At 64.4% G+C, this 57448-nt stretch carries 46 protein-coding genes and 1 pseudogene; 24 read left to right on the forward strand and 23 right to left on the reverse strand.

Features of this window, described 5'->3' with window-relative positions:
- A pseudogene (locus AB1A62_RS17790) lies at positions 1–650 on the forward strand (Na/Pi cotransporter family protein); the annotation flags it as partial.
- A 95-nt stretch (positions 651–745) separates the two neighbouring features.
- Here the strand turns inward: AB1A62_RS17790 and AB1A62_RS17795 are convergent.
- On the reverse strand, positions 746–1549 hold the full coding sequence (locus tag AB1A62_RS17795) for a helix-turn-helix transcriptional regulator (RefSeq protein WP_366662815.1): 804 nt from the start codon (positions 1547–1549) through the stop codon (positions 746–748).
- Positions 1550–1772: 223 nt separating this feature from the next.
- Here AB1A62_RS17795 and AB1A62_RS17800 point away from each other — a divergent pair, with 223 nt between their 5' ends.
- From AB1A62_RS17800 to AB1A62_RS17830, 7 genes are all read left to right on the forward strand, one after another.
- A complete protein-coding gene (locus AB1A62_RS17800) occupies positions 1773–3335 on the forward strand; it encodes an ABC transporter substrate-binding protein (protein WP_366662816.1) in 1563 nt (520 codons plus the stop codon).
- Between the two features lie 111 nt (positions 3336–3446).
- Entirely contained in the window at positions 3447–4385 is a 939-nt protein-coding gene (locus AB1A62_RS17805; RefSeq protein ID WP_366662817.1) for an ABC transporter permease, read from the forward strand.
- Between the two features lie 14 nt (positions 4386–4399).
- Positions 4400–5257 carry an ABC transporter permease gene (locus tag AB1A62_RS17810; RefSeq protein WP_039180407.1) on the forward strand — a complete coding sequence of 286 codons (858 nt, stop codon included), beginning with the start codon at positions 4400–4402 and terminating at the stop codon, positions 5255–5257.
- Positions 5254–6234, forward strand: a complete 981-nt coding sequence (locus tag AB1A62_RS17815) for an ABC transporter ATP-binding protein (protein WP_366662818.1) — start codon at positions 5254–5256, stop codon at positions 6232–6234. The genes AB1A62_RS17810 and AB1A62_RS17815 overlap by 4 nt, the downstream gene beginning before the upstream one ends.
- On the forward strand, positions 6231–7154 hold the full coding sequence (locus AB1A62_RS17820; protein WP_366662819.1) for an ABC transporter ATP-binding protein: 924 nt from the start codon (positions 6231–6233) through the stop codon (positions 7152–7154). Before AB1A62_RS17815 ends, AB1A62_RS17820 begins: the two co-directional genes overlap by 4 nt.
- Positions 7155–7192: 38 nt before the next feature.
- Positions 7193–8818: an amidohydrolase gene (locus tag AB1A62_RS17825; protein ID WP_366662820.1), complete on the forward strand. Its 1626-nt coding sequence runs from the start codon at positions 7193–7195 to the stop codon at positions 8816–8818.
- The gene (locus AB1A62_RS17830) at positions 8815–10314 is read left to right on the forward strand and encodes a M81 family metallopeptidase (protein ID WP_366662821.1); all 1500 of its coding nucleotides are present in this window, start codon (positions 8815–8817) and stop codon (positions 10312–10314) included. Before AB1A62_RS17825 ends, AB1A62_RS17830 begins: the two co-directional genes overlap by 4 nt.
- A 57-nt stretch (positions 10315–10371) precedes the next feature.
- Here AB1A62_RS17830 and AB1A62_RS17835 read toward each other — a convergent pair whose 3' ends face one another.
- The 4 genes from AB1A62_RS17835 to AB1A62_RS17850 form a co-directional block, all read right to left on the reverse strand.
- A complete protein-coding gene (locus AB1A62_RS17835) occupies positions 10372–10875 on the reverse strand; it encodes a universal stress protein (RefSeq protein ID WP_366662823.1) in 504 nt (167 codons plus the stop codon).
- 19 nt (positions 10876–10894) lie between these two features.
- Positions 10895–12235 (reverse strand): TRAP transporter large permease, encoded by a 1341-nt coding sequence (locus AB1A62_RS17840; RefSeq protein ID WP_366662824.1) that lies wholly within the window; start codon positions 12233–12235, stop codon positions 10895–10897.
- A 17-nt stretch (positions 12236–12252) separates the two neighbouring features.
- Positions 12253–12789 carry a TRAP transporter small permease gene (locus AB1A62_RS17845; protein WP_366662825.1) on the reverse strand — a complete coding sequence of 179 codons (537 nt, stop codon included), beginning with the start codon at positions 12787–12789 and terminating at the stop codon, positions 12253–12255.
- Positions 12790–12861: 72 nt separating this feature from the next.
- A complete protein-coding gene (locus AB1A62_RS17850) occupies positions 12862–13875 on the reverse strand; it encodes a TRAP transporter substrate-binding protein (RefSeq protein WP_366662826.1) in 1014 nt (337 codons plus the stop codon).
- Between the two features lie 168 nt (positions 13876–14043).
- Here AB1A62_RS17850 and AB1A62_RS17855 point away from each other — a divergent pair, with 168 nt between their 5' ends.
- Positions 14044–14979, forward strand: a complete 936-nt coding sequence (locus tag AB1A62_RS17855; protein ID WP_366662827.1) for a LysR family transcriptional regulator — start codon at positions 14044–14046, stop codon at positions 14977–14979.
- 21 nt (positions 14980–15000) lie between these two features.
- On the opposite strand, the gene AB1A62_RS17860 is transcribed toward AB1A62_RS17855, so the two are convergent.
- The gene (locus AB1A62_RS17860) at positions 15001–15450 is read right to left on the reverse strand and encodes an Lrp/AsnC family transcriptional regulator (RefSeq protein ID WP_366662828.1); all 450 of its coding nucleotides are present in this window, start codon (positions 15448–15450) and stop codon (positions 15001–15003) included.
- Positions 15451–15825: 375 nt separating this feature from the next.
- Here AB1A62_RS17860 and AB1A62_RS17865 point away from each other — a divergent pair, with 375 nt between their 5' ends.
- The gene (locus tag AB1A62_RS17865; RefSeq protein WP_366662829.1) at positions 15826–18075 is read left to right on the forward strand and encodes a methyl-accepting chemotaxis protein; all 2250 of its coding nucleotides are present in this window, start codon (positions 15826–15828) and stop codon (positions 18073–18075) included.
- 95 nt (positions 18076–18170) lie between these two features.
- Here the strand turns inward: AB1A62_RS17865 and AB1A62_RS17870 are convergent, their stop codons facing one another.
- The 6 genes from AB1A62_RS17870 to AB1A62_RS17895 form a co-directional block, all read right to left on the reverse strand.
- Positions 18171–18860: an ABC transporter ATP-binding protein gene (locus tag AB1A62_RS17870; protein ID WP_366662830.1), complete on the reverse strand. Its 690-nt coding sequence runs from the start codon at positions 18858–18860 to the stop codon at positions 18171–18173.
- Entirely contained in the window at positions 18857–19612 is a 756-nt protein-coding gene (locus AB1A62_RS17875; RefSeq protein ID WP_366662831.1) for an ABC transporter ATP-binding protein, read from the reverse strand. The genes AB1A62_RS17870 and AB1A62_RS17875 overlap by 4 nt, the downstream gene beginning before the upstream one ends.
- The gene (locus AB1A62_RS17880; RefSeq protein WP_366662875.1) at positions 19605–20588 is read right to left on the reverse strand and encodes a branched-chain amino acid ABC transporter permease; all 984 of its coding nucleotides are present in this window, start codon (positions 20586–20588) and stop codon (positions 19605–19607) included. Before AB1A62_RS17880 ends, AB1A62_RS17875 begins: the two co-directional genes overlap by 8 nt.
- Before the next feature lie 2 nt (positions 20589–20590).
- Complete coding sequence (locus AB1A62_RS17885; RefSeq protein ID WP_366662832.1) at positions 20591–21511, reverse strand: branched-chain amino acid ABC transporter permease; 921 nt, start codon at positions 21509–21511, stop codon at positions 20591–20593.
- 69 nt (positions 21512–21580) lie between these two features.
- Positions 21581–22717, reverse strand: a complete 1137-nt coding sequence (locus tag AB1A62_RS17890) for an ABC transporter substrate-binding protein (RefSeq protein ID WP_366662833.1) — start codon at positions 22715–22717, stop codon at positions 21581–21583.
- Between the two features lie 325 nt (positions 22718–23042).
- A complete protein-coding gene (locus tag AB1A62_RS17895) occupies positions 23043–23930 on the reverse strand; it encodes a LysR family transcriptional regulator (protein WP_366662834.1) in 888 nt (295 codons plus the stop codon).
- A gap of 144 nt (positions 23931–24074) precedes the next feature.
- Between AB1A62_RS17895 and AB1A62_RS17900 the strand changes: the two genes are divergently transcribed.
- The 8 genes from AB1A62_RS17900 (at position 24075) to AB1A62_RS17935 (ending at position 35622) form a co-directional block, all read left to right on the forward strand.
- The gene (locus AB1A62_RS17900) at positions 24075–24695 is read left to right on the forward strand and encodes a glutathione S-transferase (RefSeq protein WP_366662835.1); all 621 of its coding nucleotides are present in this window, start codon (positions 24075–24077) and stop codon (positions 24693–24695) included.
- Between the two features lie 73 nt (positions 24696–24768).
- Positions 24769–26820, forward strand: coding sequence for a pyridoxamine 5'-phosphate oxidase family protein (locus AB1A62_RS17905; protein ID WP_366662836.1), 2052 nt, complete (start codon positions 24769–24771; stop codon positions 26818–26820).
- 145 nt (positions 26821–26965) lie between these two features.
- Complete coding sequence (locus AB1A62_RS17910; protein WP_366662837.1) at positions 26966–29371, forward strand: FAD-dependent oxidoreductase; 2406 nt, start codon at positions 26966–26968, stop codon at positions 29369–29371.
- Positions 29372–29375: 4 nt separating this feature from the next.
- The gene (locus tag AB1A62_RS17915; RefSeq protein WP_366662839.1) at positions 29376–30932 is read left to right on the forward strand and encodes a trimethylamine methyltransferase family protein; all 1557 of its coding nucleotides are present in this window, start codon (positions 29376–29378) and stop codon (positions 30930–30932) included.
- A 1-nt stretch (position 30933) separates the two neighbouring features.
- On the forward strand, positions 30934–31605 hold the full coding sequence (locus tag AB1A62_RS17920; RefSeq protein WP_366662840.1) for a TetR/AcrR family transcriptional regulator: 672 nt from the start codon (positions 30934–30936) through the stop codon (positions 31603–31605).
- A 249-nt stretch (positions 31606–31854) separates the two neighbouring features.
- Positions 31855–33381, forward strand: a complete 1527-nt coding sequence (locus AB1A62_RS17925) for a DUF4173 domain-containing protein (RefSeq protein WP_366662841.1) — start codon at positions 31855–31857, stop codon at positions 33379–33381.
- Positions 33382–33394: 13 nt separating this feature from the next.
- The gene (locus tag AB1A62_RS17930) at positions 33395–34090 is read left to right on the forward strand and encodes a response regulator transcription factor (protein ID WP_366662842.1); all 696 of its coding nucleotides are present in this window, start codon (positions 33395–33397) and stop codon (positions 34088–34090) included.
- Positions 34075–35622 (forward strand): HAMP domain-containing sensor histidine kinase, encoded by a 1548-nt coding sequence (locus AB1A62_RS17935; protein ID WP_366662844.1) that lies wholly within the window; start codon positions 34075–34077, stop codon positions 35620–35622. Before AB1A62_RS17930 ends, AB1A62_RS17935 begins: the two co-directional genes overlap by 16 nt.
- Positions 35623–35676: 54 nt before the next feature.
- Here the strand turns inward: AB1A62_RS17935 and AB1A62_RS17940 are convergent, their stop codons facing one another.
- The 6 genes from AB1A62_RS17940 to AB1A62_RS17965 form a co-directional block, all read right to left on the reverse strand.
- Positions 35677–37077, reverse strand: a complete 1401-nt coding sequence (locus tag AB1A62_RS17940; protein WP_366662845.1) for a TRAP transporter large permease — start codon at positions 37075–37077, stop codon at positions 35677–35679.
- A gap of 12 nt (positions 37078–37089) precedes the next feature.
- Positions 37090–37722, reverse strand: a complete 633-nt coding sequence (locus tag AB1A62_RS17945) for a TRAP transporter small permease (protein ID WP_366662846.1) — start codon at positions 37720–37722, stop codon at positions 37090–37092.
- A 68-nt stretch (positions 37723–37790) separates the two neighbouring features.
- The gene (locus AB1A62_RS17950) at positions 37791–38801 is read right to left on the reverse strand and encodes a C4-dicarboxylate TRAP transporter substrate-binding protein (protein WP_366662847.1); all 1011 of its coding nucleotides are present in this window, start codon (positions 38799–38801) and stop codon (positions 37791–37793) included.
- Positions 38802–38940: 139 nt separating this feature from the next.
- Positions 38941–40278 carry a sigma-54 dependent transcriptional regulator gene (locus AB1A62_RS17955; RefSeq protein WP_366662848.1) on the reverse strand — a complete coding sequence of 446 codons (1338 nt, stop codon included), beginning with the start codon at positions 40276–40278 and terminating at the stop codon, positions 38941–38943.
- Positions 40275–42002, reverse strand: coding sequence for an ATP-binding protein (locus tag AB1A62_RS17960; protein WP_366662849.1), 1728 nt, complete (start codon positions 42000–42002; stop codon positions 40275–40277). Before AB1A62_RS17960 ends, AB1A62_RS17955 begins: the two co-directional genes overlap by 4 nt.
- A 99-nt stretch (positions 42003–42101) precedes the next feature.
- The gene (locus AB1A62_RS17965; RefSeq protein WP_366662850.1) at positions 42102–42998 is read right to left on the reverse strand and encodes a LysR family transcriptional regulator; all 897 of its coding nucleotides are present in this window, start codon (positions 42996–42998) and stop codon (positions 42102–42104) included.
- 111 nt (positions 42999–43109) lie between these two features.
- Here AB1A62_RS17965 and AB1A62_RS17970 point away from each other — a divergent pair, with 111 nt between their 5' ends.
- From AB1A62_RS17970 to AB1A62_RS17990, 5 genes are all read left to right on the forward strand, one after another.
- Positions 43110–44120 carry a zinc-binding alcohol dehydrogenase family protein gene (locus tag AB1A62_RS17970; protein WP_366662851.1) on the forward strand — a complete coding sequence of 337 codons (1011 nt, stop codon included), beginning with the start codon at positions 43110–43112 and terminating at the stop codon, positions 44118–44120.
- A gap of 66 nt (positions 44121–44186) precedes the next feature.
- Complete coding sequence (locus AB1A62_RS17975) at positions 44187–44978, forward strand: SDR family NAD(P)-dependent oxidoreductase (RefSeq protein WP_366662852.1); 792 nt, start codon at positions 44187–44189, stop codon at positions 44976–44978.
- Positions 44979–45325: 347 nt separating this feature from the next.
- Positions 45326–46834: an FMN-binding glutamate synthase family protein gene (locus AB1A62_RS17980; RefSeq protein WP_366662853.1), complete on the forward strand. Its 1509-nt coding sequence runs from the start codon at positions 45326–45328 to the stop codon at positions 46832–46834.
- Between the two features lie 32 nt (positions 46835–46866).
- Positions 46867–48528 carry an acetolactate synthase large subunit gene (locus tag AB1A62_RS17985; RefSeq protein ID WP_366662854.1) on the forward strand — a complete coding sequence of 554 codons (1662 nt, stop codon included), beginning with the start codon at positions 46867–46869 and terminating at the stop codon, positions 48526–48528.
- Between the two features lie 86 nt (positions 48529–48614).
- Positions 48615–48959: a RidA family protein gene (locus AB1A62_RS17990; RefSeq protein WP_366662855.1), complete on the forward strand. Its 345-nt coding sequence runs from the start codon at positions 48615–48617 to the stop codon at positions 48957–48959.
- A 73-nt stretch (positions 48960–49032) separates the two neighbouring features.
- Here AB1A62_RS17990 and AB1A62_RS17995 read toward each other — a convergent pair whose 3' ends face one another.
- The 4 genes from AB1A62_RS17995 to AB1A62_RS18010 form a co-directional block, all read right to left on the reverse strand.
- Positions 49033–50724 (reverse strand): BCCT family transporter, encoded by a 1692-nt coding sequence (locus tag AB1A62_RS17995; RefSeq protein WP_366662856.1) that lies wholly within the window; start codon positions 50722–50724, stop codon positions 49033–49035.
- A gap of 232 nt (positions 50725–50956) precedes the next feature.
- The gene (locus tag AB1A62_RS18000; protein ID WP_366662857.1) at positions 50957–52378 is read right to left on the reverse strand and encodes a carnitine 3-dehydrogenase; all 1422 of its coding nucleotides are present in this window, start codon (positions 52376–52378) and stop codon (positions 50957–50959) included.
- 88 nt (positions 52379–52466) lie between these two features.
- A complete protein-coding gene (locus tag AB1A62_RS18005) occupies positions 52467–53384 on the reverse strand; it encodes a 3-keto-5-aminohexanoate cleavage protein (RefSeq protein ID WP_366662858.1) in 918 nt (305 codons plus the stop codon).
- A gap of 18 nt (positions 53385–53402) precedes the next feature.
- Positions 53403–55349: an acetoacetate--CoA ligase gene (locus AB1A62_RS18010; RefSeq protein ID WP_366662859.1), complete on the reverse strand. Its 1947-nt coding sequence runs from the start codon at positions 55347–55349 to the stop codon at positions 53403–53405.
- A gap of 138 nt (positions 55350–55487) precedes the next feature.
- Between AB1A62_RS18010 and AB1A62_RS18015 the strand changes: the two genes are divergently transcribed.
- Positions 55488–56462 (forward strand): GlxA family transcriptional regulator, encoded by a 975-nt coding sequence (locus AB1A62_RS18015; protein WP_366662860.1) that lies wholly within the window; start codon positions 55488–55490, stop codon positions 56460–56462.
- 30 nt (positions 56463–56492) lie between these two features.
- Here the strand turns inward: AB1A62_RS18015 and AB1A62_RS18020 are convergent, their stop codons facing one another.
- Positions 56493–57389, reverse strand: a complete 897-nt coding sequence (locus AB1A62_RS18020; RefSeq protein WP_366662861.1) for a complex I NDUFA9 subunit family protein — start codon at positions 57387–57389, stop codon at positions 56493–56495.
- Positions 57390–57448: the final 59 nt, after the last annotated feature.

Genomic DNA, 57448 nt, shown 5'->3' on the forward strand with positions numbered 1-57448 from the left:
AGGTCGGCGCCATGTTCCGGCCGGTGCTGGAGCTGTACCGGGGCGGCAGCAAGGAGCAGATCAAGGCGGTGCAGATGATGGACGGGGAGGTCAACGCCTGCCTCTCCGGCATCCGCCGCTATGTGGCCGCGATCCCAGAAGAGGCGTTCAGCAAGGATGAGCTGAAGACCGCCCGCAGCCTGATGGAATACGCCATCCGGCTGGAAACCGCAGGCGACGTGGTCGCCCGCCGCCTGACGGTGCTGGCGGGGGAGATGACCAAGAAAGGCCTCAGCTTTTCAAAGGACGGCTGGCTGGAAATCACCCGCATGCATGAGGCGATCCAGGCCAATCTGCAGCTGGCCTCCAACGTGCTGATCTCCGACGATCTGGAGAGCGCCCGGCTCTTGAGCCTCGAAAAAACCGAGCTGAAACGGATGGAGCATGACAGCCGCAAGCGCCACCTGAGCCGGCTGCAAAACGGCGGGCGGGAGAGTTTCGAGACGTCCGACATCCACCTGGAGACGCTGCGGGCCCTGCGCGAGTTCAACAGCCACATCGCAGCCGTCGCCACCCCCGTGCTCTACCGCAACGGACAGCTGCTGGAGACACGCCTGATCGAGGAAATGCCTGAGCAGGATGAGGACGCCCTGGAAGAGACAAACCGCTGAAATGACCCGGGCCAAATTCCTTGGCCAAGGAATTTGCCAAAACTTTTGCGGAAAAGTTTTGCCCGGCCGCAGGGGCGTTTGCGGGGCGGAACTGTTCAGAGCAGCACGCTGCCGGACATCTCCGGGTAATCCTCCTTGTCCGGTGTCGCCAGATAGTTCCGCACTGTCGGGTCTATCCGGGTGCTCCGCACCGGATAGACCCCGCAGGCGGCAATCGCCTCGCGTGCCGAGACCCGTTCATCCAGCCGTTTCCAGATTGCCTTGGCCGCATAGGGCCGCGGGAAGGGGCGCCAGGCCAAACCCATTGTCATGCCGCGCAGGTACTTCAGTTGCTGCCGGTGGGCGGAAAAAAGGATGGTCTGTGCCACGCTGCCTTCATGGGCGCGCTCATGCTCGGTGATGAACAGCCGGTTTCCACGCTGGGTCACCATGCCTTCGTAGCGCGAGATTTGCCGGATGCTTTGCTCCGGATCATGAGCGATTTCCAGGTTGCGCGACAGGATAAACCCATCCTTTTCGTAGAAACGGGTCAGGGAGCAGAAGATCCCCTCACCCCAGGAGGGCGTCCGGAAATAGGCATGATAAAAGCCCAGATAGCGCTTCAGATTGCGCTGCTGGCCGCGGAACGGCTCCAGGAAACTGTCGCTTGGACCCGGCGGTGACGAGCGCGCTGCATCGCTGAGCTGTGCCTCGAACTCGGCTTGCGGAGCAAACAGCCGCGCCTCCGGGATCTCGAAATACCGGGCAATCCGGCGCAGGTTGTGGGCTGCGGGCAGGCTGGAGCCGTTGAGGTAGCGGTTGAACTGCTGCCGGTTGATTCCGACCTCGCGGCAGATTTGCGCAATGCTGCCATGTTCGGCGCAGAGCGAACGCAGGTTTTCAGAAAAATTTTCCGGCATGGCCGATTTCCTTTCGCGAACTGACGCGATGATGATGCATGCCGCGCCGGTTCGCGCATGTTTGCACAGTTCCTCAATCCGCGAAACAGGCGTTTTCTGTAACCAAGCCGTCTGGACTTGGGGAAACCGAAACCTGCTGAAAGACCCACCAAGGGCTGCGCCGCGAGGCGCAAGCAGACCGGAGGAGCACGGGCGGAGCTGATCTGATCCAAGGGAGGACACCATGAAGATCGAATGGACCAAGACGGCGCTGGGACGCCGCGGATTTCTGAAGGGCGCCACGGCGCTGGGGGCGGCGGCGGCGCTGCCCATGGGCCTGGGCAGCCGCGCCATGGCGGCAGAGGGCGGCACCCTGCGGGTGCGCTCTTACGGCGACATGCAAAGCATCGACCCGGCCTTTTCCAAGGGCGTGATCGACGAGGAAATCCACGCCTCTATCTACAACAAGCTGATCCAGTACAAGCCCGGCCGCGAATGGGACTGGCAGATGGACGCCGCTGCGATGATCGAGCAGGGTGACGACACCCACATCAAGTTCGCGCTGCGCGACGACATCGGGTTCACCAATGGCTTTGGGGCAATGACTGCCGAAGACGTGAAATTCAGCTTTGAACGGATCGTGGACGAGGCCACCGACAGCCCCAACAAGCCCGACATGGGGCCGCTGAGCCATGTGGAAGTGACCGGCGAACGGGAAGGCACCATCGTGCTGAAAGAGCCCTTTGCGCCGCTGTGGTCCATTGCGCTGCCCTATATCACCGGCAACATCGTGTCGAAAAAGGCCTGGGAGGCCGCAGGCGGCAAGGCAACCACCGATCCGCTGGCGGAATCCGGCCCCTACCTGCGCGACAGCTGGTCGCCGAAGGAAAAGACCGTGCTCAAGCGCAACCCGGACTGGAAGGGCGAAGCGCCGGCATGGGACACCATTGAGATCCTGCCGATCGACGATGAAAACACCGCTGAAATCGCCTTTGAAGCCGGGGAACTGGATTTCACCCGCGTCTCGCTCGGCTCTGTCGAGCGTTACCGCACCGGTGTGCCCAATGGCGGCACGCTGCTGGAGTACCCGTCGCTGTATTATGCATGGCTCGGCATGAACCTGGACCACCCCAAGCTGCAGAACAAGAAACTACGCCAGGCGATCCAGCACGCGATTGACGTGCCTTCGGTCCTGGAAGCTGCCTATTTCGGTGCCGTCGAGCCCTCGACCGGCATCATCGCGCCGGGCCTGGCGGGCCACCGCCCGCAATCGCTGGTTCCACCGCAGGCCGATTTTGCCAAGGCAGCGGAACTGCTGGCCGAATCCGGTGAGACCAACGTCACGCTGAAGCTCGACACGCTGAACAAGACCACCTTCACCACCGCGGCGCAGGTGATCCAGGCGACGCTGGCGCAGATCGGCATCACGGTTGAGGTCAACGTGCTGGAATCCGGTGCCTTTTGGGCCAGCGCCGACAACGAGGACTTGCAGCTGGTGCTGAACCGCTACTCGATGACGCCTGATCCCTACTACGCAACCTCCTGGTTCACCACCGAACAGGTCGGCCACTGGAACTGGGAGCAATTCAGCAACGACGAGTTCGACAAGATCCACGCCGAGGCCTCGCAGCTGACCGACCTGGCCAAACGGGACGAAATGTACCGGCGGGCGCAAGATCTGATGGAGGAAAGCGGCGCCTACCGGTTCCTGACCCATGAGGCGACGCCAGTGATCCACTCGGCGGGTGTTGTGCCGGCGCTGCGGCCCGACGGGCTGGCGCTGTTGCGCTACTTCGGCAAGGCCTGATCCTCCCCTCAGGCCCGGTCCTCCCCCCGGGCCTGACCTGGCACGGCTGCTAAATGCGGCGCAGCCGTGCCGTTTTTATCCGCACAGCGAAGACAAGGGAGCCATGCGGCCATGTTACTATATGCAACCCGGCGGTTCGGGCTGGCACTGCTGATCCTGATCGTGGCGGTCACCGTCATGTTCCTGATGATCCGCGCCGTGCCCGGCGATCCGGTCCAGATCATGCTGGGCCCGCGCGCCACGCCAGAGCTGCAGGCGCGGCTGACGGCGGAACTGGCGCTGGATCAGCCCATCTGGAAACAGCTGCTGATCTTCTATGGCAACCTGATGCAGGGCGACCTGGGGATCGACGTGTTCTCGGGCCGCTCGGTGACGGCAATTGTCTTTGAACAGCTACCGCACACTCTGTGGCTGATCCTGGGTTCAATCGCCTGGTCCGCCACCCTGGGCATCGCTCTTGGCGCCTATGCTGCCGCGCACCCCAATACGCTGATCGACAGGATTACCGCCGCCGTTTCCGTCAGCTTCGTTGCCGCGCCCGCCTTTGTGGTCGCGCTGCTGTCGCTGCTGATCTTTGCGGTGAACCTGCAATGGTTCCCGGCCATCGGCGCAGGCGAGGGTTTCTGGGGCCGTCTTGACCACCTGGTGCTGCCCGCCTTTGCCATCGGCCTCAGCTGGGTCGGCTATATCGCCCGGCTGGTGCGCGCCTCGATGCTGGAGGTGATGGGCGAGAGCCACATCCGCACCGCCCGCGCCTTTGGCATCCATGAGCGCCGGGTGGTGATGGTCTATGCGCTGCGCATCGCCATCCTGCCGGTGGTCACGGTGATCGGCGTCGGCATGGGTTTCCTTTTGTCCTCTGCCGTCTTTGCCGAAATCGTCTTTGCCCGCCCCGGCCTTGGCAAGCTGGTGATCGACAGCATCACCACCCGCAACTACCCGATCGTGATGGGATCGGTGCTGATCTCGACCGGCCTATTTGTGGTCTCCACCGCGCTGGCCGACCTGATTAACGCCTGGCTCGATCCCCGCGCCCGCACGGCAGCATAAGGAGGGCGTAAGATATGGCAAAATCCCGTTCCGAACTGGGCCAGATCATCCACGGCGTCGCCCGCGACCCGCTGGGGCTGATGGGGCTGATCATTGTCGGCACCATCGTGTTCTGCGCCATCTTCGCCTATTGGATCGTGCCCTTCGATCCGGTTGGCATGAACATCAAGTCACGCCTGCAGGGACCTTCATGGACCCATCTTCTGGGCACCGACCAGCTGGGCCGCGATACCTTTTCCCGCGTTATTGCGGGCGGCCAGGTGGCGCTGCAGGTTGCCCTGCCCGCGGTGTTCGGTGCCATGGCCATTGGCCTGACCCTGGGCATGATCGCTGGCTACGGGCCGAAATGGCTCGACAACCTGCTGATGCTCTTCTTCGACACCATCCGCTCTTTCCCGACCGTGATGTTTGCCCTGGCCGTAGTGGCACTGGTGGGGCCAAGCCTGCAGACCGTGGTGTTTGTGGTCATGGCGACCTCCATCCCGACTTATGGCCGGGTAGCACGCACCCAGACACTGACCTTGCGCAATTCCGAGTTCATCCTGGCCGAACGCTCCATGGGCGCCAGCATGAAGCGCATTCTGGGCGTGCACATGCTACCCAATATCGTCGGCGTGCTGGCGGTGCTGGCGGCGATGGACATCCCTACCGTGATCGCGCTGGAGGCCGGGCTGTCCTTCCTCGGCCTCGGGGTGAAACCGCCGACACCCAGCTGGGGCGCACTGCTGAAAGACGGCTACTCGCTGATCCGCCAAACCCCCTGGCTGGTGGTGGGCGGCGGGCTGCCAATCATCCTGGCAACGCTTGGCTTCACCTTCCTGGGCGAGTCCCTGCGCGACGTGGTTGACCCGAAACTGAGGAAACAGCGATGACTGATACGCTTCTGGAAATCGACCGCCTCAGCGTCGACTATGAGACCGCCCGCGGCGACCTGAAGGCCCTGCGCGATATCTCCTTTGACGTCCGCAAGGGCGAGATTGTCGGCATCGTCGGCGAAAGCGGCTGCGGCAAGTCCACCCTGATCTCCTCGATCCTGCGGCTGACAGCCCCGAACACCCGTTTCCGCCAGGGCGAAGTGCGGTTCAAGGGCCAGGATCTGCTGCAGCTGCCCGAACGCAAGATGCGCGATCTGCGCGGTGCAGACATCTCCATCGTGTTTCAGGACCCGATGCAGACCCACAACCCGGTGCTGTCGATCGGCCAGCAGATGTTGGATATCCAGCACCGCTCCAAGGCGTCCAAGGCCGAAAAACGCGCCCGCGCAGCGCAGATGCTCGGCGCGGTGGGCATCCCTGACCCGGAGGCACGGCTGAACCAGTTTCCGCATGAGTTTTCGGGCGGTATGCGCCAGCGCATCGCCATCGCCATGGCGCTGATGTCGGAACCGGACCTGCTGATCGCGGATGAACCGACCACGGCGCTGGATGCCACGCTGGAGGTGCAGATCATCGAGCGCCTGCAGGAGCTGCAGCAGGAATTCAACTGCGCCATCCTGTTCATTTCGCACCATCTGGGAGTGATTGCCGAGCTCTGCGACCGGGTGGTGGTGATGTATGCGGGCGCCGTGGTCGAAAGCGGCGAGGTGCGCGAGATCTTCCACGATCCCAAGCACCCCTACACCCGCCGCCTGATCGACTGCGACCCGGGCCACATCAAGGAGCGCGCCCGCGTGCTGCCAACGATCCCCGGCGAGGTGCCGGATCTGGCCAACCTGCCCGGCGGCTGTATCTTCCGCGACCGCTGCGACCAGGCGATGCCGCGCTGTGCGTCGCAAGTGCCGCCGCTGGAGCAGCTGAAACTGGGCCACCACGCTGCCTGCTGGCTGAACCACAAGGAGGCCGCAGAATGAGCCTGCTGGATGTAAAAGACCTCAAGACCAGCTATGGCCCGGTCAATGTGCTCGCCGGTGTCAGCTTCACCGTGGAGCAGGGCGAGACCTATGCGCTGGTGGGTGAGAGCGGCTCTGGCAAGACCACGGTGATCCGCGCACTTGCCGGTCTGGCGCCGGCGCAGGAGGGTTCCGTCACCTTCGAGGGCCGGGAAATCCGCGGCGCCTCGGAGCGGGAACTGCGCCCCCTGCGCAAGGACATCGCGATGATGTTCCAGGACCCGGTCGGCAGCCTGTCGCCGCGCCTGCCGATCCGCAGCCTGATCACCGAACCCTACCGCATCCAGGGCATGAAGGACCGCGATCTGGACGCTGAGGCCAAACGCCTTCTGGAAATGGTGAACCTGCCTGCGCATTTCGCCGACCGCTATCCCTATCAGCTGTCCGGCGGGCAGGCACGGCGGGTGGGCGTGGCCCGGGCACTGGCGCTGGAGCCCAAGCTGATCCTGGCAGACGAACCCACCGCGGGGCTGGACGTCTCGGTGCAGGGGGAGCTTCTGAACCTGATGAACGACCTGCGCGAACGGCTGGGGCTGGCGATGGTGATCATCACCCACAACCTCAATGTCGTGCGCCACGTGGCCGACCGGATGGGCATCATGTACCTGGGCCGCCTGGTCGAGGAAGGCACCACCGAGGCCATCTTCAAGGAACCGCTCCATCCCTATACCCGGTGCCTGTTGTCCGCGAACCCGGAGCCCGACCCCGATGCCCGGCTGGAGCGCATCGCCCTGAAAGGCGAGCCGCCCAGCCTGCTGCGCCGCCCCAAGGGCTGCGAGTTCCGCGAACGCTGCCCCTTCGCGCAGGAGGTCTGCAGTCAAACCCCGCAATGGGAGGTCGAAAACGGCCACGGGTTGCGCTGCCTTGCGCCCTTGAGCTGACGGCTCTCCGCCCGAAACCCCTCAACACCTGAAAGACCATGACCAGCACATTGTATTTCAACGGCGCTGTCCTGACGATGGACACGGCCAATTCCTGCGCCCAAGCGGTGCTGACCGAAGGCGAGATCATCCGCGCTGTTGGCCCTGAGGAGGACCTGCGCGTGCAGATGCCTGCGGGCACTGTTGAAGTGGATTTGCAGGGCCAGACCCTGATCCCCGCCTTCATCGACCCGCACGGGCATTTCCCCGATCCGGGCTTCATCCGCCTGTTCCGGGTGAACCTCGCCTCTGCCCCCAGCGGCGACTGTCCGGACATCCCCACCGTGCTGGCCCGGTTGCGGGCCAAGGCGGCGGAAACGCCCGTCGGCGAATGGGTGATGGGGGTGCTGTTCGACAACACCGCCATTGCCGAGGGCAGGATGCCGACACGCACTGAGCTGGACAGCGTCTCAACCGAACATCCGGTCTGGGTGATCCATGCCTCCGGCCACAACGGGTCTGCAAACTCACTGGCGCTGGCGCGTCACGGCGTGAATCGGGACACGCCCGATCCATTGGGCGGACGGTTCGGGCGCAACCCGGAGACCGGCGCGCTGACCGGGCTGATTGAGGGCCTCTCAGCGATGGGGGAAATGGGCGATACCGATTTCCTGATCGACCGCGAACGGTTTTGGGCCGGGTTCAACAGCTGCCGCGACGAGTACCTTGCGCATGGCGTCACCTACGCCCAGAACGCCTGGGCCACGCGGGAGATGCTTGGGCATTTCGCCTCGCTGCCCGCTGATCAGGACCCCGGCTACGACCTGATGCTGCTGCCGATCGGGGAACTGGAACCGGAGTTGAGCAGCGGCCCCGAGGCGCTCGACTGGCCCGGCAACCCGCATTTCACCCTTGGGCCGCGCAAGCTTTTCACCGACGGGGCGTTCCAATTGCAGACCGCCTTGCTCAGCGCGCCGTACCACAAGCCGGTGGATCCGGCGCATCCCTGCGGAATGTCTTATGCGGATGCCGCCGAACACCGCCGCGAAGTGAAGAAGCTGCATGATCTGGGCTTCCAGATCCACTGCCATTGCAACGGCGATGCCGGAGCTCAGATGTTCATCGACGCGGTGGCCGCGGCGCTGGAGGCCAACCCGCGTGCCGATCACCGCCACACCATCATCCACGGCCAAGCCCTGCGCGACGACCAATTGCAGCAGATGGCTGAACTGGGGATGACCGTCAGCTTCTTTCCGGCGCATGTGCATTTCTGGGGCGACCGCCATTACGACACTTTCCTGGGGCCGGAGCGGGCGGAGCGGATTTCCCCCTGTGCCTCGGCCGAACGCTATGGCGTACGCTACACCATCCACAACGATGCCTCCGTCACGCCGACCCGGCCCATCCACCTGGCCCATTGCGCGGTGAACCGGCTTACGGCCAGCGGCCGGCGGCTGGGCGAGGCGCAGCGGATCAGTGCCCTGTCGGCCTTGCGCGCCCAGACCATCGACGCTGCCTGGCAGGTGTTTCAGGAGGACTCCCGCGGCTCCATCGAGCCGGGCAAGCTTGCGGATTTCGCGGTGCTGAACCGCAACCCGCTGGACGACCCGGATGCCATCGAAACCACCAAAGTCACCCGCACAATCCGCCGCGGGCAAACCGTCTGGGCGCAGGAGCACACATGATGCAGGCCAAACCGCGGATCGCCATCGCAGGCTTTCAGCATGAGACCAACTGCTTCGGCACCACCAAGGCCGGGCTGGCAGAGTTTGAGATGGCGGATTCCTGGCCCGCCATGCTGCACGGGGCCGCGGTGATCGAGGAGACCCGCGGCATGAACCTGCCAATCGCTGGCTTTGCCAAAGCGGCGGAGGCAGCCGGAATGGAGCTAGCCCCCATCCTGTGGAGTGCGGCTGAACCTTCGGCGCATGTCACCGATGAAGCTTTTGAAACCGTCTGTGCCAAAATTCTGGACGGCCTTCGCGCCGCGGGCCCGCTGGACGGGATATTCCTGGAACTGCACGGCGCGATGGTGACCGACAGCCACCCCGACGGCGAAGGGGAGCTCCTGCGGCGGCTGCGCGCCTGGGCCGGGCCGGAGCTGCCCATCGTGGTCAGCCTTGACCTGCACGCCAATATCTCTGCGGCGTCGGTGGAACTTGCGGATTTCATCGCGATTTACCGCACCTATCCGCATCTTGACATGGCTGAAACCGGCGGGCGCTGCGTGCCGGTTTTGCAGCATCTGCTCACTGGCGACAGGCTGCACAAGGCATTCCGGCAGATGGATTACCTGATCCCTCTGCACGCGCAATACACCGGTGCCGCACCGGGGCGGGAGCTTTATGCCGCGCTGCCGCCGCTGGAGCAGGCGGGCGTGCTGGCAGACATCGCGCTGGGGTTCACTGCGGCGGATTTTCCGGACACCCGGCCCTCCTGCGTGGCCTATGCCCGGACCGCCGCGGCCGCAGCGCAGGCGGCAGACCATATCGCTGGAGTGTTCGCTGAACTGGAAGCGCGGTCGGCACACCCGATGCTGTCACCGGAACAGGCGGCAGAGATCGCCTGCCAGCCGCGCGCAGGCAGGCCCGTGGTGCTGGCCGATGTCCAGGACAACCCCGGTGCCGGCGGCACCTCAGACACAACAGGACTCTTGGCCGCATTGGCTGAAGCAGGGGCGCAGGGTGTGCTGATGGGGCTGTTTCATGCCCCGGAAGCAGCCGTGGCGGCGCACGAGGCAGGGCAGGGCGGTATGTTCCGTACAGCTCTCGGCGGGCGCTCCGGTGTTGCGGGAGACAAACCGTTTGAGGCAACGTTCAAGGTACTGGCGCTTGGCGATGGCACTTGCCGCTACACTGGAAAGATGTACGGCGGCGGGGTGGCGGCGCTTGGACCGTCAGCCGCGCTGCAGCTGGCGGAAACCCAGGCAGATATTACCCTGGTCGTCACCAGCATCCGCAACCAATGCCTCGATCTGGGGCATTTCACCCATATCGGGCTGGACCCCGCGGCCTTCAAAACAATCTGCGTGAAAAGCACCGCCCATTTCCGCGCCGACTTCGAGCCGATTGCCAGCGCGGTCTATCCGGTAGCTGCCCCGGGTGTGTTTCCCTGCGATCTGGGAACAACTCCCTACATAAACTTGCATCCGGAGGTCAGGACCATCCCTGCAAAAGGCTGACACCTGTTTCAGGGATGGTCCTTGCAGGCGGTCATGCGGAGCCGCCCGCGGGGAGGATCAGTCCTCGTCATCGCTGTTCTGAAAAGGCACCACCAGCGTTGGGATCTGCGACCGGCGCAGAACGCGTTTGGCCACCGTGCCCAGGAAGGTGTGTGAAAACCCGTGGTCATGGGCGCCCAGCACGATCAGGTCGCAGCCGAGTTCCACCGAGCGGCGCAGGATCACCTCTGCCGGGTGGCCGTCGGTCACCTCAACCGAGGTGACCTGATCGCGTATTTTCGCGTCATCGCCCTCAAACGCCGCCCAGAACCGCGCCTGCCGCTCGGCCAGCACCTGCTTGACCATCTCATGCCGCCGCTTGGCCGCCGTCTTGCGGGTCTCGTCGTTCAGCACGAACATCTCAAACGTGATGCGCGCATCCTCGGAAATCGGCTGGTTCACATGCAGTACATGTATTTCCGCCCCGGTCGCCTGTGCCAGGCTGGCCGCATGGCGCAGCGCATATGAGTTGTTCTGCGACAGATCAGTGGCAAACAGGATGTTTGTGATCATCGGTTTCATGTCTCAGCCTCCCTTCGAGTCAATAGCCGAACAGCCGCGGCAGCCACAGCGACAGCTCCGGGAAGAAGGCGATGATGAAGATCGCAATCGTGTTCACGGCCGCAAAGGGCAGCGCACGCAGCGAGATCTGCTCAATCGAGATGTTCGAGATGCCAGAAGCGATGAACAGGTTCTCACCCAAGGGCGGCGTCTGGAAACCGATGCCCAGCGTGCAGACCATCACCACCCCGAAATGGATCGGGTCGATGCCCACCGAATAGGCCACCGGCAGCATCACCGGCACCAGGATCAGGATGGTGGCCAGGGTCTCCATGAACATGCCGACAAACAGCAGGAAGAAGATGATCAGCGCCCAGATCACGTAAAGGTTCTGGGTGAAGCTCAGCATGCTATCCGCGATGATCGCCGGGATCTGGTTTTCTACCAGCAGACGGCCGAACACGGTGGCGGTGAACAGGATCAGCAGCACCCGGCCGGTCAGCCATGTGGTGGCCTCCAGCGACTGGAACAGCGACGACCAGGTCAGTTCGCGGTAGATGAAGACACCCACCACAAGGGTATAGAAGATCGCCACGATGGCGGCCTCGGTCGGGGTGAAGAAGCCAGTGTAGATACCGCCCAGGATCACCAAGGGCGCCATCAGCGACCAGAAGCCGCGGTACATCTCACAGCCGACATTACGGATCGACCAGCCATCGGCAGAGCCCTTGTAGCCGCGTTTTTTCGACATGAAGAAATTCAGGATCAGCAGGCTGGTGGCAATTAGAAAGGCGGGCACAAAGCCGGCGATGAACAGTTTCGAAATCGACACCGACTGGAAGGTGCCGAATTTCTCGACCGCTTCCGGCGGTGCGGTAAAGCCCAGGGCGGCGATGCCGAAGATCACCATCGGGATGGACGGCGGGATGATGATCCCCAGGCCGCCTGATGAAGCCGTGACAGCAGAGGCATAACCGCGCTCATAGCCGCGGTCGATCATCGCAGGGATCATCAGCATGCCGACGGCCGCCGTGGTGGCCGGGCCGGATCCTGAGATCGCGCCAAAGAACAGGCAGGCCATCACAGTGGCGGCGGAAATCCCGCCGGTGAACGGCCCGGCCAGGCTTTCGGCCACGTTGATCAGGCGTTTCGATATCCCCGCAGCCTCCATCAGCGCACCGGCCAGGATAAAGGCAGGCAGCGCCATCAGCGGGAAGGAGCCAACCGAAGTAAAGGCGATCTGCACGAATTTTATCGGGTTTTCGTCCAGATAGAGGAATGACAAGAGCGACGACACCCCCAGCGCAACGGTGATTGGCGCCCCCAGGAGCAGCAGCAGCAGAAAGGATCCGAACAGGATCGTGACGATTTCGGTTTCCATGGGTCTGTCCCTCGCGGTTACGTGCGGTTGTCCGCGACAGCGGCGCCCTTGATCTCATCAAGGTCGATCTGGTCGGGGTCGTGGATGTCTTCACCCAGGATCAGCTTGCGGTAATTCACCTGCAGGATGCGGATCGTCATCAAAGCAAAAGCGATGGGGAGCACCATGTAGATGTATTTCATCTCGATGCCCAAGGTCTGCGACTTCCAGAACTTGTTCATCTTGTTGAAGACGAAATCGGTGGCCAGCCACAGGAAATAGCAGTTGAAGAACAGCCAGAAGAGGTCAGCGAAGGCCTCGATATACTTGATCCAGCCCGCAGGCAGGAACTTGAACTGGAAGGTGACCCGGTTATGCGCGCCTTTCAGCGCAGCATAAGAGGCGCCGAAGTAAACGAACCAGACGAACATGTAGACCGACAGTTCCTCGATCCAGGAAAACGAATGGCCGAACATCTCGCGCGAGACGATCTGCACAAACAGCAGAATGACAAAGCCGGACAGCAATAGGCGGCAGATATAACTTTCTATATTGTCCAGGAATTTCCAGAACATGATGCACTCCTCCCCTGAGCGAAGCAGCGCCGCAGCGCTGCTCCGTTATGTCTTGATTGTCAGGCCAGAGGCTTACTGGACCGGGTCGCGGCCGATGGCGGTCAGCACTGCGTTCAGCTTCTCGACACCGCCGATGGAGTCGTAGAACTGCGGCCAGACGGCACCGGTGGCCAGCTCGATGAACTCGGCTTCATCGTTTTCGGGGTCGACGATCTCCATACCCTTGGTAACCAGCTCTTCCTTGATCGCGGCTTCAGAGTCGCGCAGGAACTGGGCCGACTTCAGGGTCGCTTCCTTGCCCGCCTCCAGGATGATCTGCTGATCTTCCTCGGTCAGCCCTTGGAACACGGCCTCGGACACGATCAGCGGCTCGATCGAGAAGATGTAGCGAAGGTTCGTGACGTGGTCCTGCACCTCGTAGAACTTCATCGCGTTGATGGTCATGTAAGGGTTGTCCTGACCGTCAACCACCTTGGTCTGCAGGCCGGTGAAGGTCTCGGACCAAGCCATCGGGGTCGGGTTGATGCCCCAGGACTTGTAGGTCTCGATCATGATCTCGTTCTTGGGAACGCGGATGACCAGATCCTGCAGATCAGCAACCGAGGTGACCGGTTTCTTGGAGTTGGTCAGGCGGCGGAAGCCGGTGTAGGTCCAGGCAATGATGCGGACGCCAGCATCGCGCAGGGTGTTTTCGGTCAGTTCCTGGCCGATGGGGCCTTGTGTCAGGGTTTCCGCGTCTTCCAGCGACAGGATCACGTAAGGCAGGGTGAACACGCCCACAGTCGGGGAGAACGGGGTTACGTTGTTGATCGCCAGCAGCGACATGTCCAGGGTGCCGATGGCAGCTTCGTTGACGGTGTCCTGCTCGGAGCCCAGCTGGCCGTTCAAAAACAGGGTTGCGGTGTGCTTGCCGCCGGATTTTTCCTCCAGTGCCTCAATGAAGAACTTGCCGGTGGCTTCCTGGGGGCTGCCCGCGCTGTCGCCCACGGCGATCTTGAAGTTCTTGGCGGACACCGCACCGGCGGTCAGCATCGCGGCGGCAGAAACGGCTGCGGTCAGCGTGCAGACCTTCTTGAGAAATGACATAACTTCCTCCCGTATTGTCATCTTGGGTCCCAAGGCGCGCGCTGGCCCGCCCTCCACAGCGTCACTGCCAGTCCGATCCGTCCTTGGTCTGCGGGAAGCTACATTGCGTTTTATGTTTCTAGAATGTAAACTTTTGAAATCAAAGTTTCACAATCATCGAACCTAAGAATGAACCGGAAATCGCAGGTCAAACATATTGCCGATGCCGACCTGAAACTGTTGCGAGTGTTCAAGTCAGTGGCCGAAAGCGGTGGGCTGGCGGCAGCCGAAACCGAGTTAAATATCGGTAAATCGACGATTTCCAAATACATCGCCGACCTGGAGCTGCGGCTGGACCTGAAACTGTGCAACCGCGGACCAGCTGGGTTTTCGCTGACAGATGACGGCATCAAGGTGCTGAAATCGGCAGAAGGCCTGCTGGTGTCCGTTGCAGACTTCAGGGCCGAAGTGAACGAGATAAAGCAGCAGCTGGCCGGCACCCTGCGCATTGCCCTGTTCGATCAATGCGCCTCAAACCCCGAGGCCTATGTCGCCGGCGCTATCCGCACCTTCAACAAGGCTGCGCCCGCGGTTGAGATCGACCTGTCGCTGGAGCCGCCCAACGTGATTGAAACCAATGTGATCGGCGGCAAGATCGACGTTGGGATCCTGGCACTGCACCGGCCTTCCCCCAGCCTGGATTACGCGCCGCTTTATGGCGAGGACATGTTCCTGTACTGCGGCAAAGGGCACCCCTTCATGGACTGCGGCCAATCCGGTCTCAGCTTGGCGGATGTGCGGGCGGCCAATTATGCGGGCATCCGGGTGAACTCCCCCAACCTGCATGTCGGCCAGACCTTGGGCTTCCGTCGCGCGGCCAAGGTGCAGAACGAACAGGCTCTTGCAATCCTCATCATGTCAGGCAGCTACCTGGGCTTCCTGCCCGACCATATGGCAGAGAAATTTGTCCGCGACGGCATGATGAAGAAAGTGCTGCCGGAAAAAATCTCCTACCGGACCCAATTCGCCGCCGTTACCCGCAAGCGCCCAGCGATGAACCGCATCACCAGACTGTTTCTCGACCAATTGACCACGGCGCATGCCGCTCGGAAGCCGGATGTGTGACGGGTATTGCCGCTGCGCGGCTCAGATGATGTCCAGCGAAACCTTGACCCTGTCCATCACCACCGACGAGGTGAAGCGGCTGACATTGGATTCATCAAAGAAGTACTCCTGAGTGAAGGCCTCGTATTCCTTAATGTCCTTGACGATGACCATCAGAATGAAGTCCGCCTCGCCGGTCGTGTAATAGCATTGCTGCACCTGCGGCGCCTTGCGCATCTTGCGTTTGAAGGCATCCAGATGCATCCGGCTTTCGCGCTCCAGAACCACCTGCACGATGACGGTCATTTCCCGGCCCATCTTGGCCGGCGAGAGGATCGCAATCTCCCTTTCGATCACGCCCGTGTCGCGCAGCTTCTTCAGCCGCTTCTGCACCGCGGGTGCGGACAGGCCGACTTCCTGGCTGATCGCCTCGGCGGTGAGCTGGGCATTTGCCTGTATCAGCCGAAGGATTTCATGATCTTTTTTGTCCATGACTGATTTTTGGTCCGGTTTGGCTGGAATGACAACTTGAAAACCTGCCGCCGGCACCGTCTGAAGCCTGCCCTGGAATGCGTCCCGCTGATGCAAGATCATCGAATGTGAATACGTCAAGGCCTGACGGTTTGCGTCACGCAGGAAGCCGCCTGCGGGCTGATGGGAACAAGATGAACAATAATAAAAAGGCAAATCTGCAAGTTTCGCACCCGCCCCGCACACATTTCAAATTTGCGGCATCATTTCTCAGGAATTCAGGAAAACTTCATTTGCGATCCGCTTGCGGTACACACTTTTTCAGGACTTTCCGGATTATGACTGCTCAAGGCCCCGGTCTGCCCGGGCGCCGCAGACCGCAGGAGACCCTGGCCAATGCCCCGACTAACGAAACTGCCGCTGAAACTGAAACTGCCGCTGATCATGGTGGTGCTGACTGGTGTCTTCCTGGTCACCGTGTCGCTTCTGGTCTACTCCATGGCAGAGCGCAGCATCCGCGAAAACGCCTTTGCCGCCCAGAAAATCGAGGCCAAATCCGGCGCCCAGGCGCTGGGGTTCCTGATCAAGGCGGCGCGCTCCGATGTCTCGAGCCTGGCAGGCCAGCCCGCAGTGTTCAGGGCGATCAGCAACTTCGAGCGGGTAATCGGCATGGTCGAGGAAGACGACCCCATTGCCTATCTGAAACAGACATATGCCGCCGGAAACCCCAACGCCGCAGACCAGCGGGAGGAGCTGACGGACGCGGGTGACGGCTCCTATTACAATCAGTCGCATGTCACCTATCACCCCACTTTCCTGCAAAGCCTGCGCCTCAACGGCTATCAGGACCTCTATCTGATCACTCCCGCCGGGCAGGTGGTCTATTCGGTGAAGAAGCGGGGCGATTTCATGACCGGTGTCCAGGAGTCGCCGGACAGCGGCCTGTCGCAAGTGTTCCGTGCGGCGCTGGAAGCAGAGGCAGGGACGGTCGCTGTCGCGGATTTCGCCGCCTACGGCCACAGCCCGGATGCCGCGGCCTTCATGGCCGCGCCTGTGTTCGCCAAGAACGGTAAAATTGCTGGGGTGATTGCCATCCAGCTGGGCACTGCCGGCGTCGTCAAAGCTCTGACCAGCAACCTGTCCGGCGGCACCCATCAGAATATTTACGTGGTCAGCAGCGACGGCGTGGCCCGCAGCCCGTCCTCGGTCGAGGGCCTGTTCCCGGTGCTGCAGCAAATGCCGGACACGCCGCAGACCCAGGCTGCGGCATCGCGGGAAGCGGCCCAGTTCGAGGGTGTGCCCTCCTCGCTGGGGGAACGCGCCATTGCCCAAGTGATGCCTCTGAACCTGCCCGGCTTTGACTGGTCGCTGGTGTTGGAAACCGATGAACACGCCGCCTTTGCCGTGGTCGAGCGCATCCGCCTGATTGCCGCCGGCATGATCGGCGCTGCGCTCCTGGCGGCGATCGGGGTCTCCTGGCTGGCCGCGCGCAGCGTCACCCGCCCGATCCACGCCCTGCGCGAGGCCACCAATGCGCTGGCCGATGCCGACTACTCTTCGGAAATTGAGGGCCTCGCACGCGGTGACGAGCTGGGCGACCTGGCCCGCAGCCTGGACACCTTCCGCGGCAAGCTGAAAGAAGCGGATGAGGCCGCCGCCCGCGAGGTGGAGGCCGCCCGCCACACGGCAGCTGTGGTCGAAAGCATGAGCGCGGCCTTGTCAGAATTGCAGCGCGGCAACCTGGCCTGCGACATCCAGGCGCCATTCGACGGGCATTACGAAACCCTGCGGGAGAACTTCAACCGCAGCCTGGAGCGGCTGCGCGGCTCCATGGCAGAGGTCGTCGGCGCGGCGGAAAACGTCGGCCGCTTCTCAGAAGAGCAGCGCGGCGCAGCCACCGAAATGGCGCACCGCACCGAAAGCCAGGCGGCAACGTTGGAGGAAACCGCAGGCGCGATCCGCGAACTGACCGGCGGCATCCGCGACACCGCTGACCGGGCGGGCCGGATGGACGAAACCATGCGCGGCGCCCGCAGCGAGGCAGAGCAAAGCACCGATGTGGTAACCTCCGCCGTGGCGGCAATGGATCAGATCCAGGAAGCCTCGGCGGAGATTTCCAAGATCATCAACATGATCGACGACATTGCGTTCCAGACCAATCTCCTGGCGCTGAACGCCGGCGTCGAGGCGGCGCGCGCCGGCCCCGCGGGCGCTGGCTTTGCGGTGGTCGCCTCAGAGGTGCGGGCGCTGGCGCAGCGCGCCTCTAACGCCGCCGGACAGATCAAGGGGCTGACCTCCGCCAGCGAGGAGCACGTGGCCAACGGCGTTGCCATGGTCGGCCGCGCGGGCGACGCGCTGACCAGCATCATCGAGCAGGTCTCGGCGGTGTCGGGGCTGGTGACGGAGATCGCAGACGGCGTGCGCGCCCAGTCGGAAGGCTTGGAGAAGATCGACGGCGCCATGCATCAGCTGGACAGCATGACCCAGCAGAACGCCGCCATGTCCGAGGAAGCCGCCGCCGCCAGCCAGCTGCTGCAGAATGAGTCGCACAGCCTGACGGACATCGTTGGCCGCTTCGACCTGGGCGGCGGAAACGCAGCCGCGGGCTATGACTTCGTTTCAGAACCGCAACGCCTGAGTGCATAAGCCAGAAGCGGCAGGCTGGAGTAGAGCTTCAGCCTGCCTGCGATCTACTTTCTCAGCGGCCTCAAATTTAACATAATCCTCATTACGTGCAGCTATTACACACCCAAGAACCGGTCCGCGACTTCTGCCGGCAGTTCGGCGATCCGCCCCTCCCAGGCGTTGCTGCCCTTGTTCAGGATCACCGTGCGGTCGGCGATGGCTGACAGCTCCTTCAGCGACTTGTCCACCACCAGAATGGCCAGCCCCGCCTCCCGTTTGAGACGGCCGATTGCGGCCCAGATCTCCTGCCGCACCACCGGCGCCAGGCCTTCGGTCGCCTCATCCAGGATCAGCAGCCGCGGATTGGTCATCAGCGCGCGGCCGATGGTCAGCATCTGCTGCTCGCCGCCCGACAGCGACCCGGCAGTCTGGCTGCGCCGCTCCTCCAGCCGTGGGAACAGCTCAGCCACTTTTTTCATGTCCCAGGGCCCGGAACGGGCGGCGGCAATCAGGTTTTCCTCCACTGTTAGAGGTGCAAAGCAGCGGCGTCCCTCGGGCACCAACCCGACACCCAGCCGCGCGATCTTGTAGGACGGCAGCTGGCGCAGGTCATGGCCGTCAAATTGCAGCTCGCCCTTGGAAGTTCCCAGCATGCCGCAGATGGTCTTGATGGTGGTGGATTTGCCCATGCCATTGCGGCCCATCAGCGCCACCACCTCGCCCTCGCCGATCTCCAGATCGACACCGAACAAGGCCTGCGCCGGGCCGTATGAGGCTTCGACGCCGTGTAAGGTCAGCAGGCTCATGCGGCGTCCTCCTCTCCCAGATAGGCGCGGCGCACCTCGGCATTGGCGCGGATGTCGTCCGCAGTGCCGGTGGCGATGATCTGGCCGTAGACCAGCACGCTGATCCGGTCGGCCAGGGCAAAAACCGCGTCCATGTCATGCTCCACCAGCAGGATCGGCGCCTCTTGCCGCAACCCGTCGAGAAAGCCGGTCAGCGCCTTGGACCCGGCAGCACCCAGGCCGGCCATAGGCTCATCCATCAGGAACAGCTTGGGCTTCAGCGTCAGCGCCACCGCCACCTCCAACTGGCGGCGCTGGCCGTGCGACAGGTCGGCGGTGCGGCGGTTTGCATCGTCAGTCAGCCCCACCCGCTCCAGCGCGTCGCGCGCCTGCTCCAGCAGTTCCGGATCCTTCATCACGTTGCGGAAGAAGTGGAACGGCCGGCCCCGGGCCCCCAGCGCGCCGAGCACCGCGTTCTGCAGCACCGTGTATTCCATCGCCAGCGCCGAGATCTGGAACGTCCGCCCCAGTCCCATCCGCGCCCGCGCCACGGTGTCCAGCACAGTGACGTCCCGGCCCAGCAGCTCCACCGCGCCGCTGTCCGGCGCGATATTGCCCGCGATCTGCTTGATCAGGGTGGATTTGCCCGCCCCGTTCGGCCCGATCAGCGCGTGGATTTCCCCGGGCCGCAGGTCCAGCGAGACATCTTTGCTCGCCTGCAGCGCGCCAAAGCTCTTGTTGAGGCCCTTGGTTTTCAGAACCGCATCAGCCATGCGCCTTCTCCCGTCCTGCAATGGCCCCGATCAGCCCGCCGCGGGCAAACAGCACGATGAGCAGCAGCAGCACGCCCAGGAAGATCTGCCAGTAGTCGCTGATCCCGCCCAGAAGATGCTCCAGCATGATGTAAAGCGCAGCACCCGCAACCGGCCCGTAGAGCCGCCCGACTCCGCCGAGGATCACAAAAATCATGATCTCGCCGCTGGTGTGCCAGCTGAGCATGGTGGGGCTGACAAACCGGTTCAGATCGGCAAACAGCGCGCCCGCCAGCCCGGTGATGGCGCCGGAGATCACAAAGGCCGTCAGCCGCAAGGTGAACGGTGTCAGGCCAACCGCCTGCACCCGGTCCTCATTCTGCCGCGCTGCTGCCAGCGCCAGCCCGAAGGGTGAGCGCGCCAGCCGCGCAGCAAACACCAGCGCCAGGCAGAGGATCACGTAGGCAATGGCAAAGAACTGGATCGGATCCAGCGTGTTGAGGCCGGGGAAATCATTGCGCACCCAGATCGACAGCCCGTCCTCGCCGCCGTAGGCGCTCCAGCTGATCGCGAAATAGTAAAGCATCTGCCCGAAGGCGAGGGTGATCATGATGAAATAGACACCCGAGGTGCGTAAGGAAAGCGCCCCAATCACCAGCGCGGCCAGCGCGCTGAAGACCACCGCCACCAGCCAGATCAGCGGCATCTGGTTGCTGCCCTCGAACAGGATCGGCCATTCAAACAGCGGCTCATAATTCTGGGCATGGGCGGCGAGGATGCCCATAGCATAGCCGCCGATCCCGAAAAACGCCGCATGGCCCAGGCTGATCAGCCCGCCAAGGCCAAGGGCGATGTTCAGTCCCACGCCCGCCAGCGCCAGGATCGCAGCCTTGGTCGCCAGTGTGATGATGAACGGCTCATCCAGGCTCCAGGCCGCCAGCGGCACGATCAGCAGCGCTGCAATCATGGCCCAGTTGAGCAGGCTTTCACGGGTCAGCATCATGCGCTCCCTCCATATAGGCCAGAGGGGCGCACCAAGAGGATTGCCGCCATCAGAATGTAGATCAGCATCGAGGCTAGCGACGCCCCTGCAGAGGCCGCACTGGCCGGGTCCATGAACAGGGTAAACAGCTGCGGCAGGAACACGCCGCCCAGTGTATCAGTCATCCCCACCAGCAGCGCCCCGGCCAGGGCGCCCTTGATGGAGCCGATGCCGCCGATCACGATCACCACAAAGGCCAGAATCAGCACCGGCTCGCCCATGCCGACCTGCACCGACTGGATCGCGCCCACCAGCGCGCCTGCCAGCCCGGCCAGCGCCGCGCCCAAAGCAAACACGAGTGTATAGAGCTTGGAAATATCGACGCCAAGTGCGGCAATCATCTCCCGGTCCGCCTCGCCCGCGCGGATCTGGATGCCGATGCGGGTGCGGGCGATCAGCAGGAACAGCCCGGCGGCGATTGCCAAGCCAATCAGGATGATCGTCAGCCGGTAAAGCGGATACTCAATCCCGCCCGGCAGGCTGACGGGCCCCGACAGGTAGGCCGGCACATCCAGAAACAGCGGGAAGGAGCCGAACAGCCAGCGGGTGCCCTCAGAGAAAATCAGGATCAGCGCAAAGGTCGCCAGCACCTGGTCCAGATGGTCGCGCCGGTAAAGGCGCCGGATCACCACCAGCTCCATCAGCGCGCCCGCAGCGGCAGCGGCCGCCAGGCTCGCCGCCAGCGCCAGCAGGAAGGATCCGGTCCAGCCCGCCACCGCTGCGGCGGCAAAGGCGCCCACCATATAGAGCGAGCCATGGGCCAGGTTGATCAGCCCCATCACCCCGAACACCAGCGTCAGCCCGGCAGCCATCAGGAACAGCATCACCCCGAGCTGGAGCCCATTCAGGATCTGCTCCAGAACTAGAATATAGGTCATTTGATTTTCCGAAGGGGAAGCTTTTGCCGCTCACGGAGGCGCCTTGGCGCCTCCGCCTGGGGTCAAGTCTTACATCTTGCACTCGCCGCCATAGGCGTCGGCGTGATCGCTCAGGCCGGTGGCGATGATCTTGTTGGTGAAGACGTCACCCTCCTTGATCACTTCGCGGACATAAATGTCCTGGATCGGGTGATGGTTGTCACCAAACTTGAAATCACCGCGGACAGATGAGAACTCTGCCGCCTTCAGCGCCGTGCGGAAGGCGTCCGCGTCAGAGGCCTCCGCCTTGTCCAGCGCACTCAGGATCAGGTTGGCGGTGTCAAAGCCCTGGCTCGCATACAACGACGGCAGGCGGCCGTATTTCTCCTGGAAGGAGGCAACAAAAGCAGCGTTGGCCTCGTTGTCGATGTCCTTGTTCCACTGCGAGGTGTTTTTCACCCCCAGCGCGGCGTCACCCACTGCTTGCAGAATGCCCTGATCGAATGAGAACGCAGGGCCAACCACCGGCAGGTCCACACCGCTCCCTGCATATTGCTTGAGGAAGGAAATCCCCATGCCGCCCGGCAGGAAGAAATAGACGGAATCCGCGCCGGACGCCCGGATCTGCGCGATTTCAGCCGCATAATCGGTCTGGCCAAGCTTGGTGTAGATCTCACCGGCCAGTTCGCCCTCGTACATGCGTTTATAGCCGGTCAGCGCGTCCTTGCCCGCCGGGTAGTTCGGCGCGAGGATAAAGCTGTTCTTCAGACCGGCATCATTCGCGTAGGCACCCGCAGCCTCGTGCAGGTTGTCGTTCTGCCAGGCGACGTTGAAGTAATTCTCGTGGCAGCGCTTGCCGGCCAGCGCCGAGGGGCCGGCATTGGGCGACAGGTAGAACACGCCTTGCGCGGTGGCGGCCGGGATCACGGCCATCGCTAGGTTGGACCAGATGATGCCGGTCATGATGTCGACCTTCTCGGACTGGATCATCCGGTCGGCGATCTGCACCGCAACGTCGGGCTTGCGCTGATCGTCCTCGATCACCACCTCGACACCGTCGCGCCCGTCTTGTTCGATCGCCAGCATGAAGCCGTCGCGCACATCCACGCCCAGCCCCGCGCCGCCGCCGGACAGGGTGGTGATCATGCCGATCTTGGTGTCGGCCTGGGCCGCAGCCGCCAGCGCCGGGACCGCCGCTGCCATCGCGAGCATCCGAATGGTCTTCATAACGTTCTTTCCTCCCAGAATGTGCCCCGGCCTAAGGACCGGGTTCTTGTTCAAATGCTTGCGACTTTAACGCCGCCCCGGCAGAAGCCAAGACCCGCTGCAGCCCGCATCTCCCCGGCTGATCTTGCGCCAGCCCTCAGGACAAGCCTACGCAGGCTTGGATTATTATTTCAAGCATAAAATATATATGGCAATATTGTTGCCCTAACTGCGCCTGCACCTTTCCGCCAACCGCTTTTTCGGTTGCGAGGCGCCAGCCCCTCGCGCTCTCCGTAGTATTTTGGGAAAGATGAAGCAGCGCTGCGAAACCTGAGCCAAGACGTCTTCAGCCCTGCCTGAAACAGGCGGCCAGATGGTCTATCAAAGCCCGGATCCGCGCCGTCAGATGGCGGCTGGACGGATAGACCGCATAAAGCGTTGTTGGGTCAGTTTCCTGTTGTTCGAAAAGCACTTGCAGCCTGCCATCCCGCAGAAACGGAAGCACGGTGTAATGCGGGCAGCGGGCAATGCCGAGACCACTGGCAGCCATATGCGCGACCGCCCTCGGCGAGTTGGCGCGGAAGCTGCCGCCGACGATCACCGTCCTTTGACCACCCCCCTTGCCAAAGGCCCAGGCGTCCGGCTGGGGCGAGGTCATCTGCAACAGGCAGTTGTGGGTTGCCAGCGCCTCCGGCTCTGCCGGTTCGCCCTGTGCCGCCAGATATTCCGGCGACGCCACCACCACCAACCGCATATTGCACAGCTTGCGCGCCACCAGCGCCGAATCCTTCAAGGCGCCGAAACGCACCGCCAGGTCCACGCCCTCCTCCAGCATCGGCAGGTGGCGGTCGGACAGCACCAGCTCCACCGACACCTTGGGGTGCGCCTGCTGGAACGGCTGCAGCGCCTCCACCAGTTCGCGGCTGCCAAACCCGGTAGGTGCGGTAATGCGGATAGGGCCGGCGAGCTCCTGCTGACGCAGCTGCACCACGTCCTCCAGTTCGTCGAATTGATCCAGAAGCGGCAGGCAGCGCTCCAGATAGGCGCGGCCGGTATCGGTCAGGGTCACTTTGCGGGTGGTGCGGTTCAGCAGCTGCGCACCCAGCTGCTCCTCCAGCCGGGCAACGTATTTGCTGGCCAGCTTGGTGCTGATCCCCATTTGCCGGGCACCGCCGGTAAAGGAACTCTGCGCCGCCACCGCAGCAAAGGTCCGCATGCAGTCCAGTTTGTCCATCGCGGTGCTCCCGGCCTCACCCTTTATGAATGCAGTGTACATAATCATTCCACAAATAGGAATATTATCGCCGGAAGCCGGGCGGGGTACTTTCCGGGTGTCTTCAAAAACCCACGGCACATGCCAAGCAAAAGGACCCCAGACATGCCTCATTCCATCCGCATCCACGGCTTCCCCCTCTCCGGCCACTCCCACCGGGTGGAGCTGTTCGCCAGCCTCACCGGCATTGCCCATGAGGTGATGACCGTCGACCTCGCCGCGGGCGAGCACAAGCAGCCGCCGTTCCTGGCACTGAATCCCGCTGGTCAGGTGCCGGTGATCGAAGACGGCGAAACCGTCATCAGCGATTCCAATGCCATCCTTGTCTACCTCGCCCGCAAATATGCCCCGGCCTGGCTGCCAACCGATCCGGTGCAGGAGGCAGAAGTGCAGAAGTTTCTGACCCTGGCCGCGGGCGAGATCGCCTTTGGCCCGGCAGCCGCGCGGCTGATCACCGTCTTCAACGCACCGCTGAATGCAGAGTTCTGCGCCACCGTTGCCGCCCGCGTGCTTAGTAAAATCGAAGCGCATATGGCGGACCGCAGCTTCCTGGTCGGCGACACCCCCACCATTGCTGACGTTGCGGTCTATTCCTACCTCGCCCACGCGCCGGAAGGCGGCATCTCGCTGGAGCCCTACCCCAACGTGCGCTCCCTGCTGGCCAATATCGAAGGGCTGAAAGGCTTCAAGCCGATGCCCGCCACCAAGGTCGGGCTGGCGGCCTGATCCGCCCCGCCCAAGAGCGCGGCGGCCTGATCCCGGGGCGCCGCGCAACCCTCTCGGGAAACAGGAGGTTTCCATGACTCCCCTCGATGCAAACAGCCCCTCCCCCTTCCATGAAGGCGAACAGGAAATGCAGCGCCGCACCGGCAAGCGCGAGATGATGGAGGCCTTCGGTCGCAGGGTGATCCGCTCATTCATGCCGGACCAGCACCGGCTGTTCTATGCCCAGCTGCCTTTCCTGGCAGTTGGCGCCGTGGACAGCGAAGGCTGGCCCTGGGCAAGCCTGCTGAGCGGCCCGCCCGGTTTTGCCGCCTCACCGGACTCGCAGCACCTGGATATCGCGCTGCAGCCGGACACCCGCGATCCGGTGCAGGCCGCGATCCGCGAGGGCGCCGCGCTTGGCATGCTTGGAATCGAGCTGCACAGCCGCCGCCGCAACCGGGTCAACGGGCGGGTGTCTGCGGCCGGCCCCAATGGCTTTACCCTGCGCGTCGACCAGTCCTTCGGCAATTGCCCGCAGTATATCCAGCTGCGCGGCCTGGAACCGGCTGAACAGCACGCCCCCGCGCAGCCTCAGCACTTCACCGGCTTCGACAGCAGCCATACCGCGCTGATCGCCGGGACCGACATGTTCTTTGTCGCCAGCCACATCCCCGCCGCCAGCCGCCCGGAACGCGAAGGCGTCGATGTCTCGCACCGCGGCGGGCGGCCCGGCTTTGTCCGCATCGACGGCAACAGCCTGACGATCCCAGACTTCCCGGGCAACAACCACTTCAACACGCTGGGAAACTTCCTTCTGAACCCGCGCGCGGGCCTGGTGTTCCCGGACTTCACCACCGGCAGCCTGCTGCTGCTGACCGGCACCGTCGAACTGCTGGACCAGACGCACCCGGAGGTCACTGCCTTCCACGGTGCTGAGCGCGGCTGGCGGTTCACCCTGCACAAGGGCACCTGGCTGGAAGGCATCCTGCCCCTGCGCGCCGAACGCGGTGCCTTTTCGCCCAATACGCTGATGACGGACACCTGGGCAGAGGCCGAGGCCCGCGCCAAGCTGGAGGAACAGCGCAACGCCTGGCGCCGCTATCGGCTTGCACGGACGGACATGGAAAGCACCGTGATCCGCTCCTTCTACCTGGAGCCGGAGGACGGCGGCCCGCTGCTGCCCTCCGAGGCCGGCCAGTTCCTGACCATCCGCATCACGCCGCCGGGCGCACAAAAGCCACTGGTGCGGACCTACACCGTGTCCTCCGCCCCCGGCGAGGGCCATTACCGCATCTCGGTCAAGCGCGAGGAGGCCGGCACCGTATCCCGCCACTTGCACGCCCACCTGCAAACCGGCGCGGTAATCGAGGCCAAGGCGCCGCGCGGCGGGTTCTTCCTGGACACCACAGCGGACCGCCCGGCGGTTCTGATCGCCGGCGGCGTCGGCATCACCCCGATGATCGCCATGGCGCGCCACGCGCTACGCGAGGGGGTCCGCACCCGGCATCTGCGCCCGCTGACCATCCTGCACGCGACCCGCACCACTCAGGAACGCGCCTTTGCCCGCGAATTCCGCAATCTGGAGCGAGCCTCCGGCGGGCGGATCCGCTATGTCTCGCTGATCAGCACCCCTGCCGCTGCAGAAACTACAGGCCGGGACTTCGATCATGCCGGCCGCCTCAGCGCCGGCGTCCTGCAGCAGGTGCTGCCGCAGGAGGACGCCGATATCTACCTCTGCGGCCCGGGCGGTTTCATGCAGGCGGCCTATGACGGCTTGCTGGGCCTTGGGGTCCAGGATGCAGACATCCACGCCGAGGCTTTCGGGCCTTCCGCGCTGCAACGCGCCACAGACGCCCCGAACCTCCGGGACGCGGTACCCCAAGCAGACTCCGCCATCGTCCGGTTCAGGAAATCTGGCTTTGAACAGCCCTGGACCCCGGCGGACGGCACCCTGCTGGAGCTGGCCGAAAGCCACGGGCTGACGCCGGAGTTCAGCTGCCGCAGTGGCAATTGCGGCAGCTGCGCCACCCGGCTTCTTGCAGGCAAACTCGCCTATCGCACCCCGCCCTCCGCCGCGCCCGAGGACGGTGACGCGCTCATATGCTGCGCCGTCCCGGCAACGGACACGATCGAGCTGGATCTCTGACCCTGCCCTGCTCCTGATACCACCGCGCAAGATTTCTCTGGACAAGAGTGTCCAGGATCGCCGATGAATTGGACAGCAATGTCCAAAGGGCGGATTCGGGGGCCTCTCCCCGCTGGCCCGGCGGTGTCAGACAGGGAGCAAAGCCATGAAGTCGCACTATCGTGCAGTTGTCATCGGGGGCGGCGTTGTCGGCGCCTCCGTCCTCTATCACCTGGCGAAATTCGGCTGGACCGATGTCTGCCTGATCGAGCGCTCGGTTCTGACGGCAGGGTCCAGCTGGCACGCCGCCGGCGGCTTTCACGCGCTGAATGCGGATCCCAACATCGCCAGCTTGCAGGCCTATACCATCGACCTCCTGTCCGAGATCGAACAGGAATCCGGCCAATCCGTCGGCATGCACATGACCGGCGGCATGACGCTGGCAGGCACCCCGGACCGCTGGGAGTGGCTGCAGTCGGCCTACCGCACCTTCCAGTCGATCGGCATCGACGATTGCCGCCTGATCACCCCGCAAGAGGCAGGCGAGCTCTGTCCGATCATGTCCACCGAGGGCATCATCGGCGGCATGTGGGCCGACCGCGAGGGCTATGTCGACACCACCGGCACCGTCCACGCCTATGCCGGCGCCGCCAAGAAGCGCGGCGCGGAAGTCATTGAGCACAACCGCGTGCTGGAGCTGCACCAGGTGGAGGGCGGCTGGCAGGTCGTCACTGAGAAGGGCACCATCCACGCCGAACATGTGGTCAACGCCGCAGGCCTCTGGGCCAAGCAGGTGGGCCGCATGGCGGGCATCGAACTGCCGGTCTCGCCGCTCAACCACCACTACCTGATCTCCGACACCATCCCCGAACTGGAACAGCTCGACTTCGAGGTGCCGATGACCGTGGACCTGGAAGGCTTCACTTATATGCGCCAGGATCAGAAGGGCATCCTCTTGGGCATCTACGAGATCGACCACGAGCACTGGATGATGGACGGCGCGCCCTGGGAATACGGGTTCGAACTGCAACAGGAAGACCCCGACCGGATCGAGCGCGAACTGACCCTGGGGTTTGAGCGCTACCCGGCACTGCAAACCACCGGTGTGAAAACCTGGGTCAACGGGGCCTTCACCTTTGCCCCCGATGGCAACCCGCTGGTCGGCCCGGTGCGCGGCAAGCCCGGCTACTGGTGCGCCTGCGGCGTGATGGCGGGCTTCCTGCAGGGCGGCGGCGTCGGCAAATCTCTGGCCGAATGGATGATCCACGGCGAGCCGGAGGCGGATGTGTTCGGCATGGATGTGGCCCGTTTCGGCGACTACGCCCAGAACAAGCGCTTCATCAAGGAGACCACCGGCCAGTTCTACACCCGCCGCTTCGTGATGACCTACCCGAACGAGCAGCTGCCCGCGGGCCGCCCGCTGAAGAAGGCCCCCGCCTACTCGGACATGACCCGCGCAGGCTGCCGCTGGGGCGCCACCTACGGGCTGGAAATCCCGCTCTACTTCGCCCCGTCGGAAGACTTCACCGAAACCCCGACCCTTAAACGCTCCAACGCGTTTGAGATCGTCGCAGATGAATGCAAGGCAGTGCGCGAGGCCGTGGGGCTACTGGACATCTCCGCCTTCTCCCGATTCGAAGTCTCAGGCGACGGAGCAGAGGCCTGGCTCAACCGCCTCATGGCCTCGAAACTGCCCAAACCCGGCCGCGCCAAACTCGCGCCGATGCTGTCGCCAGAGGGCCGCCTCAAGGGCGATCTCACCGTGTTCAACTGGGGCGACGGAACCTGGTGGATCATGGGCAGCTATTACCTGCGCGAATGGCACATGCGCTGGTTCCAGGACCACATGGGCGACGGCGTCGAGGTGCGCGACGAGACCGACGCCATCACCGGCTTCAGCCTCTCCGGCCCGAACAGCCGCAAGGTGCTGGAAAAGCTGACAGACGGCCCCATCGCGGACCTCCCCTTCATGGGCTGCGGCACCTTCGACATCGGCATGCTGCGCCTCAAGGTCGGCCGCCTCTCGGTCGCCGGTGAACTGGGCTATGAGCTCCACTGCTCCGCCGCCGAGCACATCACCCTGCGCGAAACCCTGCTGGAGGCTGGCGCCGACCTCGGCATCCGCGAATACGGTTTCAACGCGCTGCTATCGCTGCGGCTGGAGAAAAGCTTCGGCATCTGGAGCGCCGAATTCACCCAAGGCTACACCGCAGCACAAACCGGCATGGACCGCTGGATCGACTGGGACAAGGATTTCATTGGCCGCGGCGCCGCGCTGAAGGAACGTGACGCAGGCGGCCCGGAACAGGTTGTGGTGACATTAGAGGTGGACGCAACCGACGCTGACGCCAGCGGCTACGAACCGGTCTGGCTGGGCGAAACCCGCGTCGGCTTTGTCACCTCCGGCGGCTATGGCCATACCGTGGGAAAATCGCTCGCCATGGCAATGGTGGACCGCGACGCGGCCGCAGAGGGTACCGGACTGACCGTCCACATCGTGGGCCAGGAACGCGCCGCCCGCGTGATTGCCCCCTCCCCCTACGACCCCTCCGGCAAAGCGATGAGAGGCTGACACGATGACCATCGAAAACGAAGGCAATGCCCGCGGACGCCGGCGGCGGGGACGCGGGGCCGAGGCCGCCCCGGCCCCGCAGCGCAAGGTAAACTACCGCCAGCTCAAGAACCCCTTCCCGCTGATGGAGGTCTTCCCGGCGCATCAGATCGCGGACATGCATGAAACCGCGCTGAAAATGCTGGAAGAACTGGGCATGAAGGTGCTGCTGCCCGAGGCGCGCAAGATCTACGCCAAGGGTGGCGCCCGCGTCGATGAAGACAGCGAAATGGTCTATATCGGCCGCGACGTGGTGGAGGCGGCGCTGGCCTCTGCCCCCCGCTCGATCACTTGCCGCGCCGGGGCACGGGACCGCGATATCACGCTGGAGCTGGGCAGCCTGGTGTTCCAGGCCGGCGCTGGCGCCCCCAATGCCACCGATCTGGAACGCGGCCGCCGCCCCGGCTCAGCCCGGGATTATTTGGAATATCTGCAGCTCACCCACCATTTTGACGTCTTCCACATGATCTCCCCCCAGGTGGAGCCGCAGGACGTTCCCATCCATCTGCGCCACTACTTCACCACCGAGGCGCAGATGACCCGGACCGACAAGTTCCCCTTCATCTTTTCGCGCGGCACGCCGCAGGTGATGGACTGCTTCGAGATGATCCGCGATTTTCGCGGGTTGTCGGACGCTGATTTCCGGTCTGAGCCGCGCTGCTACACCATCATCAACACCAACAGCCCCCGCACGCTGGACATTCCGATGGCGCAGGGTCTGATCGACTTTGCACGGCACGGCCAGGTCTCGATCATCACGCCGTTCACCCTGATGGGGGCGATGGCGCCAATCACCGTGGCGGGCGCCATCACCCTCAGCCATGCTGAGGTGCTGGCGGCGCTGACCCTGACTCAGCTGACAAACCCCGGCGCGCCGGTGTGTTATGGAACTTTCACCTCCAACGTCGACATGAAGTCCGGCGCACCGGCCTTTGGCACGCCCGCGCATTTCCAGGCCTCGCTGGCCGCAGGCCAGCTGGCGCGGCACCTCGGCCTGCCTTGGAGGTCCGCTGCCGGATCGGCCTCAAACATCAACGACGTGCAGGCGGCCAATGAAAACCAGATGGGCCTCTGGGGCTGCCTGATGGCCGGTGCAACCGTGATCATCCACTCGGCCGGATGGCTCGAAGGCGGGCTTTCGGTTTCATACGAGAAACTGGTCACCGACGCCGAAGTCCTGAATATGATTGCCGAACTTTGCGCAGGCGCCCAAGCCGGGACAGACGAAATCGGCTACGACAGCGCGCTGACACAGGTAGAGCCGCAGGGGCATTTCTTTGCCGCGCCCCAGACCATGGACCGCTACAGCACGGAATTCTATGAGCCTGTGGTGCATGACTATGCCAATTTCGGCACTTGGACAGAACGAGGTGCCCTGGACGCCAGCCAGCGCGCCACCCGGGTCTGGAAGGAGATCCTCGCCCATGATACCCGGCCTGTGACGGACGAAACCCGCGCTGAAGCGCTGCGAAGCTTCATCGCCAAGCGCACCGCAGAAGGCGGCGCCCCGCCGGAGAGCTGATATGACCAGACGCGCGGCTCCTGTGCTGCACCGGGACAACCCGGACAAGGAGCCGCTCAGCGGCCATGTGAAGGTGACGCCGGAAGACTGGCTGAACGTGGCCCGCGACCTGCTGGTCAGCGAAGGCGTGGCCGGGGTCAAGGTGCTGGCCATCGGTGAGCGTCTGGGGGTCTCACGCTCCAGCTTCTACTGGTACTTCAAAAGCCGCAAACACTTGCTGGAGGCGCTGCTGGACGACTGGGAATCGCGCAACACCGCGCCCATCCTCGACCACTGCGAACTGCCCGCCGCCAATATCTCCTGGGCGGTCTGCAATTTCTTCCGCTGTTTTGTCGACCCGGACCTGTTCGATGCCAGCCTGGACTTCGCGGTCCGCGAATGGTCGCGCCGCGACGGCAAGGTGCGCAACCGGATCGACGCGGCGGATGCGCAGCGGCTGGCTGCGGTGACGGCGATGTTCGAACGCCACGGCTACTCCGCCTATGAGGCAGAGGCCCGCGCCCGGATCCTCTACTTCATGCAGTGCGGTTACCACGCACTGGAGGTACGCGAACCGATGCAGGCCCGCACCGCCCGGCTGGAAGGATACCTACTGGGCTTCACCGGGGTTGAGCCGGACCCGGAGGCGGTGGCCGCTGCCCGTGCCTTTGCGGAACAAAAGATGGACCGCTGACCGCAACCAGCCTCAACCTGCCGTAACGAATAATAGAAGGCGGCCCGCCGCACCCGCGGCCGAAAACTGCAGAAGCATGCCCAGGGGGAAGTCCGCGGAATCTCTCCCTTCAAAGGCAAGCAGCGGACGCTTCATCCTTGCACGAAATCTGCACAAAAGCCCCCTGAAACCTGCGGAAACAGCACGCCAAAGCTGCAACCGCGGGCCTCATCCTGCCTGGCAAAGAGATTTGAGAGCAGGAGACAGGACATGAGGCAGGAACTGGTTATTCACGGGGTGCCCGACAGCGTCAGGCTGGATGGGTGGTGGCTGGAAACGGCGGACGGGCCGCCGCAGGCTCAGCCCCGCCGCCCGCAGGACGGCGGGCCGCTCATCGCCGCTTTGCGGATCCGCCATGCGATACCGCTTCTGGCGGCCCTGATTGCGGTTGCGGACTGGCTGTTCTGGGAACAGCCTGCAGGCATCTCGGTTGCTGTTTTTACGCTGGTCCTTTCTGCCGCCGTCATGGCGATGAAACCGCGGCGGCCAACGGCCCGGGAATGGGCCGGCGCGGCAGGTTTTGCTGTGCTCAGCAACCTGCCCGCCGCCATTGAGCTGCAGTTCCTGTCGGTTCTGTTCAGCCTCGGCGGTCTGGTCTGCCTTGTGGTCTGGGCGGTCTACGGCCAGGCGGCCAGCGAACGGCTGGCGCTGCGCACCGCCCTGCGCCTGCCCACCATCGGCGCCACGCTGCTGCTGCGCGATGCATTCCGCGCCATGCCCGCCACGGACCTCACCTCAGGCGCCCGCCGCCAGGCGGCAGCGATGGCGCTGCCGCTGCTCATGGGGGCGGTCTTCCTGATGCTTCTGGCTGCCGCCAACCCGGTGCTGGAGGAGGTTCTGGCAGAGCTGGACCCAGGCCGCCTGTTCGAGCTGGAATTCTGGCTGCGGCTCCTGTTCTGGACCGTGACGGCAGCCCTGCTGTGGCCCTGCCTCAACCTCAGCGGGACATGGCTGGGCAGTGCAGCACCGCCCGTTTCCGTGCAAAAGGCAGGCCCCAGCCGGGCCGCCTTTCTCATCAACCCGGTTTCGGTGCGCAATTCGCTGGTGCTGTTCAACCTGCTGTTTCTGGTCCAAACGGTGATGGATCTTGGCATCCTGACTGGCGGCGTGTCCCTGCCAGACGGGATGAGCTATGCTTCTTACGCCCACCGTGGATCCTATCCGCTGGTGGTGACGGCGCTGCTGGCCGGTGTGTTCACACTGGTGACGCGCAGCATGACCGGCACCGACAGAACCCTGCGCACCCTGGTCTACCTGTGGCTGGCGCAGAACATTTTCCTGGTGCTGACCGCCGCCATCCGGCTGCACCATTATGTCGAGGCCTATGCGCTGACCTACCTGCGGATTGCTGCCTTCATCTGGATGGCGCTGGTGCTGGCGGGGCTGGTGCTGACCGTGGTGCAGATCCATCGCGGCCACGGAAATGCCTGGCTGCTGCGCCGGTGCTTTGCCGCCCTTGCAGGAACCCTCTACATCTGCGGCTTCGTGAACTTCGCCGAGGTCATCGCCCGCTACAACCTGACCCACGGCAGCACGCTGGTGAAACAGGACACATATTACATCTGCACCCTCGGCGCCGGGGCCTACCCCGCTGTCCATGCCTTTGAAACCGAAACCGGACAGCAGGTCTGCGGCAGCGCAATGCACTATGACCTCTACAAGACCGCCATCACCAACTGGCGCGAATGGGGCTTTCGGAGGTGGCAGATCCAAGCCTATTATCAGCAGCAGAATTGAAGGACCCCATTTGATGCCAGCCCGCATTCTCGTTGTCGATGACGATCCCGATATCCTTGAGGTGACCGGCTTCGCGGTGGAAAAGGCTGGGTATGAGACCGTCTTTGCCAGCGACGGCCTCGCCGCGCTGAACGCAAGCCGGGAGAATACCCCCGACCTGATCGTGCTGGACATCGGCCTGCCGGAAAAAGACGGGCTGGAGGTCTGCCGCGAGATCCGCAAATCCTCCGACGTGCCGATCCTGTTCCTCACCGCCCGCGATGACGAGATCGACCGCATCGTCGGGCTTGAGCTGGGCGCCGACGACTACCTGACCAAACCCTTCTCCCCGCGCGAACTGGTGGCCCGGATCAAGGCGATCCTGAAACGCAGCGCCCCCGCCGCCCCGGCACAGCCCGAAGCGGTGCTGGCGCAGGGCAGCCTGGTGTTGAATGCGGAGCGCCACCTCTGCCGCTTTGGCGCAGTGCCAGTGGCCCTGACCGGGTCGGAGTTCCGGCTGCTGGCAACCCTGATGGCCCGCCCGGACCGGGTGCTGTCGCGGGCACAGCTGGTGGATGCGCTTTATGGCTACAACATCCATGTCTCCGACCGCACCATCGACAGCCACATCCGCAACATCCGCGCCAAGCTGGCGCAGGCGGGCTGTGCCGAGGGGATCGTAACCGTGCACGGCGTTGGCCTCAGGATGGGCGCATGCACCCCAGCCTGAATCGCATCGGGCTGACCCGCAAATGGCGGCCGCGGCTCTGGGCGGTGGTGCTCTTGGTGCTGGCGCTGGTCATGTGCCTGCCCTTTGCCGGGCTGATACTGTTCCGCTTCTACGACAGCCAGCTGGTGCAGCAGACCGAGGAAAGCCTGCTGACCCAGGCCGCGGTGATGTCGGCGGCCTATGCTGAGCTTTATGCAGGCGCGGCGGGCACCAAACCGCCCCGCGGGCGCGCCGTCTCCGGCGAGCACGCGGTGTTTCCCTCGCTGTCCGTCAACAGCGAAACCGTGCTGCCGCCGCGGCCAGACGCAAAACCGCTCTCCGGTCCTGCGGGCGCCCCTTACCGGAAGATTGCAACCCCGCTGACCCGCATCGCCAATGCCGCGCAGGCGCAAACGCTGGCCGGCTACCGGTTTCTCGACACCCGCGGCAACGTCTTTGCGGGCACCGCCGAAACCGGCACCTTTCTGGGCCATGTAGAGGAGGTGCAGGGCGCACTGGCCGGCCGGACCGTGTCTGTTGCGCGCACCCGCCTGCGCGCGGATGCGCCGCCCGCGCTTTATACTCTCAGCCGCGGCGCTCGCGTGCGCGTGTTCGTGGCGATGCCGGTGTTTGCGGACCAAACCCTGATCGGGGCGGTCTACCTCAGCCGCACCCCGAACCACATCTTCCGTTTCCTCTATGGCGAGCGCTTCAACCTCGCCAAGGCCGCGGGTTTTGTTGCCCTCTCCACCATGCTCATCGGCTACGTGTTCTGGCGTTTCATCACCCGCCCGATCCAACTGCTGATCCAGCGCAGCCAACTGGCAGGCCACGGCAACCAGACGTGGGAGCCGCCGGACCAGCTTGGCACCCGCGAGATCGAGGAGCTGAGCCGCAGCTTCCAGTCGCTGACCGGCCGCCTGCAAAACAAGCAGGACGCGCTGAAGACCTACACCGCCCATGTCACGCATGAGCTTAAGTCCCCCCTCACCGCTCTGAAAGGCGCGGCAGAGCTGCTGCGCGACGACGATCTGCCCCCGGCCCAGAAACACCGGCTGCTGGATACCGTGGACAAGGGCGGCAAGCGGATGGAGGACCTGCTGGCCAACATGCGCGCCTTCAGCCTGGCCGATCAAAGCGCGATGGCAGGAAGCTGCTGCCTGAACGAAATCCATCCGCAGATGTCACAGGCCTTCCCGGCCCTTGCCGTCAAAGTAGAGAACGGCACCCTGCCGCTGCCGCTGGAAGCGCGCACCCTACAGATTATCCTGACCCACCTGCTGGAAAACGCGCAGCAGCATGGCGCAACCGGGGTCGTGCTGACCGCCTGTCAGAACGGCACCGCCACCTGTCTTCAGATCGCAGACGACGGCCCCGGCATCAGCGCAGGCAACGCGGACAAGATCCTGCAGCCCTTCTTCACCACCCGGCGGGACAGCGGCGGCACCGGCATGGGCCTCAACATCGTCAAGGCAACGGCAGAGGCCCTCGGCGGCACCCTGAGTGTCGTCCCCTCCGGCTTCGGCGCCTGTTTCCAGCTGACCTTCCGCTGAAAACAGCCGGGCCGCCCAGCAGCGGGCGGCCCGGTTCAGCGCATCAAAGACGTGTCAGACCTGTCCCGGCAGCCACAGCACAATCGCCGGGAAGGCCACCAGCAGCGCGATTGTCACGGCATCGGCAATGAAGAACGGTGTCACCCCTTTGAACACATCCTGCACGCTCAGGTCATCGCGCACGCCCGCAACCACAAAGCAGTTGAGGCCGATGGGCGGGGTGATCAGGCAGAACTCAGCCATCTTGACCACCAGGATACCGAACCAGATCGCGCACATCGGGCCGGACATGCCAAAGGTGCTGTCCGCTGCCGAAACCGCCTCACCGCCGTTCAGCGCCATCACCGCCGGGTAAACCACCGGCAGCGTCAAAAGCAGCATCCCGATTGCATCCATGAACATGCCCAGCACCGCATAAGCCAGCAGAATACAGATCAGGATCAGCATCGGACTCATGGTCAGGGAGGTGATCCAATCAGCAAAGGCGCCGGGCAGATCGGCAAAGCCGAGGAAGCGCACATAGATCAGCACCCCCCAGATGATGGTGAAGATCATCACGCTCAGCTTGGCGGTCTCCAAAAGCGCATCCTTCAGTTCCCGCCAGCGCATACCGTGGCGCAAGGCCATCAGGAACACCACAAAGGCCCCGATGGCACCGCCTTCGGTCGGGGTACCCCAGGCGTCGCCGCCAAAGGGGTTGTAGACAAAGAAGATGATGGTCACGACGACAAACACAATAGGCAATGCAGGCGGCAAAGCGGCAAACCGCTGGCGCCAGGTGAAACCGGTGACGCGCGGCCCGAAGTCCTTGATCGTGACGGCCATGCCGACAATCAGCAGGCCATAGATCACTGCCGAAAACGCACCGGGAATGAAGCCTGCCAGCAGCAGCTTGCCCACGTCCTGTTCGACGATAATCGCATAGATCACCAGAATGGCCGAGGGCGGGATCAGCGACGCCAGGGTGCCGCCGGCAGCAACAACGCCCGCGGCAAAGCGCTTGTCATAGCCGATCTTGAGCATCTCCGGGATGGCGATGCGGGCAAAGACGGCGGACGTCGCCACGCTTGCACCGGACACGGCGGCAAATCCCGCGGTGGCAAAAACGGTGGACACCGCCAGCCCGCCCGGCACCCACGCCATCCAGCGCTTGGCAGCCTCGAACAGCGCCCGGGTGAGGCCCGCATAATAGGCGAGGTAGCCAATCAGGATGAAGGTCGGGATGAGGCTCAGCGCCTGGCTGGACACTTTGGAATGCGGCACTTGCCCTGCGGTCTTGACGGCAATGGTCAGCGCCTTGCCAAAACGCGCAGGGTCATAGCCGAACTTGGCCCAGAAGATCCAGATGAGGCCGATCATCCCCGCGGCGGCGGCAGCAAAGGCCACCCGCATGCCCAGGATCACCATCACCAGCAGCCCGGCTGAAACGATCAGCCCAATTTCAATCGGTTCCATGTCAGAAATTCCTCAGCTGTCGTGGCCGGAGACGTGATCCGCCTCCATCGCTGCCTGGGTGGCGGCATCGGCGATCATCGGGACGGCAACGGGCCTATCCGTGCCGCTGCGCAAAGCACGTCCATAGGCCCAGAGCTGCAGCGAAAGGCGCAGGCACAGCACGCTGAAGGCCACCGGCGCCAGCAGTTTCGCAGGCCAGAGCGGCAGCGAGATATCCATCGAGCTGTCAGCGCTCCACCACGGCGCGGCAAAGTCGAAACTGCGCTGGAAATGCGCCCAGCTGCCCCAAACCATCAGCAGCATCAGGACCAGCACGGTTGCAGTGGTCAGAAACTCGGCCAGATACAGCGCCCGGCCTTTGAGGGCGCCCACCAGCATGTCCATGCGGATATGGCCGCCGTCGCGCTGGGTGAACGAAATACCCATGAAGGCAATCAGCGGCATCGCCTGTTCGATCCAGTCGACGTACCCCGGCAGCGGGCTGTTGAACAGATTGCGCCCGCCGACTGAGCCAACGGCAAGCAGCATCAGGGAAAACACCGCCAGGCCGCTGAGCAGGGCAAGGGGCTTTTCCAAACGGTAGAGTTTCTGGTCAAGCGCGCTGAGACGGCTGCCGTCTGTCAGCACGAGGGATGAGCCGGCCATAGCGGGACTCCATCAGTTTTACGGGAGAAAAAAGACGCCCCGCAGCGCGGCTGCGGGGCGCGGCAGGGTCAGCTGCCTTCGGCGATCAGGCCTGTCACCAGGTCGTAAAGTTCCTGCGCAGGCAGGCCGCGGGCGGCGTTTTCCTCGATCCACGCCTGGGCCGCAGGTGCGGCGGCGGCCTCCTTGAAGGCGGCGATTTCCGCATCCGGGAAGGTCACCAGCTCAATGCGGGCCGCATCCAGCGCAGGTTCCCAGGTGTCCAGAGAGTTGAACTTGTAGAAGTCCACGTAGTGAGCCAGCGCCTCATCTACCGAACCCAGCAACGCCGCGCGGTGCTCATCGGACAGGCTGTCCAGCGCATCGGTGTTCACCACCACCGGGCAGTTCACCGTGCCGGGGTTCAGGTTGGTGGTCCACCAGGTGCCGTTTTCGATGGTGCCAAAGGACATATGCGCATGCGGCGCAAAGGCCACCGCCTTGACGATGCCGCTGTCCATCGCCTGGCGCACCTCGGTGGCCGACATCGAGGTGGGCACCGCGCCGACAGCTTCCATCGCCTTGCCGATACCGCCGGTTGCGCGCACGGTCAGCCCCTCAAAGTCCTTCAGCGTGCCGGGCACATCGCCGGTGCCGACTAGGTTGTACTGCGGCAATGGCGAGGGCATCAGCAGGGTTGCGTTCCAGCGGGCCAGATCCTTTTGCACCGCGGGGTGCTGGTAGACGGCTTGCGAAACGGCGATTTCCTGCTCCAGCGATGTCACACCCAGAAACGGAAGTTCCAGCACGGTGATGGTGGGGTTCTTGTCGCGGTGGTAGCCGGCGCAGAACTGCGCCATCTCAAAGGCACCAATGGAGATGCCGTCGAGGTTTTCCTTGTTCTTGCTGAGCCCGCCATAGCTGATGTTCAGGGTGAACTCGCCACCGGTCTTCTCGCTGACCAGATCAGCCAGTTTCTCGACATGTTCGGTAAAGGCCCGGCGCTTGCCCCACAGCGAGACGTTCCATTCGGTGGCCAGGGCTTCGGTGCCAAAGGCGGCGGTGAGGGCGGCCAGCGCGGCCCCCTTGAGATAAGTGTGCATCAGTGCTCCTCCCAGATGCATGCGGATATGATTGGGGGAGTATCCGGGACGGCGGGCGGCCTGCCTATGAAGGAAACCGCGCGGCATCTGCGGGCCGCCCTGCGGATTTCCGCAGGGCGCGCGGGCTAGTGTCCTAACCCTAAAGAAGGGCGTCCTTGTCGAGGCCCAGTTTGACGATCTTTTCATTCAGCGTGCGGCGGCCGATCCCCAGCGCCTCGGCGGCGGCATCCATGCGGCCCTCGTGGGCTTTCACCGCCTTGCCGATCAATTCGCGCTCAAACGCAGCCACCGCCTCGCGCAGGGTGTCCGGCACATCGTCGGGGTGCTGGTCCATGCGGATGGCTTCAGCCATGCTGCCGCCGCCGCGGCGCGCCGCCAGCACCCGGCGCTCGCAGACGCTGCGCAGCTCCCGCACATTCCCCGGCCAATCATGCGCCAGCAGCGCGGTCAGATCGTCCTGAGAGATGTCCGGCACTGCGGCTTCATAAAGCTGCGCAAAATGCGCCAGGAAATGCGCCGCCAGCAGCATCAGGTCATCGCGGCGCTGACGCAGCGGCGGCAGGCTCAGCACCATCGTGTTGAGGCGGAACAGCAGATCCTTGCGCAGCCGGTTCTCCTGAACCGCCAGCTCCACGTCCTCATTCGTGGCGGAGACCACGCGGAAACTGACCGGCACCGGCAGCTGGCCGCCTGCGGGCAGGATCTGTTTGTCCTCGATCACCCGCAGCAGCTTGGCCTGCACTTCCAGCGGACAGGAACAGACCTCATCCAGAAACAGCGTGCCCCCTGAAGCCGCCAGCAGCCGCCCTCCGGCCCCGCCCTCGGTGCCGAACATCTCCGCCTCAAAGGTAGCCGGCGACAGGGCGGCGCAGTTCAGCGCCAGAAACGGCGCATCGGCATTCGGCCCCAGATCGTGCAGCGCGCGGGCAACCAGCTCCTTGCCGGTGCCGGTCTCGCCCTCGATCAGAACGGTGGTTCCGGTCTCCGCAAGGTCCAGGATGTCCTGCCGAAGCTGCACCACCGGCGCCGACTGCCCCAGCAGCAGCCGGTCGAGCCCCGACAGCGCAAACAGCCGCGCCTTCAGCCGCGTGTTGCTTTGCTGCATCCGGTGCTGCTCGGCGGCGTGGCGCAGGATCGCCAGCAGACGGCGCGGTTCATAGGGTTTCTCGACGAAACTATAGGCCCCGTCCTGCATCGCCTTCACTGCCATCGGAATGTCGCCATGGGCGGAAATCAGCACCAGCGGCGGCGCGGCAGGATCAAGCGCGGTCAGCAGGTCCAGCCCGGACATGCCGGGCATACGCACATCCGACAGGATGACATCGGGCTGAAGCTCCGCCAGTCTCTCCAGCCCCGCCGCCGCCCGTGCCGCCGCTGTGACCTGCCAGCCCGCGGCCTCCAGCAGTTCCGCCACCGACTGGCGCATCGCCTTGTCATCATCAATGACCAGGATGCTGAAGGGCCTGGCGTTGCTCATGGCTGATCTTCCTCTGCTGGCCGGACCGGAAACACGACCCGGAATACCGCACCGCCCGCCTCCCTGTTGCGGGCCGTCATCGTGCCGCCGTGATCCTGCACGATACCGGCAGAGATCGCCAAGCCCAAGCCCATGCCGCGGCCGCTTTCGCGGGTGGTGACAAAGGGTTCCTGCAGATCGGCCAGCGTGGCTGCGCCCAGGCCATGGCCATTATCCTGGATGTCGAACCAGACCTCGCCCCCCGCGGTGCCGGTGTGCGCCACGATCAGCGGCGCGGCGCTTTCCTCGCTGGCATCAATGGCATTGCGCAACAGGTTGGTCATCACCTGCTCAATCCGCAGGCGGCTGCCCTGCACGCTGACCGGGCCGGGGCACAGATCCAGCCGCAGCTCTGCCCCCGCCTCCTCCAGATTGGGGGCAACCAGGGCGGCAGAGGCGCGCATCGCCGCGTTCAGGTCAACCGCGGTCTGCGCCTCCGCATCAGGCGTCGCGAAGAACTTGAGCTGCCGGGTGATCCCCTCCATCCGGTCCACCAGCGCGCCGATCCTAGCTGGCAGCGCCGCGGAATTGTCCGGAGCGATCTCCGCGGCGACCAGATGGTTCTTCATGGCCGCAATCGGCTGGCCCAGCTCATGCGTCACCGACGCGGCCAGCCTGCCCAGGGCCGCCAGGCGGCTGGCGCGCTCCAGCTCGTCCTGGGTGCGCTTCAGCCGCCGTTCCGCGGTGCGGCGGTCTTCGATCTCGCTCGCCAGCATCTCATTGGCGCGGCGCAGCTGCGCTTCCTCCCGTTCGGACCGCGCCAGCGCGGCGCTGATCCGGCGCGCCCGCTGGACCTGAAACAGGATCAGCGCCAAGCCTGCGGCAAAGCCAACCAGCGAAGTGACAAGCCAGCTGCGTGCCACGGCCCGGCCGTCGCTGGCGAAATAATGCAGCGTCCAGCCGTGCGGCGGGATCTTTGCCGTCAGGTGAATTTGCTCCCGCCCGGAAATCACCGCGCGCGGCCCCTCGCCCGCCTGCCACTCCAGCGGCGCCAATGCCTGGCCCGGAAACTGCCGCGCCGCCTTGATTCGCTGCCGCTGGTCTTCCGACAGTGGCGCCAGTACCCGGTACCGCCACCCGGGGTCGGAGGCCAGCAGCACGACGCCGTCCTCATTGGCCAGCAAAACCTGCTCGCCCGAACTGTTCCAGCTCCGCTCCAGCGGCTGGAAGCCGATCTTAATCGCAATGACGCCGGCAAGCGCGCCATCCCTGCCGCGCACAGCATCGGCGATGAAATACCCCGGCAGGCCGGTGGTCGCGCCAATGGCATAGAACCGTCCCTGTTCGCCTCGCAAAGGCTGCTGAAAATAGGGGCGGAATGCGTAGTTCTGCCCGACAAAGCTGCCAGGCTCGCGGAAGTTGGAGGCGGCGATGGCAACCCCGCTCATATCCATCAGATAGATCGCATCCAGCCCCGCCTTGGCGGCAAAATCCTCTAGCCGCAGGTTCAACGCGCCGGTGTCCTTGCCGCTGGCCGCGTCAATGACCGCGGCATCCCGCGCCAGAACATGGGTCAGGTGGGAGAACCGCTCAAGCTCGGCAACGACGGAGCTTTGGTAAAGCGACAGCGGCCCTTCGGCCTGTGAAACCTCTTCTGACCGGAAATAGGCGCTGGACACCCTGAACACGCCGGCCGCAACGGCAAGAGTCACCACGGCGGATATCAGGAACGGTATCAGGCGCATTCCCGTCGATAGGCCGGGAAAACCTGCTATGGCAAGATATTAGTGGAAATCCGCCGCTGGCGCTGACCCCGTGGGGCAGGAATTGCCCGCCGCGGGGCTTCACGGAAGGGCGGGCGCCAGCCTCTCCAGCAGGAAGTCCATCAGGCACCGCACCTTGGGCGTCAGCACGTTGGAGCGGGGATAGATCAGCCACAGGACAGAGGCATCATCCTGCTGCCAGCCGGGCAGCACCTGCTCCAGGCGGCCCGCCGTGATCTCATGCGCAACGCTCCACAGCGAATTCACCGACAGTCCGCAACCGGCAAGCGTGGCCGCCCGCTGCGATGCACCGTCGTCCAGGATCGTGCGGCAGATCATCCGGGCGGGGTCCAACACAGCCCGCTCTCCGCCGCTATGGATCAACTGCCTCGGGGCGGTATTGGCCCAGGACAGGAAGTCGTGGCCTTGCAGTTCGTCCGGTGTCTGCGGTGTTCCGCGGCGTGCCAGATACTCCGGCGCGGCACACAGGATCCGCGTGTCATTGGCCAGTTTGCGGCCGCGCAGGCTGCTGTCCTGCAATGGCGCATTGCGCAGCGCCAGGTCAAAGCTGCCTTCGATCAGGTCGAACCGCGTGTCCGACAGTCGCAGATCCAGCGTGATCTGGGGGTATAGCGTATGGAACGCGGGCAGCAGCGGCATGATGTGCAGCTGGGCAAAGCTGCTAGGTGCCGCAAACCTCAGGGTGCCGGACGGCTCCGCCGCGTTCAGCCCGAGCGCCGCGCGCCCCGCCTCCGACTGGGCAACAATCTCCCGTGCATAGGGCAGAAAGGCCTCGCCCTCCTGCGACAGCGACACCTTGCGCGTCGTGCGGTGCAGCAGCTCTGCACCCAGTTCATGCTCCAGCTTCGCCAGCCGGGCGCTGGCCATCGCCGGTGCCAGCCCCAGGCTGCGCCCGGCGGCAGAGATATTCAACCGCTCGGCGGCGGCGATAAACAGGCGCAGGCAATCGGTATCCATTCGCCCCTCATTATATCGAAATCACGAATTCTGAACTCTGGTATGACCTGTTTTTTCTGAAATTCAAAGGCGTATCTCTGCTGCCAAGCGACAAATCAAAGGAATGCACAGATGAAAGCAATCGGATACACCCAGACCGGCCCGGTGGATGGCAGCGGCGCTCTGCAGGAGGTGGAACTGGACCAGCCCCAGCCCGGCCCGCGTGACCTTGTGGTCGCGGTCAAGGGCGTCTCGGTCAACCCGGTGGACGTGAAACTGCGCGCTGCCCTTGCGCCAGAGGGCGGCCCGGGCATCCTCGGCTTTGACGCCGCCGGGGTGGTGACCGTCACCGGGACTGAGGTCGCCGGCTACAAGGTCGGGGACGAGGTGTTCTATGCCGGCGACGTGACCCGCCCCGGCAGCAATGCGGCGTTCCAGGCCGTTGACGAGCGTATCGTTGGCCGCAAGCCCGCCTCGCTGGACTTCACCGGGGCCGCGGGGATGCCGCTGACGTCGATCACCGCCTGGGAAATGCTGTTCGACAGCTTCCGCCTGACCGAAGGCGGCGGCGCAGGGCAGAGCCTGCTGGTCATCGGCGGGGCCGGCGGCGTCGGCTCGATCCTGATCCAGCTGGCCAAACGGCTGACCGGGCTGACGGTGATCGCCACCGCCTCGCGCCCCGAAACCCAGGACTGGGTCCGCAAGATGGGCGCCGATCACGTCGTCGATCACCGGGGAAATCTGGCAGAACAGCTGCGCGACCTGGGACTGGCGCCGGAGTATGTCGCCGCCCTGACCGCCACCGGCCAGCACTGGCCCGCCATCGTCGAGCTGATCGCCCCGCGCGGCCACATCGCCCTGATCGACGACCCGCAGAATCTGGACATCACGCCCGCCAAACCCAAGGCGCTCAGCATCTCGTGGGAGTTCATGTTCACCCGCTCCATGTTCGCCACGTCCGACATCGGCGCGCAGCGCGATCTGCTGAACCGCGTCTCCGCCATGCTGGACGCGGGCGAGCTCATCCCCACCGTGACAGAACGCGCCGATGCGCTCACCCCAGAGACCCTCGCCGAGGCCCACAAACGGCAGGAAAGCGGCCGCGTCATCGGCAAGCAGGTGCTGCCGGGCCTGTCTGCCTGACCTCACGCTGCTACACTGGAACGGCGGGCACACAGCGTGCTGCCCGCCCTTGCCTGAGGACATTTCATGACCAAGACCATTCTCATCACCGGCGCAACCGATGGCCTGGGCCGCGCCACAGCTGAGGCGCTGGCCGGACAGGGCCACAGCCTCATCCTTCACGGCCGCAACAGAAGCAAGCTGGAGGCCGCCGCGCAGGAGCTGCGCGGGACAAGCGCAACGGTGGCAACCGTGCAGGCCGATCTGTCCGCCCTGGACCAAGCGGCGGCAATGGCCCGGCAGGTCAATGCAGACCACCCCGCCATCGACGTGCTGATCAACAACGCCGGCGTGTTCAAGACCGCGCAGACCGTCTCCCCCGGCGGCTTCGACGTGCGCTTTGCCGTCAACACCTTCGCCCCTGCGCTGCTGACGCAGAGGCTACTGCCCGTCATTCCCGGGAATGGCCGCATCATCCACCTGTCTTCCGCCGCGCAGGCGCCTGTCGACCTGGACGCGATGGCAGGCGGCAGCCCCCTGCAAGCGATGGAGGCCTACGCCCAAAGCAAGCTTGCCATCACCCTTTGGAGCCAGCATTTCGCGTCCGAGCACCCCCAAGGCCCGGTCTCCATTGCCGTCAATCCCGGCTCGCTGCTGGCCACACGGATGGTGCGCGAGGGCTTTGGCACCTCCGGCAATGACCTCAACATCGGCGTCGATATCCTGACCCGGGCCGCCCTCTCCGAAGACTTCGCAGACGTCTCAGGGCGCTACTATGACAATGACGCCGGACGTCTTGCGCCGCTGTACCCCGCGGAAGATGCCAAGGCCGTCAGCGCAGGCGTGGACCGGATTTTGCAACAGCTTCCACTGGACTGAGCGCAATGCACCAGGCGCCGGGACGGGTTTCCGGGCCGTGTGCCGGCTCCCCCGGCGTCTCTTTGCGAACCGCGGCACGCCGCGGGCCGCTCCAGCCTTGCCCTTCGCACCCAAGGCTGGACAACTTCTGCGCCTCTGCCGCACTATCCGGGAACAATTAACCTGCGCCGCGCGGAACCGTTCCGGGCGGCGGCACGTTGCCTCTTGGGACAGCTCACTGCAATCCGCACTGCGGCTCCCGAGGATGTGACCGCCCCGCGGCTGCAAGTTCCGCCGCAATGGCGCAGTCTCGAGTGGCAAAAAAAACCAGGCCCGCACCGCCCGGCCTCAGAGGAGCGAAGGAAAACATGTCCCAGATATCCAGCACCGTCCTGGCGCTGCTCGAAATCCTGTCCTACGCCTTCATCTTTGCCATCGGCGCCGGCCTCCTGTGGCTGATTGCGATCTACATCCGTGACAAGACCCAGACCGCCAGCACCCTGCGGCGCAACTACCCGGTGATCGCCCGCTTCCGCTACCTGTTCGAGCATCTGGGCGAATTCTTCCGGCAGTATTTCTTTGCGCTGGACCGCGAAGAAATGCCGTTCAACCGCGCCGAACGCTCCTGGGTCTACCGCGCCGCCAAGAACGTGGATTCCACCGTCGCTTTCGGCTCCACCCGCGACCTGCGCCCGGCGGGAACCGTCTATTTCGCCAACGCCCCCTTTCCGGACCTGGAACACAGCGCTGCCCCGCCCGCCGCCGTCACCATCGGCCCCAATGCGCGCACGCCTTACACCACATCGTCGATCTTCAACATCTCCGGCATGAGCTTCGGCGCCATTTCGGTTCCGGCCGTCCGCGCCTTGTCGCGCGGCGCCAAGAAGGCGGGCATCTGGCTCAACACCGGCGAAGGCGGCCTGTCACCCTACCACCTGGAGGGCGGCTGCGACATCGTGTTCCAGATCGGCACCGGCAAGTTCGGCGTGCGCAAGCCCGAGGGCGGCTTTGACGAAGAGAAGCTCCGCGCCGTCGCCGCGCATGAAACTGTCCGCATGTTCGAACTGAAGCTCAGCCAGGGCGCCAAGCCCGGCAAGGGCGGCATCCTGCCCGGTGCCAAGGTGACCGAGGAAATCGCCGCCATCCGCGGCCTGACGCCCGGCGAAGACGCGATCAGCCCCAACCGCCACCCGGAGGCCGCCACCGTAGGCGAGCTTCTGGACATGATCGCCTATGTCCGCGAGGTGACGGGCAAGCCGGTGGGCTTCAAGGCGGTGCTGGGCGCCTATGGCTTCCTCGACGGGCTCTGCCAGGAGATCCTCGCCCGCGGCGAGGCCAGCGCCCCCGATTTCATCACCATCGACAGCGCCGACGGCGGCACCGGCGCCGCCCCGATGAGCCTGATTGACAACATGGGCATGCCCTTGCGCGAAAGCCTGCCGCTGGCGGTGGATGTCCTGACCCGCTACGGGCTGCGCCAGCGCATCAAGGTCTGCGCCAGCGGCAAGCTGATCAACCCGTCAGAGGCCGCCTGGGCCTTCTGCGCCGGCGCCGATTTCGTGGTCTCCGCCCGCGGCTTCATGTTTGCGCTCGGCTGCATCCAGGCCCTGCAGTGCAACAAGAACACCTGCCCCACCGGCATCACCACCCATGACCCCAAGCTGCAATTCGGCCTCGACCCCATGAGCAAGGCCAACCGCGTCGCCTCCTATGCCAAAAACATGGTCAAGGAGGCCACCATCATCGCCCGCAGCTGCGGCGTCACGGAACCGCGGCTGCTGCGGCGCTACCACGCGCGGATCGTGCTCGATAACGGCCGGTCGGCCTCAATGGCTGAGCTGTACCCGGAACAGGCCCAGCAGTACGCAGCGCAATGACCCGCCCCGATCCGGACAGCAAAGGAGACCCCATGCCAGACACGTCCCGCCCCGCCAAAGCCTCCGATCTCCTCGTGGCCGCGCTGGAGGCCGAAGGCGTCGAATATATCTTTGGCGTTCCGGGCGAAGAGAACCTCGACCTGCTGGAATCGCTGCGCACCTCGAAGATCAAGCTGGTCCTGACCCGCCACGAACAGGGCGCGGGCTTCATGGCGGCGACCTATGGCCGCCTCACCGGCAAACCGGGCGTCTGCATGGCCACCCTCGGCCCCGGCGCCACCAACCTGGCAACGCCCGCGGCCTATGCCCATCTGGGGGCGATGCCGCTGATCATGATCACCGGGCAAAAACCGATCAAGAAATCGAAACAGGGCCGGTTCCAGATCATCGACGTGGTCAACCTCTTTGATCCGGTCTGCAAGATGTCGCGCCAGATCGTGCACGGCAACACCATCCCGGCCCTGATCCGCGAGGCCTTCCGCACCGCAGAGGAGGAACGCCCGGGCGCGGTGCTGCTTGAGCTGCCGGAGGACATCGCGGCAGAGGAGACCGATGCCCCGGTGCTCTCCCCCACCCCGCGCAACTACGCGGTGGCAAGCGGCAGCGTGCTCCGGGAGGCGGCCGCGATGATCCGCAGCGCCAGGATGCCGCTGATGCTGGTCGGGGCCGGCGCCAACCGCCGCAAGGCGCGCGCGGCGCTCTGTGATTTCGCAGAGCAGGTGCAGATCCCCTTCTTCAACACCCAGATGGGCAAAGGGGTGATCGACGAACGCTCCGGTCTGTTCCTGGGCACCGCAGCGCTGTCGGACGGCGATTACCTGCACTGCGCCATCGAACGCGCCGACCTGATCCTCAACGTGGGCCACGACGTGGTCGAAAAACCGCCCTTCTTCATGGAGCACGGCGGCACCAAGGTCATCCACGTGAACTACAAGGCGGCGCAGGTCGATCAGGTTTATTTCCCGCAGATGGAGGTGGTCGGCGATCTGGCTCAAACCATCACCCGGCTGGGCGAGGCCCTTGGCGGCCCGCTCGACTTCGACCGCAGCTTCTTCGGGCGCATGAAGGCGGATACCGACACGCACATCGCCGAAGGCGCCGACGACCCGCGCTTCCCGGTGATCCCGCAGCGGCTGGTCGCCGGCACCCGCAAGGTGATGGGCGAAAACGGTATCATCGCGCTGGACAATGGCATCTACAAGATCTGGTACGCCCGCAACTACAGGGCCTATCGGCCCAACACCGTGCTTCTGGACAACGCGCTGGCAACCATGGGCGCGGGCCTGCCCTCGGCGATGATGGCGGCGCTTCTCAACCCGGACCGCCGGGTGATGGCGATCTGCGGCGACGGCGGCTTCATGATGAACAGCCAGGAGCTGGAAACCGCAGTTCGGCTGGGCCTGAACCTGGTGGTCACGGTGCTGAACGACAGCGCCTACGGCATGATCCGCTGGAAACAGGCGCACGTCGGCTTTGCCGACTGGGGGCTGGAGTTCAACAACCCGGATTTCGTGCAATACGCCGCCAGCTACGGCGCCACCGGCCACCGGATCACCCGGACCGAGGACCTGGTTCCAACGTTTGAGGCGGCCTTTGCCGCAGGCGGCGTGCATCTGATCGACGTGCCGGTGGACTACAGCGAAAACCAGCGTGTCCTGATTGATGAGCTGGCCGCCAAGACCTGCCTGATCTGATTGGCCTGATCTGGCCGCCCGCCCCTTTCCGCCAGCAGCTGCCGCCGCTATGACAGCGGCAGCTCATCACAGGAAAGACAAGCCCCATGACCATCACCCGTATCGAAACCGGCCCGCGCATGAGCCGGATCGTCAAGCACAACGGCGTTGCCTACCTCTGCGGCCAGACCTCGGACGCGGCCACCGTGGCAGAGCAGACCCGCGTCATCCTCGCCAAGGTCGAGGAGCTTCTGGAGAAAGCGGGCAGCAGCAAGGACCGGATCCTGAAATGCGAGATCTGGCTGGCGGATATGGCCGATTTTGCCGAGATGAATGCGGTCTGGGATGCCTGGGTCCCCGAGGGCCACGCCCCCGCCCGCGCCTGCGGCGAGGCCAAGCTGGCACGCGATGTGCTGAAGGTGGAAATGATCGTCACCGCTGCCTGCGACTGATCCGTTTCAGACAAGCAGAAAAGCGCCGGGCTGTTCCGGCCCGGCGCTCTCCTTTCCGGCAATCCGGCGTGCCTCAGGCGTGCAGGTCCTGCGCGATCCTTGTGCCGTCCGGCGCGGCAGCGCCTTCGCTGATCGGAGCAGCCGAGGGATCGCTCTTCAGCGATTTGTACAGCCCCACGGTCATCGCGATGATCACAAAGGAAATCGGGAAGGCCGCCGCAATCGACGCGGTCTGCAGGGCGCCCAGGCCGCCCGCCATCAGCAGCACGATTGCAGTTGCGCCGATGCCCGCGCCCCAGATGATGCGGAACTTCTTCGGCGGGCTGTCATCCCCCATCGACAGCATGGTGGTGATCACCAGCGTGCCGGAATCCGCCGAGGTCACGAACCACGAGAACAGCAGCAGCGTCGCCAGCGCCGACAGCGGCCAAGCCGTCCAGCTCAGATCGCCCAGCCAGGAGGTCGCGCCCAGGTTGCCGATGGTGCCATACAGCGCTGCGGGCAGGTCCCAGTTGCGCACGGTCTGGATCACCCCCGCGCCGCCTTCGGCTGCCGGGCCGCCCGCCATGTTCAGTTCCTGCCAGATGGCGTTGCCGCCGAACATGCACAGCCAGAAGAACGCAATTGCGGTCGGTACGAACAGCACACCGATCATGAACTCCCGGATGGTGCGCCCGCGCGAGATACGGGCGATGAACATGCCCACCATCGGCGCCCAGGCAATCCACCAGCCCCAGTAGAAGATGGTCCAGCCGCCCTGCCAGGCGATGTTCTCGTCGGAGCTTGCGGTCCAGAATCCCATCGGGATGAAGTTCCAGATGTAATCGCCCAGCGTGGTCACATAGAACCCCAGCAGCCATTTGACCGGCCCGATCACCACAAAGGCGGCCAGCAGGAACATCGACAGCCAGATGTTCCACTCGGAAATCAGCCGGATGCCCTTGCCCACGCCCGACACGGTGGAGGCGGTGGCGATGATGGTCACGATCACGATCAGCGCGATCTTCAGCGTCAGGGTCGGCTCCATGCCGAACAGCACATTCAGGCCGGTCGCCATCTGGCTGGTGCCCAGCCCCAGCGAGGTTGCGATGCCGAACACCGAGCCGAACACCGCCAGCAGGTCGACGCAATGCCCCCAGGGGCCATAGATCTTCTCGCCGATCAGCGGATACAGCGCCGAGCGCATGGTCAGCGGCAGCTTCTTGCGGAAGCCGAAATAGGCCAGGCACAACCCGACGATCACATAGAGCGCCCAGCCGTGGAATCCCCAGTGGAAATAGGTCACCCGCATCGCGTCGATCGCGCGCTGCATGTTCATTTCCGAATGGCCTGCCAGCTCTGCATGCGGGTTGTTCGGATAGCCCCAGACCGCCGAATTGTCGAAGTAGAAGATCGGCTCAGCCACACCAAAGAACAGGATGCCGATGCCGATACCGGCGGAAAACAGCATCGCAAACCAGCTGAAGTTGCTGAACTCGGGGCGCGCATCATCGTCCCCCAGCCGCAGGCTGCCGAACTTCGAGAACATAAGGAAGAAGCAGAAGAACATGATCCCGGCCAGAACCGAGATGTAATACCAGCTGAGGCCGCCTTCGATCCAGCCGCGGATGGATTTGTACAGGCCGCCTGCAAACTCGACGTTCAGAACGGTGAAAATCACAAAGGCGGCGATCATCGCCTTTGATGCCATGCCCATCCCCGGGTGAAGACCGGTAAAGAAACCGGACTTCGCCACCAGGTGGCTGTTGGAATTGCTCTCAGACATTTGGTCCTCCCATTTGTTTCAGATTCGTCAGCTCCCGGAGCCCTCCACCCGCGGAACACTGAGCGGACCGCCCGGCAGGATTAAGTCTTCCCGATTGCCCGGCGCTCCGGCTTGCACCTCCCCCGGCCGCCGCGGCTGCGGCAGCACATTTGCAAAAAAGCGGACCGGATCGGGGAGGAGACCCGGCCCGCAAAAAGAAACCCGGCAGCGCGCGAGCCGCCGGGTTTCCAAGTCATCCGCGCTGGCCGACGTGGCGCCCGGCGCCTTCCGGCAGCGCCAGCCCTGCATGGGCGGCGGCATAGGACGCCAGCTTGTCCGCCACCTCCGGCGACGGCAGCGAGGTGCCGCGCGCGTTCAGGTCCATGTGCAAGAGCAGGGTTTCCACAGTCGCCGCCAGCTTGCCCTCAGGGCCGTGCAGGCGGTGGAACAGATGCATCTTCTTGCCCTCGCCCTTCAGAACCTGGGTGGTCACGGTCAGCGCATCGCCCTCGTGCAGCTCATCGAGGAAGCGCACGTGGTTCTCGACGGTGAAATAGCTGCCGCCCGCGGCGATATAGTCCGCATCCGCTCCGATCATCTCCATGAAGCGGTCGGTCGCCTGGGACGAGGCTTCGGTGTAATGCGCCTCGTTCATGTGGCCGTTGTAGTCGGTCCAGCTCTGCGGCACCGGGCGGCTGACGGTAACCGGCAGAACGACGGCTTCCGGCACGGGCAGCGTTTCCTCATGGGTGTTGATGACACCGCCGGCACCGCTGCCGGATTTCTTCAGCGCCCGCATCATGCCGACCAGGTTGTCATCGCGCAGCCGTTCCAACTCCCGGATCGACATGTGGCCTGATTGTGCATCGGACTGGCCCGCGATCAGGTCGACCAGCTCCTCGGTGAACTCCGGCACATCCATCAGCTTGGTCCAGGGCCATTCCAGTGCCGGTCCGAACTGCGCCATGAAGTGCTTCATGCCCGCTTCGCCGCCGGCAATCCGGTAGGTCTCGAACAGGCCCATCTGCGCCCACCGCAGGCCAAAGCCCATGCGGATCGACTCGTCCAGCTCCTCGGTGGTGCAGATGCCGTCCTTGATCAGCCACAGCCCCTCGCGCCAGACCGCTTCCAGCAGCCGGTCGGCGATATGCGCGTCGATCTCCTTGCGCACGGTCAGCGGATACATCCCCACCTCGCGCAGCAGGCCAGAGGCCTGCGCGCAGGTGTCCGCATCGCCCACCAGCTCGACCAGCGGCAGCAGGTAAACCGGGTTGAACGGATGCGCGACCACAACGCGGGCGCCCTTCTCGTTCAGCTCCGACGGTTTGAAGCCGGAGGTGGAAGAGCCGATCACCGCATTTGCGGGAGCGTGTTCCTGGATCTGCGCATGGATCTTGTGTTTCAGGTCCAGCCGCTCCGGCACGCTTTCCTGGATCCAGGCGGCGTCTGCCACCGCTTCCGCCATGTCGGCGTGGAAGGTCAGTGCGCCTTCGGCCGGCAGCGCCTTGTCATAAAGCGACGGCAGCGAGCGGCGGGCGTTGGCCAGCACTTCGCCGATCTTGCGCTCCGCTTCCGGGTCCGGGTCGAACACCCGCACGTTCCAGCCGTTCAAAAGGAACCGCGCGGCCCAGCCGCCGCCGATAACCCCGCCGCCGATGATTGCTGCTGTTTTCATGATCTATCCTCTGATCGCCCTCCCTGCGCGCCCGCCGGTGCACAGGGGGTGTACAGGGGGTGCACGCATAGCACCCCCGGATTTCGGCTTACTTCGCCACCGGCGCGCGCTTGGTCAGGCCCAGCTTCTCGCGGACCGCCTCCGGGCCGATGATCCTGGCGCCCATGCCCTCGATCACACCCACGGCGCGCTCCACCAGCTGCGCGTTGGTTGCCAGCACGCCCTTGTCCAGGAACAGGTTGTCTTCCAGCCCGACCCGCACATTGCCGCCCGCCAGCACCGACTGCGCCGCATAGGGCATCTGATCCCGCCCCAGGGAGAACGCCGACCAGGTCCAGTCCGACGGCAAATTGTTGACCATCGCCATGAAGGTGTTGAGGTCGTTCGGCGCGCCCCACGGCACCCCCATGCACAGCTGCACCAGCGCGTTCGGCTCCAGAATTCCCTCTTTCACCAACTGCTTGGCAAACCACAGGTGACCGGTATCAAACGCCTCGATCTCCGGCTTCACGCCCAGATCGGTCATCATCTGTCCCATCGCCCGCAGCATGCCGGGGGTGTTGGTCATCACGTAATCGGCCTCGGCAAAGTTCATGGTGCCGCAGTCCAGGGTGCAGATTTCCGGCAGGCATTCGGCGATATGGGCCATCCGCTCGGATGCGCCGATCATGTCGGTTGCGGCTTCATTGACCGGCAGCGGCGCTTCGGTCGAGCCGAACACGATGTCGCCGCCCATCCCGGCGGTCAGGTTCAGCACCACATCCACCTCGGAATCGCGGATGCGGTCGGTAAGCTCCCGGTAAAGCTCAAGTTTCCGGGACGGCGCACCGGTTTCCGGGTCGCGCACATGGCAGTGAACAACGGCCGCACCGGCCTTGGCAGCCTCGATCGCGGACTCGGCGATCTGCTTGGGCGAGCGCGGCACATGGGGGGATTTGTCCTGGGTGCCGCCCGAGCCGGTCACGGCGGCGGTGATGAAGACTTCACGGTTCATGGTCAGGGGCATGGTCTCGCTCCTTTGGGGTTAAACTTGCAATTCAGGGTGATCCGCAAACAGCGCCAGCGCCTGCGGGTTGGCGAGGCCGGAGAGGTTGCGGACGGGGTGATTGTTCACCACATCGCGCACCGCCAGCTCGGCAGTCTTGCCGGATTTGGTGCGCGGGATATCAGCGACAGAGATGATTTTCGCGGGCACATGGCGCGGCGAGGCGTTCTTGCGGATTTCCGTTTTGACACGGGCGGTTAGTGCATCATCAAGCACGGTTCCGTCTGCGGTCTGTACAAACAGAACCACCCGCACGTCGTTGTCGAAGCTCTGGCCGACAACCACCGCATCCGCGACCTCGTCGATCTTGTCGAGCTGCCGGTAGATCTCCGCCGTGCCGATCCGCACGCCGCCGGGGTTCAGCGTCGCGTCCGAGCGGCCCAGCACCACGTAGCCGCCGTGCTCTGTGCGGATGGTGAAATCGCCCTGCCGCCAGATATTGGGGTATGTTTCGAAATAGCTGGCGCGGTAGCGGGCATTGCCGGGGTCGTTCAGGAAGCGGGTCGGCATCGACGGATGCGCATTGCGGCAGACCAGTTCGCCAGCCGTGCCCTCAACCGGGTCGCCCTGGTCGTTCAGGGTTGCCACATCCAGGCCCAGCATCGGCGCCTGGATCTCGCCCTGATGCACCGGCAGCACCGGGCAGCCGCCGATGAAACAGCCCAGAATATCGGTGCCGCCGCAGATCGAGGCGAGCTGCACATCCGCCTTCCAATCGGCATAGACATGGGCAAAGCCTTCGGGCGACAGAGGCGAGCCGGTGGACAGAACCACCCGCATAGCGCCCAGATCGTGGCTCTCCACCGGCCGGTTCCGGCGCTTTTGCGAGGCGTCTATGTATTTGGCGGAAACACCAAAATGCGTGACCTTCTCGGCCTCTGCCAGGTCAAACAGGCGGCGGATGCCGGGGTACATCGGGTTGCCGTCAAACAGCACGATCACCGCCTCGGAGGCCAGCGCCGCAACCTGCCAGTTCCACATCATCCAGTTGCTGGTGGTGTAATAGAACATCCGGTCGCCCGGGCGCAGGTCGCAGTGCAGCTGCTGCTCCACCAGCATCCGCAGCAGGGTGCCGCCGCCGGAATGCTCGATGCATTTGGGTTTGCCCGTGGTGCCGGAGGAGAACATCACATAGAGCGGATCGCGGAAGCCCATCGGACGGCAGTCCAGCGCCGGGGCGTCTGCCTGCTTGAAACCCTGATAGGCGGTCATGCCCTCCGGCAGATCCTCTGCTCCGCCTGCATAGGGCCACACCACGATCTGCTGGATCGACGGCACGCGGGCGGCGACCTCGGCAATGGCGGCGCGGGTTTCAAACGTCTTGCCGTTGTAGAAATAACCGTCGGCGGCAAACATCAGCTTGGGCGCGATCTGGCCAAAGCGGTCGACCACGACATCCGGGCCGCTTTCCGGCGCGCAGGAGGACCAGACCGCGCCCAGCGACGCCGTGGCCAGCATCGCCGCCACGGTCTGCGGCATGTTCGGCACATAGCCCGCGACGTGATCGCCTGCCTTGATTCCGGCATCCCGCAGCGCGGCCGCAAGCATTTCCACCTCGCGCTTCAGCTCGGCGCGGGTCCAGGCCGTGCGGCGGCCGTCCTCGCCGATGAAAACAATGGCTTCGCGCCCGTCAGCGTTTTTCAGGAAGGTGTCCACGACGTTCATCTGCGCTTGCGGGAAGAAACGCACCTTCATCGGGTCCGCATCCGCCTGCAGCGGCTCCGCACCCTTATCCCCCGCCAGCCCGCAAAAATCCCAGGCCAGCGGCCAGAACTCCTCCGGCCGGGCGACCGACCAGGCGTGCAAATCGGAGAAGCTGTCCAGAGCGGTTCCGGCAGCCTTCGCGGCCTGCGCAATGAAACCGGACATCAGAGGTTTGCGGCGCGCCGAAAGATCCGGCTGCCAGAGAAGGGAAGCGGTGGTCATGGAAGTCTCAGTGGCTAGAGAGCGGGCTTGGAGGTCGGATGCGCGTCGGTTCGGATCGGGTCAAAAGACTTGACTTGCAGCGTGATTAGCGCAGGAAATGACGTCACGTTTATACAGTTTCAGTCAAATACTATACAGATGCAGTCAAAACCGCCGCCAATATTCGAATTCCTGCTGTTTGACGGGTTTTCCAACATGGTGCTGGCCAGCGCCATGGAACCGCTGCGTGACGTGCGGATGAACTCCGGCCAGGACGTCGCGGGCTGGCGGGTCAGCACCCTTGATGGCGCACCGGTCACCAGCTCCAGCGGCCTGCAGATCACCCCGGACGGGGCGTTCAGCGAGGATCAGGGCAACCGCACCCTGGTGCTGGTTGCGGGTTATCACGTGCGCGAACAGGTGACGCCCGCGCTGCTGACCAAACTCAGAGCCGCCACCCGGCGGGCGGAGCGGGTGCTGGCGCTGGATACCGCCGCCTGGCTGCTGGCCGCCGCGGGGGTGCTGGACGGCCATGCAGCGACGATCCACTGGCAGGAACTGGACGCCTTTGCCGAGACCTTCCCCAAGGTTGAGGTCTCCACTGCGCGGTTTGTGCGCTCCGGCCCGTTCATGACATGCGGCGGCGCCAGTACCGCGCTCGACATGATGCTGAGCCTGATCCAGGACCTCTACGGCTCTGCCGCCGCCTTCGGCGCCTCCACCATGTTCGTCTACGACCCCTCGCGCCAGTCGGGGCTGAACCGCGGCGCCGCGCGGCTGGAGCAGAAGGGCTCACCCAAGATCCTTAGGGCGGCGAACCTGATGGCAGAAACCATCGAAACCCCGCTGAGCACGGCAGCGCTGGCCAAACGGGTGTCGCTGTCGGAGCGCACCCTGGCGCGGGCGTTCCAGCGCGAACTCGGCATGACACCGGGCAAATACTACAAAATGCTGCGGCTGCAGCACGCGCGCTACCTGTCGGAGGAAACCCATCTGAGTCTGGAGCAGATTGCGATGCGCTGCGGATTTTCCTCTGCCTCCTCGCTGGGGCGGTCGTTCAGCGGGCATTACGGCCGGACCATCCGCGAGGCACGAGTGCAGGAGAAGTCCTGGGTCAGGAACACCAGCGGCTGACAGGGCGGACGGGGGCAGGACCCCTTCGATCTACACCAGCCCCATCGCCACGGCGGAATGCGGCTTGATCCCCAGATCGGTGAACCCTGCAACACCTGCGCCCACGGTATTGTCGCGCCGCATCAGCGCGATTTGCGCATGGGTAACCGGCGGCTTCGGCAGCGGCGCCAGAAGTGCCGCCGCCAGCCGCCACAAGGCAAAGGGCACCGGCAGCAGCAGGCGGCGGCGGCCGGTGCGGGCTGCCAGCCGCCGCAGGATGTCGCGGTAGGCAAACACATCCGGGCCGCCCAGTTCATAGACTTTCCGCTTCGCCCGCGGACCTTCCAGCACACAGGCGACCGCCTCTGCCACATCCTCCACCCACACCGGCTGCAGCCGGGTGCGGCCGGTGCCGAACAGCGGGATCAACGGCAGGCGGGCGGCAATCTTCTGCAGGTCGCCGAAGAACGTGCCGCCCAGACAGAACATGACGCTGGGTCGCAGGATCACCGCATCGGGGCAGGCACTGCGTACCGCCACCTCACCCTCTGCCCTGGCCCGCACATAGGCCGAAGGCGAATGCAGGCTGGCACCGATCCCGGAGATGTGGATCAGCCGCTGGCCAGGTGTTTCCTGCACCAGCCGGGCAATCCTGCGGGCGCCGGCCAGATGCACGTCCTGAAAACTCTGCTGCCGTGTTTCAGCATAAAACCCGATGCAGTTGACCACCCATCCGGCCCCGCTGAGGGCGCGGGCCATGACGCTCTGCTCCGCCAGGTCCACCTGCACCTGCTGCACCCCGGACTCCCATTCCTCCGGCGGCGGTGCCCCGGGCGCGCGGGTGCCGGCGCTGACGCTGCAGCCCTGCTGCTGCAGCCGCCGCACCACCCGGCGGCCGAGAAATCCCGTGCCGCCCAGCACAATCACTCTGCGGGGGCTGATCTGCATCTGTTCGCGCTCCGGATCCGGGTCTGCGCCATCAGATAGCGCATCCGGCCCGCCGCGCC

The organism is Leisingera sp. JC11 (assembly GCF_040704725.1).
Taxonomy (GTDB): domain Bacteria; phylum Pseudomonadota; class Alphaproteobacteria; order Rhodobacterales; family Rhodobacteraceae; genus Leisingera.

Excerpts from the sequence above, each read along its gene's own strand:
- AB1A62_RS17795 (WP_366662815.1), bottom strand. The coding sequence starts at position 1,549 with ATGCCGGAAAATTTTTCTGAAAACCTGCGTTCGCTCTGCGCCGAACAT.
- AB1A62_RS17800 (WP_366662816.1), top strand. The coding sequence starts at position 1,773 with ATGAAGATCGAATGGACCAAGACGGCGCTGGGACGCCGCGGATTTCTG.
- AB1A62_RS17805 (WP_366662817.1), top strand. The coding sequence starts at position 3,447 with ATGTTACTATATGCAACCCGGCGGTTCGGGCTGGCACTGCTGATCCTG.
- AB1A62_RS17810 (WP_039180407.1), top strand. The coding sequence starts at position 4,400 with ATGGCAAAATCCCGTTCCGAACTGGGCCAGATCATCCACGGCGTCGCC.
- AB1A62_RS17815 (WP_366662818.1), top strand. The coding sequence starts at position 5,254 with ATGACTGATACGCTTCTGGAAATCGACCGCCTCAGCGTCGACTATGAG.
- AB1A62_RS17820 (WP_366662819.1), top strand. The coding sequence starts at position 6,231 with ATGAGCCTGCTGGATGTAAAAGACCTCAAGACCAGCTATGGCCCGGTC.
- AB1A62_RS17825 (WP_366662820.1), top strand. The coding sequence starts at position 7,193 with ATGACCAGCACATTGTATTTCAACGGCGCTGTCCTGACGATGGACACG.
- AB1A62_RS17830 (WP_366662821.1), top strand. The coding sequence starts at position 8,815 with ATGATGCAGGCCAAACCGCGGATCGCCATCGCAGGCTTTCAGCATGAG.
- AB1A62_RS17835 (WP_366662823.1), bottom strand. The coding sequence starts at position 10,875 with ATGAAACCGATGATCACAAACATCCTGTTTGCCACTGATCTGTCGCAG.
- AB1A62_RS17840 (WP_366662824.1), bottom strand. The coding sequence starts at position 12,235 with ATGGAAACCGAAATCGTCACGATCCTGTTCGGATCCTTTCTGCTGCTG.
- AB1A62_RS17845 (WP_366662825.1), bottom strand. The coding sequence starts at position 12,789 with ATGTTCTGGAAATTCCTGGACAATATAGAAAGTTATATCTGCCGCCTA.
- AB1A62_RS17850 (WP_366662826.1), bottom strand. The coding sequence starts at position 13,875 with ATGTCATTTCTCAAGAAGGTCTGCACGCTGACCGCAGCCGTTTCTGCC.
- AB1A62_RS17855 (WP_366662827.1), top strand. The coding sequence starts at position 14,044 with ATGAACCGGAAATCGCAGGTCAAACATATTGCCGATGCCGACCTGAAA.
- AB1A62_RS17860 (WP_366662828.1), bottom strand. The coding sequence starts at position 15,450 with ATGGACAAAAAAGATCATGAAATCCTTCGGCTGATACAGGCAAATGCC.
- AB1A62_RS17865 (WP_366662829.1), top strand. The coding sequence starts at position 15,826 with ATGCCCCGACTAACGAAACTGCCGCTGAAACTGAAACTGCCGCTGATC.
- AB1A62_RS17870 (WP_366662830.1), bottom strand. The coding sequence starts at position 18,860 with ATGAGCCTGCTGACCTTACACGGCGTCGAAGCCTCATACGGCCCGGCG.
- AB1A62_RS17875 (WP_366662831.1), bottom strand. The coding sequence starts at position 19,612 with ATGGCTGATGCGGTTCTGAAAACCAAGGGCCTCAACAAGAGCTTTGGC.
- AB1A62_RS17885 (WP_366662832.1), bottom strand. The coding sequence starts at position 21,511 with ATGACCTATATTCTAGTTCTGGAGCAGATCCTGAATGGGCTCCAGCTC.
- AB1A62_RS17890 (WP_366662833.1), bottom strand. The coding sequence starts at position 22,717 with ATGAAGACCATTCGGATGCTCGCGATGGCAGCGGCGGTCCCGGCGCTG.
- AB1A62_RS17895 (WP_366662834.1), bottom strand. The coding sequence starts at position 23,930 with ATGGACAAACTGGACTGCATGCGGACCTTTGCTGCGGTGGCGGCGCAG.
- AB1A62_RS17900 (WP_366662835.1), top strand. The coding sequence starts at position 24,075 with ATGCCTCATTCCATCCGCATCCACGGCTTCCCCCTCTCCGGCCACTCC.
- AB1A62_RS17905 (WP_366662836.1), top strand. The coding sequence starts at position 24,769 with ATGACTCCCCTCGATGCAAACAGCCCCTCCCCCTTCCATGAAGGCGAA.
- AB1A62_RS17910 (WP_366662837.1), top strand. The coding sequence starts at position 26,966 with ATGAAGTCGCACTATCGTGCAGTTGTCATCGGGGGCGGCGTTGTCGGC.
- AB1A62_RS17915 (WP_366662839.1), top strand. The coding sequence starts at position 29,376 with ATGACCATCGAAAACGAAGGCAATGCCCGCGGACGCCGGCGGCGGGGA.
- AB1A62_RS17920 (WP_366662840.1), top strand. The coding sequence starts at position 30,934 with ATGACCAGACGCGCGGCTCCTGTGCTGCACCGGGACAACCCGGACAAG.
- AB1A62_RS17925 (WP_366662841.1), top strand. The coding sequence starts at position 31,855 with ATGAGGCAGGAACTGGTTATTCACGGGGTGCCCGACAGCGTCAGGCTG.
- AB1A62_RS17930 (WP_366662842.1), top strand. The coding sequence starts at position 33,395 with ATGCCAGCCCGCATTCTCGTTGTCGATGACGATCCCGATATCCTTGAG.
- AB1A62_RS17935 (WP_366662844.1), top strand. The coding sequence starts at position 34,075 with ATGCACCCCAGCCTGAATCGCATCGGGCTGACCCGCAAATGGCGGCCG.
- AB1A62_RS17940 (WP_366662845.1), bottom strand. The coding sequence starts at position 37,077 with ATGGAACCGATTGAAATTGGGCTGATCGTTTCAGCCGGGCTGCTGGTG.
- AB1A62_RS17945 (WP_366662846.1), bottom strand. The coding sequence starts at position 37,722 with ATGGCCGGCTCATCCCTCGTGCTGACAGACGGCAGCCGTCTCAGCGCG.
- AB1A62_RS17950 (WP_366662847.1), bottom strand. The coding sequence starts at position 38,801 with ATGCACACTTATCTCAAGGGGGCCGCGCTGGCCGCCCTCACCGCCGCC.
- AB1A62_RS17955 (WP_366662848.1), bottom strand. The coding sequence starts at position 40,278 with ATGAGCAACGCCAGGCCCTTCAGCATCCTGGTCATTGATGATGACAAG.
- AB1A62_RS17960 (WP_366662849.1), bottom strand. The coding sequence starts at position 42,002 with ATGCGCCTGATACCGTTCCTGATATCCGCCGTGGTGACTCTTGCCGTT.
- AB1A62_RS17965 (WP_366662850.1), bottom strand. The coding sequence starts at position 42,998 with ATGGATACCGATTGCCTGCGCCTGTTTATCGCCGCCGCCGAGCGGTTG.
- AB1A62_RS17970 (WP_366662851.1), top strand. The coding sequence starts at position 43,110 with ATGAAAGCAATCGGATACACCCAGACCGGCCCGGTGGATGGCAGCGGC.
- AB1A62_RS17975 (WP_366662852.1), top strand. The coding sequence starts at position 44,187 with ATGACCAAGACCATTCTCATCACCGGCGCAACCGATGGCCTGGGCCGC.
- AB1A62_RS17980 (WP_366662853.1), top strand. The coding sequence starts at position 45,326 with ATGTCCCAGATATCCAGCACCGTCCTGGCGCTGCTCGAAATCCTGTCC.
- AB1A62_RS17985 (WP_366662854.1), top strand. The coding sequence starts at position 46,867 with ATGCCAGACACGTCCCGCCCCGCCAAAGCCTCCGATCTCCTCGTGGCC.
- AB1A62_RS17990 (WP_366662855.1), top strand. The coding sequence starts at position 48,615 with ATGACCATCACCCGTATCGAAACCGGCCCGCGCATGAGCCGGATCGTC.
- AB1A62_RS17995 (WP_366662856.1), bottom strand. The coding sequence starts at position 50,724 with ATGTCTGAGAGCAATTCCAACAGCCACCTGGTGGCGAAGTCCGGTTTC.
- AB1A62_RS18000 (WP_366662857.1), bottom strand. The coding sequence starts at position 52,378 with ATGAAAACAGCAGCAATCATCGGCGGCGGGGTTATCGGCGGCGGCTGG.
- AB1A62_RS18005 (WP_366662858.1), bottom strand. The coding sequence starts at position 53,384 with ATGCCCCTGACCATGAACCGTGAAGTCTTCATCACCGCCGCCGTGACC.
- AB1A62_RS18010 (WP_366662859.1), bottom strand. The coding sequence starts at position 55,349 with ATGACCACCGCTTCCCTTCTCTGGCAGCCGGATCTTTCGGCGCGCCGC.
- AB1A62_RS18015 (WP_366662860.1), top strand. The coding sequence starts at position 55,488 with ATGCAGTCAAAACCGCCGCCAATATTCGAATTCCTGCTGTTTGACGGG.
- AB1A62_RS18020 (WP_366662861.1), bottom strand. The coding sequence starts at position 57,389 with ATGCAGATCAGCCCCCGCAGAGTGATTGTGCTGGGCGGCACGGGATTT.